The organism is Streptomyces spongiicola, from assembly GCF_003122365.1.
In the GTDB taxonomy this organism is placed as follows: domain Bacteria; phylum Actinomycetota; class Actinomycetes; order Streptomycetales; family Streptomycetaceae; genus Streptomyces; species Streptomyces spongiicola.
Window position 1 is genome coordinate 6,038,061 of the sequence record NZ_CP029254.1, and the last position, 57,671, is coordinate 6,095,731.

General features: G+C 73.9%; 44 protein-coding genes and 5 pseudogenes (2 of these 49 cut by a window edge). 19 read left to right on the forward strand and 30 right to left on the reverse strand.

Translation table 11 applies throughout. The annotated features are described in order from the left end of the window. On the forward strand, positions 1–1,606 hold the 3' portion of the coding sequence (locus DDQ41_RS26315; protein WP_109296689.1) for a glycoside hydrolase family 65 protein. Its footprint begins 791 nt before the window's first position; 1,606 of the gene's 2,397 nt are visible here — the last part of the coding sequence; its start codon lies off the left edge, out of view; the stop codon is at positions 1,604–1,606. 113 nt (positions 1,607–1,719) lie between these two features. Here DDQ41_RS26315 and DDQ41_RS26320 read toward each other — a convergent pair whose 3' ends face one another. The 4 genes from DDQ41_RS26320 to glgX form a co-directional block, all read right to left on the reverse strand. After that, positions 1,720–2,007, reverse strand: a complete 288-nt coding sequence (locus DDQ41_RS26320; RefSeq protein ID WP_109296690.1) for a YciI family protein — start codon at positions 2,005–2,007, stop codon at positions 1,720–1,722. A 98-nt stretch (positions 2,008–2,105) separates the two neighbouring features. Beyond that, a complete protein-coding gene (locus DDQ41_RS26325; protein WP_109296691.1) occupies positions 2,106–2,690 on the reverse strand; it encodes a TetR/AcrR family transcriptional regulator in 585 nt (194 codons plus the stop codon). 526 nt (positions 2,691–3,216) lie between these two features. Then, entirely contained in the window at positions 3,217–5,532 is a 2,316-nt protein-coding gene (treY, locus tag DDQ41_RS26330; RefSeq protein WP_109297956.1) for a malto-oligosyltrehalose synthase, read from the reverse strand. 469 nt (positions 5,533–6,001) lie between these two features. Beyond that, complete coding sequence (glgX, locus tag DDQ41_RS26335) at positions 6,002–8,122, reverse strand: glycogen debranching protein GlgX (protein ID WP_109296692.1); 2,121 nt, start codon at positions 8,120–8,122, stop codon at positions 6,002–6,004. An 843-nt stretch (positions 8,123–8,965) separates the two neighbouring features. Between glgX and DDQ41_RS26340 the strand changes: the two genes are divergently transcribed. Together DDQ41_RS26340 and DDQ41_RS26345 are read left to right on the forward strand one after the other, a co-directional pair. After that, positions 8,966–10,210, forward strand: a complete 1,245-nt coding sequence (locus tag DDQ41_RS26340) for an SAV2148 family HEPN domain-containing protein (RefSeq protein ID WP_109296693.1) — start codon at positions 8,966–8,968, stop codon at positions 10,208–10,210. Positions 10,211–10,407: 197 nt separating this feature from the next. After that, on the forward strand, positions 10,408–11,112 hold the full coding sequence (locus tag DDQ41_RS26345; RefSeq protein ID WP_109296694.1) for a 3'-5' exonuclease: 705 nt from the start codon (positions 10,408–10,410) through the stop codon (positions 11,110–11,112). Between the two features lie 392 nt (positions 11,113–11,504). Here the strand turns inward: DDQ41_RS26345 and DDQ41_RS26350 are convergent, their stop codons facing one another. Beyond that, the gene (locus tag DDQ41_RS26350; protein WP_109296695.1) at positions 11,505–12,356 is read right to left on the reverse strand and encodes a phosphotransferase enzyme family protein; all 852 of its coding nucleotides are present in this window, start codon (positions 12,354–12,356) and stop codon (positions 11,505–11,507) included. 181 nt (positions 12,357–12,537) lie between these two features. On the opposite strand from DDQ41_RS26350, the gene mgt reads away from it, so the two are divergent. Both mgt and DDQ41_RS26360 read left to right on the forward strand, forming a co-directional pair. Continuing rightward, entirely contained in the window at positions 12,538–13,752 is a 1,215-nt protein-coding gene (mgt, locus tag DDQ41_RS26355) for a macrolide-inactivating glycosyltransferase (protein ID WP_262508575.1), read from the forward strand. 366 nt (positions 13,753–14,118) lie between these two features. Next, the gene (locus DDQ41_RS26360; protein ID WP_109296697.1) at positions 14,119–14,682 is read left to right on the forward strand and encodes a DUF1697 domain-containing protein; all 564 of its coding nucleotides are present in this window, start codon (positions 14,119–14,121) and stop codon (positions 14,680–14,682) included. Positions 14,683–14,837: 155 nt separating this feature from the next. Here the strand turns inward: DDQ41_RS26360 and DDQ41_RS26365 are convergent, their stop codons facing one another. Beyond that, on the reverse strand, positions 14,838–15,029 hold the full coding sequence (locus DDQ41_RS26365; RefSeq protein WP_109296698.1) for a DUF4236 domain-containing protein: 192 nt from the start codon (positions 15,027–15,029) through the stop codon (positions 14,838–14,840). A gap of 228 nt (positions 15,030–15,257) precedes the next feature. Between DDQ41_RS26365 and DDQ41_RS26370 the strand changes: the two genes are divergently transcribed. Next, positions 15,258–15,722: a hypothetical protein gene (locus tag DDQ41_RS26370; RefSeq protein ID WP_109296699.1), complete on the forward strand. Its 465-nt coding sequence runs from the start codon at positions 15,258–15,260 to the stop codon at positions 15,720–15,722. Positions 15,723–15,789: 67 nt separating this feature from the next. Here the strand turns inward: DDQ41_RS26370 and DDQ41_RS26375 are convergent, their stop codons facing one another. From DDQ41_RS26375 to DDQ41_RS26440, 14 genes and pseudogenes are all read right to left on the reverse strand, one after another. Next, complete coding sequence (locus DDQ41_RS26375) at positions 15,790–16,566, reverse strand: sirohydrochlorin chelatase (protein WP_109296700.1); 777 nt, start codon at positions 16,564–16,566, stop codon at positions 15,790–15,792. 9 nt (positions 16,567–16,575) lie between these two features. Continuing rightward, complete coding sequence (locus tag DDQ41_RS26380; protein WP_109296701.1) at positions 16,576–17,490, reverse strand: ABC transporter permease; 915 nt, start codon at positions 17,488–17,490, stop codon at positions 16,576–16,578. Further along, positions 17,477–18,268 carry an ABC transporter ATP-binding protein gene (locus DDQ41_RS26385; protein WP_109296702.1) on the reverse strand — a complete coding sequence of 264 codons (792 nt, stop codon included), beginning with the start codon at positions 18,266–18,268 and terminating at the stop codon, positions 17,477–17,479. Before DDQ41_RS26385 ends, DDQ41_RS26380 begins: the two co-directional genes overlap by 14 nt. Before the next feature lie 42 nt (positions 18,269–18,310). Then, positions 18,311–19,420, reverse strand: a complete 1,110-nt coding sequence (locus DDQ41_RS26390) for an ABC transporter substrate-binding protein (RefSeq protein WP_109296703.1) — start codon at positions 19,418–19,420, stop codon at positions 18,311–18,313. A 308-nt stretch (positions 19,421–19,728) separates the two neighbouring features. Then, positions 19,729–21,081 carry a sulfate adenylyltransferase subunit 1 gene (locus tag DDQ41_RS26400; RefSeq protein ID WP_109296705.1) on the reverse strand — a complete coding sequence of 451 codons (1,353 nt, stop codon included), beginning with the start codon at positions 21,079–21,081 and terminating at the stop codon, positions 19,729–19,731. 2 nt (positions 21,082–21,083) lie between these two features. Then, a complete protein-coding gene (cysD, locus tag DDQ41_RS26405; protein WP_262508576.1) occupies positions 21,084–22,058 on the reverse strand; it encodes a sulfate adenylyltransferase subunit CysD in 975 nt (324 codons plus the stop codon). Beyond that, a complete protein-coding gene (gene cysC / locus DDQ41_RS26410) occupies positions 22,055–22,588 on the reverse strand; it encodes an adenylyl-sulfate kinase (protein ID WP_109296706.1) in 534 nt (177 codons plus the stop codon). The genes cysD and cysC overlap by 4 nt, the downstream gene beginning before the upstream one ends. 179 nt (positions 22,589–22,767) lie before the next feature. Next, positions 22,768–23,478, reverse strand: coding sequence for a phosphoadenylyl-sulfate reductase (locus DDQ41_RS26420; RefSeq protein WP_109296708.1), 711 nt, complete (start codon positions 23,476–23,478; stop codon positions 22,768–22,770). Next, positions 23,475–23,651: a hypothetical protein gene (locus DDQ41_RS31790; RefSeq protein WP_167450284.1), complete on the reverse strand. Its 177-nt coding sequence runs from the start codon at positions 23,649–23,651 to the stop codon at positions 23,475–23,477. Before DDQ41_RS31790 ends, DDQ41_RS26420 begins: the two co-directional genes overlap by 4 nt. Before the next feature lie 115 nt (positions 23,652–23,766). Then, positions 23,767–25,464 carry a nitrite/sulfite reductase gene (locus tag DDQ41_RS26425; RefSeq protein WP_109296709.1) on the reverse strand — a complete coding sequence of 566 codons (1,698 nt, stop codon included), beginning with the start codon at positions 25,462–25,464 and terminating at the stop codon, positions 23,767–23,769. A 149-nt stretch (positions 25,465–25,613) separates the two neighbouring features. Beyond that, positions 25,614–25,697 (reverse strand): putative leader peptide, encoded by an 84-nt coding sequence (locus DDQ41_RS33125; RefSeq protein ID WP_352105732.1) that lies wholly within the window; start codon positions 25,695–25,697, stop codon positions 25,614–25,616. A gap of 241 nt (positions 25,698–25,938) precedes the next feature. Continuing rightward, on the reverse strand, positions 25,939–26,505 hold the full coding sequence (locus tag DDQ41_RS26430) for a GNAT family N-acetyltransferase (protein WP_109297958.1): 567 nt from the start codon (positions 26,503–26,505) through the stop codon (positions 25,939–25,941). Positions 26,506–27,055: 550 nt separating this feature from the next. After that, positions 27,056–28,333: pseudogene (locus DDQ41_RS26435) on the reverse strand (GAF domain-containing protein); the annotation flags it as partial. Between the two features lie 382 nt (positions 28,334–28,715). Next, positions 28,716–30,389 carry an acyl-CoA dehydrogenase family protein gene (locus DDQ41_RS26440; RefSeq protein ID WP_109296710.1) on the reverse strand — a complete coding sequence of 558 codons (1,674 nt, stop codon included), beginning with the start codon at positions 30,387–30,389 and terminating at the stop codon, positions 28,716–28,718. Positions 30,390–30,406: 17 nt separating this feature from the next. Here DDQ41_RS26440 and DDQ41_RS26445 point away from each other — a divergent pair. Next, positions 30,407–31,504 (forward strand): annotated as a pseudogene (locus tag DDQ41_RS26445) (YihY/virulence factor BrkB family protein); the annotation flags it as partial. Between the two features lie 352 nt (positions 31,505–31,856). Next, complete coding sequence (locus DDQ41_RS26450) at positions 31,857–32,609, forward strand: helix-turn-helix domain-containing protein (protein ID WP_116426643.1); 753 nt, start codon at positions 31,857–31,859, stop codon at positions 32,607–32,609. On the opposite strand, the gene DDQ41_RS26455 is transcribed toward DDQ41_RS26450, so the two are convergent. Beyond that, on the reverse strand, positions 32,531–32,941 hold the full coding sequence (locus DDQ41_RS26455; RefSeq protein WP_109296712.1) for a VOC family protein: 411 nt from the start codon (positions 32,939–32,941) through the stop codon (positions 32,531–32,533). The two genes, DDQ41_RS26450 and DDQ41_RS26455, sit on opposite strands and share 79 nt — an antisense overlap. A gap of 450 nt (positions 32,942–33,391) precedes the next feature. Here DDQ41_RS26455 and DDQ41_RS32710 point away from each other — a divergent pair. The 3 genes and pseudogenes from DDQ41_RS32710 to DDQ41_RS26470 all read left to right on the forward strand — a co-directional run. After that, positions 33,392–34,087, forward strand: a pseudogene (locus DDQ41_RS32710) (response regulator transcription factor); the annotation flags it as partial. 395 nt (positions 34,088–34,482) lie between these two features. Continuing rightward, positions 34,483–35,592: a sensor histidine kinase gene (locus DDQ41_RS26465; RefSeq protein WP_109296714.1), complete on the forward strand. Its 1,110-nt coding sequence runs from the start codon at positions 34,483–34,485 to the stop codon at positions 35,590–35,592. Between the two features lie 200 nt (positions 35,593–35,792). After that, positions 35,793–36,092: a hypothetical protein gene (locus DDQ41_RS26470; protein WP_109296715.1), complete on the forward strand. Its 300-nt coding sequence runs from the start codon at positions 35,793–35,795 to the stop codon at positions 36,090–36,092. On the opposite strand, the gene DDQ41_RS26475 is transcribed toward DDQ41_RS26470, so the two are convergent. The 3 genes from DDQ41_RS26475 to DDQ41_RS26490 are packed head-to-tail and all read right to left on the reverse strand — an operon-like array spanning position 36,067 to position 39,094. Then, positions 36,067–36,627 carry a cupin domain-containing protein gene (locus DDQ41_RS26475; protein WP_109296716.1) on the reverse strand — a complete coding sequence of 187 codons (561 nt, stop codon included), beginning with the start codon at positions 36,625–36,627 and terminating at the stop codon, positions 36,067–36,069. The genes DDQ41_RS26470 and DDQ41_RS26475 overlap by 26 nt on opposite strands. Further along, positions 36,624–38,015 (reverse strand): cytochrome P450, encoded by a 1,392-nt coding sequence (locus tag DDQ41_RS26480; protein WP_262508578.1) that lies wholly within the window; start codon positions 38,013–38,015, stop codon positions 36,624–36,626. The genes DDQ41_RS26475 and DDQ41_RS26480 overlap by 4 nt, the downstream gene beginning before the upstream one ends. 2 nt (positions 38,016–38,017) lie before the next feature. Next, positions 38,018–39,094 carry a type III polyketide synthase gene (locus DDQ41_RS26490; RefSeq protein WP_109296717.1) on the reverse strand — a complete coding sequence of 359 codons (1,077 nt, stop codon included), beginning with the start codon at positions 39,092–39,094 and terminating at the stop codon, positions 38,018–38,020. Positions 39,095–39,438: 344 nt separating this feature from the next. Between DDQ41_RS26490 and DDQ41_RS26495 the strand changes: the two genes are divergently transcribed. Both DDQ41_RS26495 and DDQ41_RS26500 read left to right on the forward strand, forming a co-directional pair. Further along, positions 39,439–40,686 (forward strand): cytochrome P450, encoded by a 1,248-nt coding sequence (locus tag DDQ41_RS26495; protein WP_109296718.1) that lies wholly within the window; start codon positions 39,439–39,441, stop codon positions 40,684–40,686. 7 nt (positions 40,687–40,693) lie between these two features. Next, positions 40,694–40,954, forward strand: a complete 261-nt coding sequence (locus DDQ41_RS26500) for an acyl-CoA carboxylase subunit epsilon (protein ID WP_109296719.1) — start codon at positions 40,694–40,696, stop codon at positions 40,952–40,954. A gap of 380 nt (positions 40,955–41,334) precedes the next feature. On the opposite strand, the gene DDQ41_RS26510 is transcribed toward DDQ41_RS26500, so the two are convergent. Further along, positions 41,335–42,105 (reverse strand): VOC family protein, encoded by a 771-nt coding sequence (locus DDQ41_RS26510; protein WP_109296721.1) that lies wholly within the window; start codon positions 42,103–42,105, stop codon positions 41,335–41,337. A gap of 721 nt (positions 42,106–42,826) precedes the next feature. On the opposite strand from DDQ41_RS26510, the gene rsgA reads away from it, so the two are divergent. After that, entirely contained in the window at positions 42,827–43,831 is a 1,005-nt protein-coding gene (gene rsgA, locus DDQ41_RS26520; protein WP_109296723.1) for a ribosome small subunit-dependent GTPase A, read from the forward strand. A 687-nt stretch (positions 43,832–44,518) separates the two neighbouring features. Here rsgA and DDQ41_RS26525 read toward each other — a convergent pair. Continuing rightward, positions 44,519–45,496, reverse strand: a pseudogene (locus tag DDQ41_RS26525) (helix-turn-helix transcriptional regulator); the annotation flags it as partial. Positions 45,497–45,774: 278 nt separating this feature from the next. On the opposite strand from DDQ41_RS26525, the gene DDQ41_RS26530 reads away from it, so the two are divergent. The 3 genes and pseudogenes from DDQ41_RS26530 to DDQ41_RS26540 all read left to right on the forward strand — a co-directional run bounded on the left by DDQ41_RS26530 (position 45,775) and on the right by DDQ41_RS26540 (position 48,525). After that, positions 45,775–47,583, forward strand: a complete 1,809-nt coding sequence (locus tag DDQ41_RS26530; RefSeq protein ID WP_109296724.1) for a protein phosphatase 2C domain-containing protein — start codon at positions 45,775–45,777, stop codon at positions 47,581–47,583. A 38-nt stretch (positions 47,584–47,621) separates the two neighbouring features. Further along, positions 47,622–47,895: pseudogene (locus tag DDQ41_RS26535) on the forward strand (hypothetical protein); the annotation flags it as partial. A 216-nt stretch (positions 47,896–48,111) separates the two neighbouring features. Beyond that, entirely contained in the window at positions 48,112–48,525 is a 414-nt protein-coding gene (locus tag DDQ41_RS26540) for an ATP-binding protein (protein ID WP_172607557.1), read from the forward strand. Between the two features lie 256 nt (positions 48,526–48,781). Here the strand turns inward: DDQ41_RS26540 and DDQ41_RS26545 are convergent, their stop codons facing one another. Further along, positions 48,782–49,837, reverse strand: a complete 1,056-nt coding sequence (locus tag DDQ41_RS26545; protein WP_109296727.1) for a DUF2637 domain-containing protein — start codon at positions 49,835–49,837, stop codon at positions 48,782–48,784. A gap of 1,057 nt (positions 49,838–50,894) precedes the next feature. Further along, the gene (locus DDQ41_RS26550) at positions 50,895–51,680 is read right to left on the reverse strand and encodes a (2Fe-2S)-binding protein (RefSeq protein WP_262508688.1); all 786 of its coding nucleotides are present in this window, start codon (positions 51,678–51,680) and stop codon (positions 50,895–50,897) included. Positions 51,681–52,481: 801 nt separating this feature from the next. On the opposite strand from DDQ41_RS26550, the gene DDQ41_RS26555 reads away from it, so the two are divergent. Continuing rightward, a complete protein-coding gene (locus DDQ41_RS26555) occupies positions 52,482–53,243 on the forward strand; it encodes a GntR family transcriptional regulator (RefSeq protein WP_262508689.1) in 762 nt (253 codons plus the stop codon). A 314-nt stretch (positions 53,244–53,557) separates the two neighbouring features. Here the strand turns inward: DDQ41_RS26555 and DDQ41_RS26560 are convergent, their stop codons facing one another. Both DDQ41_RS26560 and DDQ41_RS26565 read right to left on the reverse strand, forming a co-directional pair. Then, complete coding sequence (locus DDQ41_RS26560) at positions 53,558–54,322, reverse strand: hypothetical protein (RefSeq protein WP_174720326.1); 765 nt, start codon at positions 54,320–54,322, stop codon at positions 53,558–53,560. 629 nt (positions 54,323–54,951) lie between these two features. Next, positions 54,952–56,763 (reverse strand): PucR family transcriptional regulator ligand-binding domain-containing protein, encoded by a 1,812-nt coding sequence (locus DDQ41_RS26565; RefSeq protein ID WP_109296729.1) that lies wholly within the window; start codon positions 56,761–56,763, stop codon positions 54,952–54,954. A gap of 280 nt (positions 56,764–57,043) precedes the next feature. On the opposite strand from DDQ41_RS26565, the gene DDQ41_RS26570 reads away from it, so the two are divergent. Further along, positions 57,044–57,671, forward strand: the 5' portion of a protein-coding gene (locus DDQ41_RS26570; RefSeq protein WP_109296730.1) for an FAD binding domain-containing protein. It continues 263 nt past the right edge of the window; 628 of the gene's 891 nt are visible here — the first part of the coding sequence; the start codon lies at positions 57,044–57,046; its stop codon lies beyond the right edge, outside the window.

Sequence of the window (57,671 nt, forward strand, 5' to 3'; positions counted from 1 at the left end):
CGTCGGGTACGGGTGGTCGGCCGAGAGGTCGCTGCCGGCCATGCACGACCAGGCCGACGCGGCGGTCGCCGCCGCCCGCAGCACGGGCTGGGACGGGCTGCTCGCCGAGCAGAGGGCCTTCCTGGACCACTTCTGGTCCTGCGCCGACGTCGAGGTGGAGGGCGACGCGCAGATCCAGCAGGCGGTGCGCTTCTCCCTGTTCCACGTGCTCCAGGCGGCCGCCCGCAGCGAGGAGCGGGCCATTCCCGCCAAGGGGCTGACGGGTACCGGCTACGACGGGCACTCGTTCTGGGACGTGGAGTCGTTCGTCCTGCCGATGCTGACCTTCACCGCCCCCCGGGCCGTCGCCCCGGTGCTGCGCTGGCGGCACGCGACCCTGCCCGCGGCACGGGACCGGGCCCACACGCTCGGGCTGGCCGGAGCGGCGTTCCCCTGGCGGACCATCAGCGGAGCCGAGTGCTCCGCCTACTGGCCCGCCGGCACGGCCGCCTTCCACGTCAACGCGGACATCGCTCGGGCCGTGGCGCGCTATGTGGCGGCCACCGGGGACGAGGAGTTCGAGCGCGGGCCCGGACTGGAACTGCTGGTGCACACGGCACGGCTGTGGCGTTCGCTCGGCCACCACGACCCGGAGGGCGTCTTCCACGTCGACGGTGTGACCGGCCCCGACGAGTACAGCGCCATCGCCCGCGACAACCTCTACACCAACCTGATGGCGCGGTGGAACCTGCTGGCCGCGGCGGAGGCGGTCGCCCGGCACGCCGACCGGGCGGAGGAACTGGGCGTCGGCGAGGAGGAGGCGGCCGCCTGGCGGGACGCCGCCGCCCGGACGGCCGTGCCGTACAACGAGGACCTCGGTGTGCACGAGCAGTCCGCCGGGTTCACCACGTTCCAGCACTGGGACTTCGCGAACACCCCGGCCGACCGGTACCCGCTGCTGCTGCACTTCCCCTACTTCGACCTCTACCGCAAACAGGTCGTCAAACAGGCCGACCTGGTCCTCGCCATGGTGACCTGCCCGGACGACTTCACGGCGGAGGAGAAGGCCCGCAACTTCGCCTACTACGAGGCGCTGACCGTGCGAGACTCGTCACTGTCGGCGTGCTGCCAGGCCGTCATGGCGGCCGAGACCGGGCATATGCGGCTCGCCTACGCCTATCTGGGCGAGGCGGCGCTGATGGATCTGGAGAACCTGGAGCACAACACCCGGGACGGACTGCACATCGCCTCCCTCGCCGGCACCTGGATGGCCCTGGTGGCCGGGCTGGGCGGCATGCGGCAGCACGAGGACGAGGAGGGGGTACGCCGACTGGGCTTCGCCCCCAGGCTGCCGGAGGCGCTGTCCGGTCTGCGGTTCACGGTGCTGGTGCGGCAGCGCAGACTGCGGGTGGACATCCGCCCGCACGCGGTCCGCTACACCCTGGAGAAGGGTGAGCCGCTGCAGATCCTGCACCACGGCGAACCGGTCGCGCTCTCCGCCGGCCCACCCGTGGAACTCCCCGTCCCCCCGCTGCCGGTGCTGCCCGAGCCGCAGCAGCCCCAGGGCCGCCGCCCGGCCGACCGGGCGCTGTCCGTCCCGGCCGCCCCCGACGCCGCGGACGGCTGACCCACGCCGCCGGGCGCGTGCCCGGTGCCGTGTTCTGTGTTCTGAGGCGGGTGTGGCGCCGTCCGAGATGCTACCGGGGCGGCGGGAAGGCGGCGCGGGCCGCCCGCGCGTCATCAGTCCTTGAGGAACGCGAGCCGAGGATCCGTCAGGTTGGGAGTGATCTCGATGATCTCGGCCGTCACGACGTCGTGGACCACGAACGGGTCCTCGGCGACTCTCGCCCGGAAGTCCTCCAGTGTGAGCCCCGCGGCGAGCACCGCGCCGCCCTGGCCCGGCTGGATGCTTCCCACCAGTAGGAAGACGCCCTCCTCCACGCCCCGGCGGATCCAGTTCTGGTGCCCCTCCATGTGCTCGGCGGCGGCGGACTTGTTGGCAGAGAAACGAAGCAGGGCGACGTGCACGAGAATCTCCTCACGTAGACGGGATGCGGTCCAGGGAAACGCGATCCGCGGGAATGCGATCCAGGAAAGGGAAAGGGGCGGGCAGGAGCGGACGCGGCTCAGCGCGCGCCGTCGGTGGACGGGCGGGAGGCCAGTCGCCCGGACAGCCAGGTGTCGATCCGGTCGACCTCGCGGTACACGAAGTCGCCGTCCTGGAAGGCGTTCGACAGCATGGCGGTCCCCTGGCTGAACGCCAGGACGTGCATCGCGATGTCATCGGATTCGGTTTCGCATCCGAGTTCCTCGAACTGCTCGCGCAGCCAGGTGCGGAAAAGCTCGAAGACGCCCACGGCGTGCGCGCGGGCGGGATGGCCGAGCTTGGCGAGTTCGTTCGTCAGCGTCCCGACCGGGCAGCCGTAGTTCTCGATGTCGCCGCGGTTGGTGATGACGATCCCGACGAACCGCCGTACGCGATCGAGCGGGTCCGCCGAAGCGTCAGCCCATGCGTCGAGCATCTTCCGGGTGCTCGCCAACCGGGCCTCGATCACCGCCTGGAGGATCTCGTCCTTGGTCTTGAAATGGTAGTAGAAGTTGCCCCGGGAGATCCCCACCGCCTCCGCGATCGCCGCGAACGACGTTGACTCGAAGCCCTGCTCGTAGAACAGCCGGTTCGCGGCATCGACGATCTGCTCGCGCGTACCCATGGCCACACCTCACACTCGACGGCCCCTACGGCCCCTACGGCCCCTACGGCCCCTACGGCCCCTACGGCCCCTACGGCCCCTACGGCCCCTACGGCGTGCGGCGATGTCCCGCCTGGCCGGCGACGGCCGGCACGTACTCCCGCGCAGCCCTTCGGGTACGGGGGTTCCCCCGCGCTGCGTTGTCGGACTCCTCCGAGTACGCCCGGTACGGGGATGACCCTCCGACCTGCGGTCGCACGTACCGGATGCCGCAGGCCCCGCCCGGCGGGCGGAGCTGTATTCGCAACACATCCTAGGACGGTCGTCCTAGGCGACGGCTCCGACTCTAGGACATTCGTCCTAGCCTGGGCAAGGCCGACGTGCCGCCAGCGCCCGGTCCCGCGGCACCACCCGGACGACCACCGGTCACCACCCGGCAGACCACCGGTACCGAGCCTGTTCGCCCTCTGGACGATCCGCCGCCCGACCGGCATCACCCGACGTCGGACTTCAGCCCTGCGAACGACCGGATACCCGGCGGCCGTGGTCAGCCGCCGTCCGTGCGCTCCAGCAGTGCCGCCGGGCCCGCGGCGAACAACTGCGCCAGGGGCAGGGGAGCCCCGCCCGTGAACTCCCGGCCCGGAGAGAGCAGGTCCGCCCACCGCCCGGCCGGGAGCGGCAGCGAGGTGTCCCGCCAGCCGCCCGACTCCTCCAGCCGCAGCGCCAGCCTGGTCACCGCCGTGACCACCTCGCCCGAGCGGGCGAATGCCACGCAGTGCGCCGCCGCGGGCCCGTCCGCCGCCAGCGGAGCGTATGAGCCCGACCCGCCGAAGACCTCCGGGCGTCGCCGGCGCAGACCCAGCGCCGCCCTCGTCAGCGCTGTCTTCCGGTCCTCGTCCCGTTCCCGGAACGGCCGCCGGTTGTCCGGGTCGACCAGCGCGACGTAGTCGGCCTCCGTCCCCTGGTAGAGGTCGGGGACCCCCGGCATCGTCAGATGGACCAGCGCGGCGCCGAGCGCGTTGGCCTGTACATACGCGTCCAGTTCCCGGACGAACAGGGCCACCTGGTGCATGGCGCGCCCGGCCGGTCCCGCCTCCACGAACTCCCGCACGGCCCGCTCGTACCCCTCGTCCGGCTCGGTCCAGCCGGTGTGCAGCCCCGCCTCCCGCGCCGACTTCAGCAGCGCCGGACCCAGCCGCCCCGGGTCGGGCACACCGAAGCCGGTCGCCGTCTGCCAGGCCGTCCAGGCGAAGTGACGGTCCGGGGCCGGCGCCCAGTCCAGGCCCGTCAGCAGCCGCTCCCACCGCTCCGGGCACTGGGACAGCACCGCGATCCGCGCCCGGACGTCCGCACTGCGCTTGGTGTCGTGTGTGGAGAGCACCGTGCCCGAGGCCGGCCAGTCCCGGGCGATCCTGCCGCAGTAGGCGTGGAACTCCTCCGGGGCCACCGCCGGCCGGCCCGGGTCGCCGCCCACCTCGTTGGCCGACAGCAGCGGTACATAGCGGTAGAAGGCCGTGTCCTCAACCGACTTCGCGCGCAGCGCCGACGACGTCTGCGCGAACCGCGCCCGGAACGCACGCTGGTCCGGGCCGTCCCCGAGCCGGCCGAGCGCCAGGTCCCGGACCACGTCCACCGCGTCGCCCTCCCGGGCCACCGCGAACGCCGCCCTCGCCCGCAGCGCCGCGTCCGCGGTCACCACCGACTCGCCGCCGGTGCGGTACGGCCGGTAGACGGGCACCCGCACCAGCAGTTCGCGGATCGCGGTGCGCAGTGCCCAGGGCGCGTGGTCGCGCAGCGCCGGGTCCGCGGCGCAGACCCGTTCGGCCAGCCGCGCCAGGGCCTCGGTCTCGGCCGCCAGCTCGTGCGTCACCACCGTGCGGGCGGCGCGCCGTACGGTCGCCCCCCAGTAGCCGCCGCGGTCCCCGGCGGGGGCGGTGTGGTCCCGGTACCGCCGCAGCAGCTCCCCGGCCCCGTCCGGGTCGGTGAACAGCCCGTCGATCCGGTACAGCGCGTCGTAGCCGGTGGTGCCGGCCACCGGCCAGGAGGCCGGCAGCCGCTCGTCGCCGGTGAGGATCTTCTCGACGACGGTCCAGCAGCCGCCGGTCGCCTCGTTCAGCCGCAGCAGATAGCCCTCCGGGTCGGCCAGCCCGTCCGGGTGGTCGATCCGCAGGCCCTCGACGACCCCGTCCCGCACCAGCTCCAGGATCTTGGCGTGGGTGGCGGCGAAGACCTCCGGGTCCTCCACCCGGAGGCCGATCAGATCGGAGACGGTGAAGAACCGGCGGTAGTTCAGCTCGGTGCGGGCCAGCCGCCACCAGCCGAGCCGGTACCACTGGGCGTCCAGCAGCTCGGGCAGCGGAAGCTCCTGCGTCCCCTCCCGCAGCGGGAACGCGTGTTCGCCGTAGTGCAGGCTTCGCCCCTCCACCCGCAGCGCGCCGAACTCCTCGCCCAGCCGGTCGCCGAGCACGGGCATCAGCACCTTCCCGCCGCCCGCGTCCCAGTCGATGTCGAACCAGCGGGCGAACGGCGACCCGGGCCCCTCCCGCAGCACCTCCCGGAGGGCCCGGTTGTACCGGGGGAACGCGGCCATGTGGTTCGGCACGATGTCGACCACCAGTCCGAGGCCGTGCCCGCGGGCGGTGCGGGCCAGCGCGCGCAGCCCCGCCTCGCCGCCGAACTCCTCCCGCACCCGGCCGTGGTCGACGACGTCGTACCCGTGCCGGGAGCCGGGCACCGCCTCCAGGACGGGGGAGAGGTGCAGATGGGAGACACCGAGGCCGGCGAGGTAGGGGACCGCCTCCTCGGCGGCCCGGAAGGGGAAGTCCGGTTGCAGTTGGAGCCGGTATGTGGAGGTGGGCGTCATGCGAACGTACGTACCCGGATCGGGCCCCTCTGTGTCATCGGCCGCCGCACCGGCGGCGGCCATCGGCCGAACGTTCACCTGATACGGGGAACGCGCGGGCGGTGGCCGGGGAAGGGGCCGGGGCGGTGGCCGGGGAAGGGGCCGGGGCCCGGCCGGGCGCGTTCGCCCGGGAGGCGTTCCGTGGGGCCGTGCGGCGGGAACGTACGGCGGGGAACGTACGGCGCGGAACGCCCGCCGGGAACATGCACGGGAACGTCCACCGGAACCTCCGCCGGGAACGTCCGGCGCGGATCCGGGCAGGGGAGGTGCTCCGCGCGGTGTCGCCGCTCGCCGCGCCCCTTCTCCGCGGTCTCTCCGCCGCTTCTCCGCCGCCTCTCCGCCCGTGATCCCGCGCACCGGCCGCCCTCGTCCGCCCGCCGAGGGCGAGCCGCGGTGAGCGGACTGACGGCGCTCGCTCCTCATCGGCGCCCTACGCGGGCCGCCGCAGCACCGTCAGACTTCGGCTGATCATCCTGATCCGCTCGCCCGCGTCCACCTTCGGCCCCTGTCCCGGGGGGACGCCCTCGGGCCGGGCGGTGTCGACCACGACCTGCCACTGCAGTCCGTGGTCGACCGGTACGGCGAAGTCCAGGTCCTCGTCGCTCGCGTTGAACATCAGCAGGAACGAGTCGTCGGAGATCCGCTCGCCCCGCGGCCCCGGCTCCGAGATGGCGTGGCCGTTCAGGAAGACGGTCAGGGCCCTGGCGTGGGCGGCCTGCCAGTCCCGCGAGGTCATCTCGCCGCCTTCCGGCGTGAACCAGGCGATGTCGGAGAGTTCGTCGTGCGTGCCCTCGACCGGCCTGCCGTGGAAGAAGCGCCGCCGCCGGAACACCTGGTGGTCGCGGCGCAGCCACACCATCGCCCGGGTGAACGCCAGCAGCGTGCCGTCCTGGTCGGCCGTCGACTCCGGCCAGCGCACCCAGGCCAGCTCGTTGTCCTGGCAGTACGCGTTGTTGTTGCCCCGCTGGGTGCGGGCGAACTCGTCGCCGTGGCTGAGCATCGGCACACCCTGCGACAGCATCAGCGTCGCGATGAAGTTGCGCATCTGGCGGTTGCGCAGCTCCCGGACCGAGCCGTCCTCCGTCTCGCCTTCCGCGCCGCAGTTCCAGGACCGGTTGTGGCTCTCCCCGTCCCGGTTGCCCTCCCCGTTGGCCTGGTTGTGCTTCTCGTTGTACGAGACGAGGTCGTGCAGGGTGAAACCGTCGTGGCAGGTGACGAAGTTGACGGAGGCGAGGGGGCGCCGGCCGTCGTCCTGGTACAGGTCGGAGGAGCCGGTGAGCCGGGACGCGAACTCGGCGAGGGTGCGCGGCTCGCCGCGCCACAGGTCCCGCACGGTGTCCCGGTACTTGCCGTTCCACTCCGTCCACAGCGGCGGGAACTTGCCCACCTGGTAGCCGCCCTCGCCGACGTCCCACGGCTCGGCGATCAGCTTGACCTGGCTGACCACCGGGTCCTGCTGGACCAGGTCGAAGAACGACGACAGCCGGTCCACCTCGTGGAACTGCCGTGCGAGCGTCGCCGCCAGGTCGAAGCGGAAGCCGTCGACGTGCATCTCGGTCACCCAGTACCGCAGCGAGTCCATGATCAGCTGGAGCACGTGGGGTGAGCGCATCAGCATCGAGTTGCCGGTGCCGGTCGTGTCCATGTAGTACCGGCGGTCCTCGGTGAGCCGGTAGTAGGAGGCGTTGTCGATACCGCGGAACGAGAGCGTCGGGCCGAGATGGTTCCCCTCGGCCGTGTGGTTGTAGACGACGTCGAGAATGACCTCGATGCCGGCCTGGTGCAGGGCCCGCACCGCGGACTTGAACTCCAGGACCTGCTGGCCCCGGTCGCCCCAAGAGGCATAGCTGTTGTGCGGGGCGAAGAACCCGATGGTGTTGTAGCCCCAGTAGTTGTCCAGACCCGCGTCGACCAGCCGGTGGTCGCTGACGAACTGGTGTACGGGCATCAACTCCAGTGCCGTGACGCCCAGTTCCGACAGATGCGAGATCACTTCGGGGTGGGCGAGACCCGCGTACGTCCCGCGCAGTTCCTCCGGCAGCGCGGGGTGCAGCATCGTCAGGCCCTTGACGTGCGCCTCGTAGATGACCGTGCGGTGGTAGTCGGTGCGCGGCGGACGGTCGTCACCCCAGTCGAAGTACGGGTTGACGACGACCGACGCCATCGTGTGCGGCGCCGAGTCCAGGTCGTTGCGCGAGTCGGGTCTGCCGAAGTGGTAGCCGTAGACCGCCTCCCCCCAGTCGACGCGGCCGCTCATCGCCCGCGCGTACGGGTCGAGGAGCAGTTTCGCCGAGTTGCACCGCTGCCCGTGCTCGGGCTCGTACGGGCCGTGCACCCGGAAGCCGTAGCGCTGCCCGGGCATCACGCCCGGCAGGTAGGCGTGGCGCACGAAAGCGTCGGTCTCGCGGAGCTCGACCGCGGTCTCGGAGCCGTCGTCGTGGAGCAGACACAGCTCGATTCGGTGGGCGGCCTCTGAGTAGACCGCGAAGTTGGTGCCGGCGCCGTCGTAGGTGGCACCGAGTGGATACGCCTGTCCCGGCCAGACCTGCATAGATAGAACTCTTCCACTTCTGATCCGGGTGCGGGGGACCTCTTCGGCCAGATCCTCCCCGAAAGTCGCGCAAGCTCCTAGGACTCACCGCCGTCCTACCGGGTGACCACGGCCGCGAACGGGCAGCCGAACCGGTGGCGAAACCGGTAGCGAACCGGTAGCAAAGGGCCGGAAGGACACCCATGCTCGGCGGGGCGCACTGCTCCGCAGGGTCGGCCGGGGTCCGCGGCGCCTCACCGCGGACCCGGCCGAAGCCGGGCCCACCGAAGACCGGGGCCGCCGTGCCGCCCTGCCGCCGTGTGGCTGCCGGTCCCGGTCGTCCCGTGCCGTTCCGCGTCCAGAGGCGCGGGCCGGCTCGTCACGTCACGGCGCTCGACCTCACCACCTCACCGCCTCGCGGCACCACCGCCTCGCGACCGGGAGGACCGGGAGGAGTGAAAGGAGTGGAAGGAGCGGGAGGAGCGGGAGGACCGGGCCTGCGTGCTGTTCGCCGTGCCGCGCACCCGGGTCCGCGCCACCGGGCGCCGCCGGCACCCTGGACGCCCGCGTCAACGGCGAGCCGCCTGACTACCCGGACGGGTGGGTCCGTACCGGCTTCCAGCACGCCCCGCGGGAGGAGGACCGGCGGCCGGCGCACGTCCACCGGCAGGGCCTCCCGCTTCCACCCAGCGACGTCGCGGCTATGAGTCCGCTCACCCCGGAGCACCTCGGCGGCCGGAACGCTGCGCCACCGTGCGGGAGTTGGGCGAAGAGCCTGTGGATCCTGCTGCACCGTGTCCCGCTCCCGGAGTACCCTTCCTTGATCGTTGAAGACGGTGTGCGGGAGCAGAAGGCGGTGCACGGGTGAGCTCCGGAGGGCTTGAGCTACCCCCAGGTGACACGGGTCACGACGGGGACTCCTCCGACGCGCCGCCGGGCGCGGTCTCCCTAGCCCGGCCGGTGGACACGGGATCCGAGATCGGGCCCGAACTGGAGTGGAGCGCGGACGCCTGGAGCGAGGTGCGCACCCGCGCCCAGCGGGCGGGGCGGGCGTACATCTGGCTGAATCTGGTCGAGCAGCGACTGCGCGCCGTCGTGGCCGCGGTGCTGAGGCCGGTCTACGAACCCGTGCACGGCGAGGAGTGGGTCGTCGCCGCGGCCGGCCCGGCCGGTCAGGAGTGGGTGCAGCGGGCCGTCGCGGTACGGGAGGTCAGCCGCCGCAAGGGCTACCTCCTGGACCCCGCCGACGACAACGTCCTCAGCTTCCTCACCCTGCCGCAGCTCAGGGAGCTGATGGTCCAGCACTGGCCCTGTTTCGCACCGTACTTCGACGACCGGCGCGACGTCGAACTGGCGCTGGACGAGCTGGAGGTCGCGCGGAACGTCGTCTCCCGCAACCGGGCGCTGAACGAGACGGTGCTCGCCCAGGCCGAACGGGCCTCGGCACGGCTGCTGGAGATCCTCGGCAGCGGCGCCGGCGTGCCGTCCGGCGACCGGCTCCCGGTGGACGCGGTCGAGGACCTCGTGGGAGACCGGTACGCGGACGTGGTCTCCATCCACCCCGACCGGGTGCGGTTGCAGCGGCAGCTTCCGGCCGAGGACCTGTTCGGCGGCGCCCGGCGCCTCGACGCCGTCGGCATAGGCCTGAACCTCCTGGTGCAGAACTTCTCCGGGCGGCGGCTGGTGCGGCTGGCGGAGTCCGGCTGCCGGGTCCGGCTGCTCTTCCTCAACCCGGCCAGCAGCGCCGTGAAGCGCCGTGAGCGCGAACTGGGCCTGCGGAAGGGTGAACTGAGCCGCTCGGTGGAGATGAACATCCTCCATATGCGGCGGGTGCGCTCACGGCTCCGGGACCCGGGGGCGTTCGAGATCCACGTCTTCGACGAGACGCCGCGCTTCACCGCGTACCTCGTGGACGGGGACGGGGCGGACGGGCTCGCCGTCGTCCAGTCCTACCTCCGGCGGGCGCGCGGTATGGAGGCGCCGGTGCTGGTCCTGCGCGGCGGCGGCCGGACGGTGGTGCGATCGGATCAGGATTCCGAGCACGGGCTCTTCCAGACCTACCGTGAGGAGTTCGAGTCGGTATGGGGCGACTCCCGCCCGGTGTCCTGACCCGGCCGTGTGCCCCCGGCGGACGGCCTGTGGAGGGAGTGTCAGTGCCGCGTGCGAGAGTTCTCGTCAGCAGCACCGAAGCGCACGCACCGAGGAAGCACCAGGCAGCACGCACCGAGGCAGCACGCAACAAGCAGCACCAACCGGCATCAAGCAGCACCGAGGCAGGGCCGAGCAGCACCGACAAGGGGGGGCGGATGACCTGGCACCAGGAGCCACTGGTGGGCTTCGACCTGGAGACGACGGGCACGGACCCGCTCTCGGCACGGATCGTGACGGCGGCGGTCGTCACGGTCGACGGCGACGGCACGGTGCGTCGGCGCACCTGGTTGGCGGACCCCGGCATCCGCATCCCCGCCCAGGCGACGGCGATCCACGGCATCACCAGCGAGCGGGCGGCGGCAGAGGGGCGCCCCGCGGGGGACGTGGCGGCTGAGACGGCGGCGGTGCTGGCCGCTCACTGGGCGCGGGGGATACCGGTCGTGGCGTACAACGCGGCGTTCGACCTCACCCTGCTCGCCGCCGAGCTGCGACGGCACGGTCTGCCGCCGCTCCGGGACCCCGCCCCGGTCGTCGACCCCTACACCATCGACCGCGCGGTCGACCGCTACCGGCGCGGCAAGCGCACCCTGGAGGCGGTCTGCGCGGAGTACGGAGTGGTCCTCGACGACCCGCACGAGGCGTCGGCGGACGCCTTGGCGGCCCTCCTGGTCGCCCGGGCGATAGCCGACCGGCATCCGTCCGTCGCCGCTCTCACCCCGTCCGCCCTCCACGCCCGCCAGATCCGCTGGTACGCGGAATGGGCCGCGGACTTCCAGTCCTTCCTCCGGCGCAAGGGTGAGAAGGACGCGGTCGTCGACGGCAGCTGGCCGCTGCGCGCCCCGGCATCGGTCCCCGGCTGATCCCACCCTGCCGGCCGGCCCGCCCGCTTCGGTGTCCCGCCGCCGGTGGCCGGTCTGGTGGTACCGGTGCGGGCGGCTCTGCGCCCCCGGTGTCCCGGCGAGGTGCCGATGCTGCGTATCCGGGTTCCCGTGACGGAGGGCCTGCCCTCGTTCCCGGTGCGGGCGCCCGGCCTGCCATGGCGCCCCCGTGCCCTCGTGCCCGTGCGGCACCCGCCGGCTCCGCCGGGCCCGGGCAACGCTGTTCCTGGCGCCGGGCCCGGGCAACGCTGTTCCTGGCGCCGGGCCCGGCGTCGCGGTCCACCGCGGTGAGGCCCCCCGCTGCCGCGGACCCACGGCCTCGGCCGCCGGGTAACCGGTGCGGCCGGCCGATCGGCACCGGGGGGCGGAACCGTTCAGAACGGGTGCCAGCGGGCCCCGGGGTCGTCCTCGCGCAGGGACGCGACACGGCGGCGGAACTCGGCCAGGGCACGGGAGTTCGTGGGTGCGTGCTGAGCCACCCAGGCGCAGCTCGCCGTCTCCCGGGCGCCGCGCAGCACCGCACAGCCGTCCCACTCGCGCACGTCCCACCCGTAGGCGCGGGTGAACGCGTCGTATGCCGCCGGGGCGAGTCCGTAGCGGTCGCGGGAGAGGGCCAGGACGACCAGGTCGTGCTCGCGCAGATCGGAGGAGAAGGTTTCCAGGTCGACCAGTACCGGGCCATCGGGCCCGACCAGAACGTTGCGCGGGAGCGCGTCGCCGTGGATCGGCCCGCGCGGCAGGTGCGGCGCCAGCGCGGCGACCGCGGTCGCGAATCCGTTCCGGCGCTCCCGCAGATAGGCCGCGTCCGCGGGGTCGATCGCGTCACCCGCCAGCCGCAGCCAGCGCTCGACGCCTCCGAGCAGTTCCCGGCGCGGCAGTGTGAACGGCGCCTCCGGCAGTGCGTGCACCCGCCGCAGCAGAGGCGCCAGATCCCGCGGCTCCGCCGGGCGCACGGCCTTCGGCAGCCGGTGCCACACCGTCACCGGATGACCCTCCACCAGCCGTGCCCTAGGCTCCGCGGCCCGTACCGCCGGGACGCCGGCGGCTGCCAGCCACTCGGACACCGCCAGCTCCCGCCGTGCGCGCTCCAGCAGATCGGCGCCCCGTCCGATCCTCACCACGATGCCGCCGACCGCGAACACCGCGTTCTCGCCGAGCGCCAGCAACTCCCCGTCCCGAGGCAGCCCGGCCGCCGCGAGCACCTCCCGGCCGCGCGTCTCGTCCATGGCGCGGATTCTCGCATCCGCAGGTGGACCGGCTGGGAGGAGCCGGGGAGGCGGTCGGCCGAGGCGGTCGGCCGAAGGCGGCGGTTCGATCCCCGCCCGCCGTCGACGTGACCGATGCCGCATCACGCGGCGGCCGGCAATCGAGTAGAACGAGATGTATCGCCTTGCCTAGTCTGACGGCGTGATCACAACAAAGCGGGCCCATATCGCCATGTTCTCCATCGCCGCCCACGGGCACGTGAACCCGAGCGTCGAAGTGATCCGGGAACTCGTGGCCCGCGGGCACCGCGTCAGCTACGCGATCCCGCCGTCCTTCGCCGGGAAGGTCGCCGCGACCGGCGCGGAACCGGTGCTCTGGAACTCCACGCTGCCGACCGACGACGAGCCGGACCGCTGGGGCACCGAACCGGTCGACCACCTCGAGCTGTTCCTCGGCGACGCGATCCAGGCGCTGCCGCAGCTCGCCGAGGCGTTCGCGGGGGACGAACCGGACCTCGTCCTGCACGACATCACCTCCTACCCCGCGCGCGTCCTCGCCCGGCGCTGGGGCGTGCCCGCCATCTCCCTCTCGCCGAACCTCGTTGCCTGGGAGGGCTACGAGGAGGAGGTCGGCGAGCCGATGACCGCCGCCATCAGGGCGACCGAGCGGGGCAGGGCCTACTACGCCCGCTTCGGGTCCTGGCTGTCGGAGAACGGGATCGGTGTCCACCCCGACCCGTTCGTCGGCCGCCCGGCCCGCTCCCTGGTGCTGATCCCCAGGGCACTGCAGCCCAACGCCGACCGGGTCGACGAGCGCGTCCACTCCTTCGTCGGCACCTGCCGGGGTGACCGTACGGAGCAGGGGGAGTGGCGACGGCCCGCAGGTGCGGGCAAGGTGCTGCTGGTCTCCCTCGGCTCGACCTTCACGAAGCAGCCCGCCTTCTACCGGGAGTGTGTGAAGGCCTTCGGTGAACTGCCCGGTTGGCATGTGGTGCTGCAGATCGGCAGGTTCGTGGATCCGGCGGAACTGGGCCGTGTGCCCGCGAACATCGAGGTGCACGACTGGGTGCCGCAGCGGGCGGTCCTCGAGCAGGCGGACGCCTTCGTCACGCATGCCGGCGCCGGCGGCAGCCAGGAGGGGCTGGCCACCGCCACACCCATGGTCGCGGTCCCGCAGGCGGTCGACCAGTTCGGCAACGCCGACATGCTCGCCTCGCTCGGTGTGGCCCGCCGTCTGCCGATGGAGGAGGCCACCGCGGACAGTCTCCGGGAGGCCGTGCTCACGCTGTCGGCCGACCCCGAGGTGGCGGTCCGGCTGGAGGAGGTCCGCCGCTCGATGCTCCTGGAGGGCGGTACGCGCCGGGCCGCCGATCTCATCGAGGCCGAACTGCCGCAGACCGTCGACCACGTCGACTAGCCGCCCCCGGCCGACCGGACTCCGGTGGCCGCCGTGCCCTCCCCCACGGGGCACGGAGGCCGTCCTATGGTGGGCGGCATGGTGCGTCCTGACGGCTGGTCCGGGCTCGCGGACGGGAGTCCCGTCCGGCCGGACACCGCCGTGCCCGGTGGCAGGTCCCGGTCCGCCGCGGAGACGCGGCGGTCTCCGCGGGACGTCGGGAGCTCCTGCAAAGGCAGCAAGCACGCGGGCCGCGGCGTGGAGCGAACCTCGCGGCCTCGTCATACTCACAGCGGAGAAGCCGAACCCCGCACGCACGCACGCACGGACGGACGGAAAGGGGAACGGGGAAACGTGCTCGGGTGAGCACCGTACCCCTGACTACCAATGGCGAAGACCCACGCGTACGCCGCGCTGCTGCGCGGCATCAATGTCGGCGGCCACCGCAAGGTCCCGATGGCCGACCTGCACGGCCTGGTGACGGACCTCGGCCACGGCCATGTGCGCACCTATCTGCAAAGCGGAAACGCCGTGTTCACCAGCGAGACGGACGACGAGGACGGGCTCGCGCGCGGCATCGAACGCGCCGTCGAGGAGCGCTTCGGCTTCACCGTGGACTGCCTCGTGCGCGGCGGGCCGTACCTCAGCTCGATCGTCGGCGACTGCCCCTTCCCGGCGGGACGGCTTGAGGGCAGGCAACTGCATGTCACCTACTTCTCGGAGCGCGTCGAGCCGGAGCGGTTCGACGGTGTGGACCGGGACGCCCATCTGCCGGAGGACTTCCGGCTCGGGGACCGCGCTCTGTATCTGTACACCCCAGGGGGGATCGGCCGTTCCAGGCTGGCCGACGCGCTGGCGCGGGCGAGCGTGAGGAAGGGCCTCGTCGCCACGACCCGCAACTGGAACACGGTAGGCAAGCTCGCGGAGATGACGACCGGCGAACCAGCCTGAGCGCAGGGGGCCGGAGGCCGTCGGCCCCCGGCCCCGCTCTCGCCCGGGTGGCCGGGAGCGGCGGGCCGGGGCCCGGGCCCGGGGTACGTGGTGCGGGGTATGTGGTGCGGGGTACGTGGTGCGGGCCGGTCACCCCGACCGCGCGCCGAGCCCCGTCAGCGCCGCCGGAAGCTGCGGTGCCAGCTGAGTCCGCCGGGCAGCCGGACCGATGCCCTGCTGCGGCCGCCGCTGCCCCGGGTGATGTGGGCCCGGCGCGTGCCGAGGCTCAGGGACCAGCCGTGCGTACCGACGTTCAGGTGCAGCAGCCTCGGGATGAGTGTGATCCGCTTGTGGTAGTACAGCGACATGTCGGCCTCCTCGTGGACATCATGCGCCGCCGGCTCGGAGTGTCCGTCACGACGGTGCCACGATCGTGTCACCGCGGGGCCGGTGCCCCGTCTGTCCGCACGGTCGTGCCCGCAGTGCCCGCAGTGCCCGCAGTGGTGCGGTGGCCGGTTGACCGGGTGACCGGGTGGCGGGGGCAGTGGTGACCGGCCGGAGGACGGTTGTCGGTGCCGCGCCCTATCGTCGGTCCCATGTACGACGACGGTGACGGGCCGCCCCGCCCGGGCGGCGAGCGCGAGGCGCGGGCGCGGGCCGCCGAGGTGCGCGTCGCGTTCGAGGGCATGCTGCAGATCCGCCGGCTGACCGGCACCGGCACCGCCGACCCCGAGGCGGTCCCCGCCCCCTGGGAACGGGGGCGGATGGTCCGTGCCGTGGCGCTCGCGCTGGAGGCGGCCGGCATCGCGCCCTCCGCCGTCGACGCCGACTCCGGGCGGCGGGTGGCCACCGGGTACCGCGTGGCGGGAGTACCGGACGAACCGGGCACGGTCAGCGTCGAATGGCTCGGACCGCACGGCGGCGGGGCCGCCGGCGAGGAGGAGGGCGCCCTCGCCGACTGCGCCCGGGTGCTCCGGCGCCTCGGCTGGGACGCCCTGGTGTACCGCGGGCGGAACCGCCGTCGCTTCGTGGAGGTGCGTCCGCCCCATCCCGGATGCTGAACGGCCGGCCGGGTGCGGCGAACGGGCCCGGCGGCCCGGCGCCCGCCGGCCCGCCCGGGCAGGACGCTCAGCCGACGGCGGCGGCGAGGCGGCGGCCTGCCCGGGCCTCGTCGTACCGGCTCAGCATCAGCCGGGCCAGCTCGGGCGAGGGGCCGAGCACATCGGCCAGCACGTCCGCGCCCGCTGCCCGGGCCCCGTCCGCGATCCGGTCCGGCAGCCGGCCGGGGGCGATGACATACGGCGCCACCGCCACCCGTTCCAGACCCCCGGCGCGCAGCGCCCGGACCGCGTCACCGGGACCGGGCGGGCTGGTCGCGGTGACGGCGGAGGCGAACGCGGGCCGCACCGCGCACCAGCCGGTGCGCCGCAGCTCCCGCGCCATGGCGGTGATCACCGCCATGGCCTCCGGGTCGGAGGAGCCCGCCGAGGCCAGGACGACGCCCGTGCCGCGCTTGTCGGCGGGGGTCAGTCCGGCCTCGTACAGCCGCTGTTCGACCGCGTCCAGCAGCAGGGGGGACGGGCCGAGTACGCCCGCCTGGGCGATCCGGAGCCGCGGGTGCCGGGCCCGCGCCTCGTCGAGCACGGACGGGATGTCCGACTTCGCGTGGAAGGCCCGGGTCAGCAGCAGCGGCAGCGCGACCACCTCTCCCACCCCGTCGTCCGCCATCCGCTCGAGGACCTGGGGCACGGTCGGCGCGTTGAAGTCCAGGAACGCCGTGCCGACCCGCACCTCGGGCCGCTGCGACCGCACATGCCGCACCAGGGCGTGCACGGTCGCGGCATGGCGCGGGTCGCGGCTGCCGTGGGCGACGACGAGAAGGGCGGGGCGGGCGGGGCCGTACACGGGATCAGCTCAGCTCTTGACGAGGAGCCCGCGGCTGCGGAGCACCCGGCGCTCCAGCGGGCTGAAGACGAGCAGTTCGACGGCGACACCGACGACCAGGATGAGGAGGATCGCCAGGAACACGCCGGGCATGTCGATGTTGTTGCGGCCGTTCTCCAGCAGTTGGCCGAGGCCGAGGCCGAGGTCGGGGGAGGAGGCGATGATCTCGGCCGCCATCAGCGAGCGCCAGGAGAAGGCCCAGCCCTGCTTCAGACCGCCCAGATAGCCCGGCAGGGCGGCCGGCATGACGATGTGCCAGGTCCCCCTCAGGCCGGTGGCGCCGAGCGTCCGCCCGGCCCGCAGGAACAGCGGAGGCACCTGGGTCACCCCGGACACCAGCCCGTTGGCGATCGACGGCACCGCGCCGAGCAGGATGACCGCGTACATCATCGAGTCGTTCAGGCCGAGCCAGATGACGGCCGGCGGCACCCACGCCACCGACGGCAGCGACTGGAGGCCGGAGAGGACCGGGCCGATCGCGGCACGCACGAAGGCCACCCGCGCCACCAGCAGACCCAGCGGGGTGCCGATGGCCAGGGCCAGCAGGAAGCCGAACAGGCCGCGTGACACGCTGGTCCAGATGACGTCGAACAGGGTGCCCTGAAGCCACATGTCGGACAGGCCCGCCCACACCGCGGACGGGGCGGGCAGCTTGTCCTCGGTGGTGACCCGCGCCGAGACGAGGAACTGCCACCCCGCCAGGACGAGGGCGACCGCGACGACCGGCGGCACGGCCTTCTTCAGGAGGACCTCGCGCACCGGCGTGCGGCGGACCTCGACGGCGTCGAGGGCGTCCAGGCCGGCCTCGAGACCGGCGAGGTCGTCCGGCCCGGCGGGCGACCCGCCCGCCCCCGTGACTCCGGCGCGGGTTTCAGTGCTGGCCATGTCGGCGGATCTCCCCACGCAGTTGTTCGGTGATCTCGACGGACAGGTCCGCCACGGCGGCGTCCTCGATACGGCGCGGCTGCGGGATGTCCACGGCCCACTCGCGGGCCACCCGGCCGGGCCGCGACGACAGCAGTACCACCCGCTGGGCGAGCCGGACCGCCTCCCGGACGTTGTGCGTGACGAAGAGCACCGACACGTTCGTCTCGCGCCAGATCCGCGTCAGCTCGTCGTGCAGAACGTCCCGGGTGATGGCGTCGAGTGCCGCGAACGGCTCGTCCATCAGCAGCAGATCGCTGTCCTGCGCGAGGGCCCGGGCCATGGCGACCCGCTGGCGCATTCCGCCGGACAGCTCGTGGACGCGTTTGCCGTGGGCGCCGCCGAGCCGGACCAGCTCCAGCAGCCGCTGCGCCTCCTCGCGGCGCCCGGCCTTGGGGACACCGCGCAGCCGCAGCGCCAGTTCGACGTTCCTGCCCGCGGTCAGCCACGGGAAGAGGGCGTGCTCCTGGAACATCAGGGCGGGCCGTCCGCCGGGCGTCTCGATGGTGCCGCTGGTCGGTCGGTCCAGCCCCGCGACCAGGTTGAGCAGGGTGGACTTGCCGCATCCCGACGCCCCGAGGATGGTGACGAACTCGCCGGGGGCGACGTCCAGAGTGATGTCGTCGAGGACGAGCTGCGATCCGGCCGGACCGCGGAAGGACTTCGAGACGTGCTCGATCCTGGCGGCGTGCGACACCGCGGTGGTGTCCTCGGCGGCCTCGGCGTACGTGGTGGCCATGGTCGTCACCTCCTGGGAGTGTTACCGGGCGGAATGCGGGTGTCAGGGGCTGCCGAGGCCGGCGTCGGAGACCTGGGGTCTGCCCTCGGCCCTCAGCACCTTGTTCAGCGGCGTCAGGTCGTAGATGCCGCCCAGGTCGGGCTCGTCGACGAGCCCGGCCCGCACCGCCCACTCGGACTGCGTCCTGAGGGTGGCGGCGAGCGGATCGTCCATGACCCGGATGCCCGGCCAGGCCCGGTCGACGACCTCCGGGGGGAGTTCCCCGCCGGTCTCGGCCTTCAGGGCCGCGTTGGCGGCGGCCCCGGCCTTCTCCGGGTTGGCGTTGATCCAGGCGTTCGTCCTCACCGTGCCGCGGAGCACCGCCTCGACGACGTCCGGATGCTCCTTCAGGAACGACTGCGACACGACCACGTTGGTGATCACGAACTTCCCGCCGGGCCAGAGCGCGGACTCCTCCAGGAGGACCTTCGCGCCCTCGGAGACCAGCTTGGACGCGGTCGGCTCCGGCACCCAGGCGCCGTCGACCGAACCGGACCTGTAGGCGTCGGGGGTGATCCTGGCGTTCGCGCGGACCACCGAGACGTCGCCCCTGCCGCTCTCCGCGTCGACCTTCCAGCCCTTCTCCGCGATCCAGTTGAGGAACGCGACGTCCTGGGTGTTGCCCTTCTGGGGGGTGGCGATCCGCTTGCCCCTGACATCGTCCGGGGTCTTGATCCGGTCCGGGTCGACGACGAACTTCACACCGCCGGAGGCGGAGCCGGAGATGATCCGCAGATTCCGGCCCTGCGACTTCACGTACCCGTTCACCGCGGGCGACGGGCCGATGAAACCGATGTCCAGCGAACCGCCGTTGAGGGCCTCGATCACGGACGGGCCGGCGTTGAGGACCTGCGGCTTGATCGCGGTGCCGCCGAGTTCCCTCTGGATCAGGCCTTGCCGGACGCCGACGAGCGCGGTGGCGTGGGTCAGGTTCGGGAGGTAGCCGATGCGGACGGTGTCGGCGGAGAGCTTCCTGCCCACCGCCGCCACCCCGGACGTCCTGTCGTCCTTGGCCTGTGAGCCGTAGCCGCAGGCGGTGGCGGCCACGGCCAGCAGGGGGAGGGCGGCGGCAGCGGCCAGGCCGCGGCGCAGGCTCGTACGGGATGCAGGCACGGAGGCTTTCCTCTCGGGGGCCCGGTTCTCACGTCCCCCGGCGGTACCGGGTGGTGCGGGACGAGGCCGGGGAGTCGGCGGGTCGGTGTCTTCGTCTGTCGGGCGGGCGGGGCGTCGCGCCGGTCTTCCGGTACGTCGGGCCGGCCTTCCGGTACTTCGCGCCGGTCTTCTCGTACGTCGGGCCGGTCTTCCGGTACTTCGCGCCGGTCATCGGGCACATCGCGCGACACCCCCCGATCCCGCCCCGAGCACACCGCCGCCCACGCGTCCGCCCTCCTTGGCGAAGGTCGCGTACACGTCGGCCGCCATCAGAAGTCCCACCCCTCGTCGTCCCCGGCGGGCGCGGCCTCGGCGGCGGCGAAGAACTCGCCCGCCATGCCGGCCGCCAGGGTCGTGCCGTCCGCCGGGTCGATCAGCAGGAAGGACCCGGTGCGGCGGGAGTCCGCGTAGGAGTCGAGCGCCAGCGGCTCGGCGGTGCGGACCCTGACGCGGCCGATGTCGTTGGCGACCAGCTGCCCGGGGGCCGGGTGCTGGGACAGGTCGTCAAGGGTCAGCCGAGACGGGATCTCCTTGACGATCGCCTTCACCGTGCGGGTGGTGTGCTTCAGCAGCACCCGTGCGCCCACCGCGAGGGGGGTGTCGGCGACATGGCACACCGTGGCCTCGACGTCCTGCGTCGTGGCGGGCGCGTCCGCGCTCGGCACGACCAGGTCGCCGCGGGAGACGTCGATGTCGTCCTCCAGCAGCAGGGTCACCGACTGCGGCGTCCAGGCCACGTCCACCGGTTCGCCGAGCAGGTCGATGCCCGCGATCCGCGACGTCCGTCCCGACGGCAGCACGGTCACGCTCTCGCCGACGCGGAACGTTCCGGCCGCGATCTGGCCCGCGTACCCGCGGTAGTCCGGGTGGTCCGCGGTCTGCGGGCGGATCACGTACTGCACGGGAAGACGCGCGTGGCAGGTCGCCAGGTCATGGCTCACCGGCACGGTCTCCAGGTGTTCCAGCACCGTCGGGCCGCCGTACCAGTCCATGTGCGCGGAGGCGTCCACGACGTTGTCGCCGGCGAGCGCCGAGATCGGGATCGCGGTGATCTCCGGGACGCCCAGCTCGCTCGCGTAGGCCGTGAACTCCTCGGCGATGGCGGCGAAGACCGGCTCCCGGTAGTCCACCAGGTCCATCTTGTTGACGGCGAGGACGACGTGCGGGACGCGCAGCAGCGCGGCGATCGCGGCGTGCCGGCGGGTCTGCTCGACCACGCCGTTGCGGGCGTCGACCAGGATCACGGTCAGCTCGGCCGTCGAGGCGCCGGTGACCATGTTCCGGGTGTACTGCACATGCCCGGGGGTGTCGGCGAGGATGAACCGCCGCCGGGGCGTGGCGAAGTAGCGGTACGCCACGTCGATGGTGATGCCCTGCTCCCGCTCGGCCCGCAGGCCGTCGGTGAGCAGCGCCAGGTCGGGCGCCTCCTGGCCGCGGGAGCGGGAGGCGTGCTCGACCGCCTCCAGCTGGTCGGCGAGCACCGACTTGGAGTCGTGCAGCAGCCGGCCCACCAGGGTGGACTTGCCGTCGTCGACCGAACCGGCGGTGGCGAAGCGCAGCAGGGTGGTGGCCGACAGCTGTTCGGTCTGCCGGTCGGTCGGCTGCTCGGTGGAACCGTTCATCCCTAGAAGTACCCTTCGCGCTTGCGGTCTTCCATCGCGGCCTCGGACAGCTTGTCGTCGGCGCGGGTCGCACCCCGCTCGGTGAGCCGGGAGGCGGCGATCTCGGCGATCACCGCGTCGAGCGTGGTCGCGTCGGAGTCCACGGCGCCCGTGCAGGACATGTCCCCGACGGTGCGGTAGCGGATCCGCCGCTTCTCCACGCTCTCGCCGTCCTTCGGGCCGCCCCAGTCCCCGGCGGTCAGCCACATGCCGTCGCGGGCGAAGACCTCCCGCTGGTGGGCGAAGTAGATCTCCGGCAGCTCGATCCGCTCGCGCTGGATGTACTGCCAGACGTCCAGCTCGGTCCAGTTGGACAGGGGGAACACCCGGACGTGCTCACCGGGCGCGTGGCGGCCGTTGTAGAGCTGCCACAGTTCGGGGCGCTGGCGCCGCGGGTCCCACTGGGAGAACTCGTCGCGCAGCGAGAACACCCGCTCCTTGGCCCGGGCCTTCTCCTCGTCGCGGCGCCCGCCGCCGAACACGGCGTCGAAGCGGTGCCGCTGGATGGCCTCCGTCAGCGGCAGCGTCTGCAGCGGGTTGCGGGTCCCGTCGGGGCGCTCACGGAGCACACCGCGGTCGATGTAGTCCTGTACGGAGGCCACATGGAGCCGCAGACCGTGTTGCGCGACCACACGGTCGCGGTACTCGATGACCTCGGGGAAGTTGTGCCCGGTGTCCACATGGAGCAGCGAGAAGGGGACCGCCGCCGGGGCGAACGCCTTGAGCGCGAGATGCAGCATGACGATGGAGTCCTTGCCGCCGGAGAAGAGGACCACCGGCCGCTCGAACTCGCCCGCCACCTCACGGAAGATGTGCACCGCCTCGGACTCCAGCGCGTCGAGGTGCGTCAGCGCGTACGGGCTGTCCGTGCTCCTGTCCGTGCTCCTGTCGGGGCTCCTGTCCGGGCTCCCGCCCACGGTGCCGATGCCGGTCGTCATGCCAGTCCCCTTCCGGTGAGTAGCGCGTACAGCGCCTGGGCCGACTCCCGCACGGTCTGGGTGTGCGACTCGATCCGCAGATCCGGCGACTCCGGCTCCTCGTACGGGTCGTCCACACCGGTCAGTCCGCTGATCTCGCCGGCCGCCTGCCTGGCGTACAGGCCCTTGACGTCGCGCCCGGCGCACACCTCGACCGGAGTGGCGACATGCACCTCCAGATACGGGGTGCCCTCCGCGCCGTGGCGCTTGCGGACCGCCTCGCGGCTGTCGGCGTACGGGGCGATCACCGGCACCAGCACCTTCACGCCGTTGGACGCCAGCAGTTCGGCGACGAAGCCGATCCGCTGGACGTTGGTGTGCCGGTCCTCGCGGCCGAAGCCGAGTCCCGCGGACAGGAACTCGCGGATCTCGTCCCCGTCGAGCACCTCGACACGGTGGCCCTCGCCGCGCAGCCGGCCGGCCAGCTCGTACGCGATCGTGGTCTTGCCCGCGCTCGGCAGCCCCGTGAGCCAGATGGTGGCCCCAGTCACGTGCTTCTCCCGTTGGGTGAGGGTCGGTTGGTTTCGCCCGGCGGTTCGGGCCGCGCGGGCCGGTCCGGTTGCCGGGGCGGGTCGCGCCGCTCCGGCGGTTCGGGCTGGTCCGGTGGTTCGGGTTGCTCCGGTGGGTCCGGGTCCGGTCGCGTCGGCCGGGTGGTCGGCGTGCGTCGTCATCAGCCGTGCAGCCCGCACTCGGTCTTGGCCCGGCCCGCCCAGCGGCCGGCCCGGGCGTCCTCGCCCGCCCGCACCCGCCGGGTGCAGGGGGCGCAGCCCACCGAGGCGTAGCCGTCCATGAGCAGCGGATTGGTGAGGACTCCGTGTTCGGCGACGTAGGCGTCCACGTCGGCCTGCGTCCAGCGCGCGATCGGGGAGACCTTGACCTTCTGCCGCTTCTCGTCCCACCCGACGACCGGGGTGTCCGCCCGCGTCGGGGACTCGTCGCGGCGCAGGCCGGTCGCCCACGCGTCGTAGCCGGCGAGCCCTTCCTCCAGGGGCCTGACCTTGCGGAGCGCGCAGCACAGGTCGGGGTCGCGGTCGTGCAGCCGCGGGCCGTACTCGGCGTCCTGCTCCGCCACCGAGCGGCGCGGGGTGAGCGTGACGAGGTTGACGTCCATCACGGCAGCGACCGCGTCCCGGGTGCCGATGGTCTCGGGGAAGTGGTAGCCGGTGTCCAGGAAGACCACGTCGACCCCCGGGAAGGCGCGTGAGGCCAGATGCGCGACCACCGCGTCCTCCATGGACGAGGTGACGCAGAAGCGGGCACCGAAGGCCTCCGCGGCCCAGGTCAGGACGGAGAGGGCGGATGCCTCCTCGAGGTCCCGTCCGGCCCGCTCGGCCAGGCGCTTCAGCTCGCCCCCCGTACGCGGGGACCCTGCCGCCGTCATATCGCTTCCCCTCCGTCGTGGTGCCGGACACCGCGGGCGAGCAGCCCGAGGAACTTCAGCCGGAAGGCCCGGTTGCAGGACGCGCACTCCCAGGCGCCGTGGCCCTGCTCGCTCGGGCGCAGGTCCTCGTCGCCGCAGTAGGGGCAGTAGAAGGGGGCCGCTCGCTCGCTCATCGTTCGCCCTTCGCCTCTCCGCCCGCGCGGCGCTGACGTGCGGGGCTCCGAGGCGCGGGGCTCCGAGGCGCGGGGCTCGTCGCCGGGTGCGGCCCGGCGGCCGTGTGCGCGTCGCTCATGACAGCGCCTCCTCGCCCGCCCGCGCCGCCCAGGCGGCGAAGCGCTCGCCGTCCCCGCGCTCCGCCTGGAAGCGCCTGAGGACGCGCTCGACGTAGTCGGGCAGCTCGGCGGAGGTGACCTTCAACCCGCGGACCTTGCGGCCGAAGCCGGCCTCCAGCCCCAGCGCACCGCCCAGGTGCACCTGGAAGCCCTCCACCTGCTCGCCGTTCTCGTCCAGCACCAGCTGGCCCTTGAGACCGATGTCCGCCACCTGGATACGGGCGCAGGCGTTGGGGCAGCCGTTGATGTTGATGGTGATCGGCTCGTCGAACTCCGGCAGGCGGCGCTCCAGTTCGTCGATCAGCGAGGCGCCGCGGGCCTTGGTCTCGACGATGGCGAGCTTGCAGAACTCGATGCCGGTGCAGGCCATCGTGCCGCGGCGGAACGGCGACGGGCCGACCCGCAGGTCCAGCGACTCGAGTGCCGACACCAGCGACTCGACCTGCGGCTCCTCGACGTCGAGGACGATCATCTTCTGCTCGGCGGTGGTGCGGACCCGGCCCGAGCCGTGTGCCTCCGCCACCTCGGCGATCTTGGTGAGGGTGGCGCCGTCGACACGGCCGACCCGCGGTGCGAAGCCGACGTAGTAGCGGCCGTCCTTCTGCCGGTGCACCCCTACGTGGTCCCGCCACCGCCGCACGGGCTGCTCGGGCGCCGGGCCGTCGACCAGCGGGCGCCCGAGGTACTCGTCCTCCAGCACCCGGCGGAACTTCTCCGCGCCCCAGTCGGCGACCAGGAACTTCAGCCGTGCGCGGGTGCGCAGCCGGCGGTAGCCGTAGTCGCGGAAGATCGAGATGACGCCCTCGTAGACGTCCGGGACCTCGTCCAGCGGCACCCAGGCGCCCAGCCGGACGCCGATCTTCGGGTTGGTGGAGAGGCCGCCGCCGACCCACAGGTCGAAGCCGGGGCCGTGTTCGGGGTGGTTCACCCCGACGAAGGCGATGTCGTTGATCTCGTGTGCCACGTCCAGCAGCGGCGAGCCGGAGACCGCCGACTTGAACTTGCGGGGGAGGTTGGAGAAGGCCCTGTCGCCGACGATCCGCCGGTGGATCTCCTCGATGGCCGGGGTGCCGTCGATGATCTCGTCCTCGGCGATACCGGCCACCGGGGAGCCGAGGATGACGCGCGGGGTGTCGCCGCACGCCTCGGTGGTGGACAGACCGACGGCCTCCAGCCGGTTCCAGATCTCGGGCACGTCCTCGATGCGGATCCAGTGGTACTGGACGTTCTGCCGGTCGGTGATGTCGGCGGTGCCGCGTGCGAACTCCTGCGAGATCTCGCCGATGACCCGCAGCTGACCGGTGGTCAGCCGCCCGCCGTCGATGCGGACCCGCAGCATGAAGTACTCGTCGTCCAGCTCCTCCGGCTCCAGGATCGCGGTCTTGCCGCCGTCGATCCCGGGCTTGCGCTGGGTGTACAGCCCCCACCAGCGCATCCGGCCGCGGAGGTCGCTGGGGTCGATGGAGTCGAACCCGCGCTTGGAGTAGATCGTCTCAATACGTGTCCGCACATTGAGACCGTCGTCGTCCTTCTTGAACTGCTCGTTGCCGTTCAGGGGCGTGAAGTGGCCGACGGCCCACTGACCCTCGCCGCGGTGGCGTCCGGCCCTGCGTCGAGGCGTGGCGGAGGCGGGCTTTCCGGGGGTGGCGGCCATGGCGGTTACGTCCTTCGGGACTGCGGGAGGGCGGCTCTGACCTGCACATGTGCGCCCGGGGGTACGGGAGGGCGCGGCGATGCGCGGTGGTCGGGGATCTCAGGGAACGCGGGTGGATCGGTGCCGGGGCCGATGGCCCCCGGGGGCACTCAGTCCGCGCGACACATGGCGCTGGACATGCGGCCGAGGTCGACGTGCCGCCGACTCACCAAGGCAATTCCAGCTCGAGACATGACGGAAGCGTGTCACGGGACTTTGGAGCCAGTCCACCGCTGTCCATAATGCGGACGAGAATGTCTCGCATCGTGAGAAGGTGTGCAGTGGGTCACATGACTCCGAGGGGCGGCGGGGCCGCCCGAGCGGGGCCGCCCGGTGTCCACGGCCCGCCCGGTCCCGCAAAGGCCCCCAAGCAGTGGGGAAGGAGTGCCGCCGGTCAGCCGGTCAGCCGGTCAGCCGGTCAGCCGTGCGTGTCGGTCAGCCGTGTGCGCCGGGCCAGGGGCCGGGAGCGGCGACCTCCGGCTCCTCCTCCACCTTGGTGCCGAACAGCGTGAAGCCGCGGCGTAGATAGTTGTCCATGGCGTGGGGGCCGTCCTTGGAGCAGGTGTGGAGCCAGACCCGCTTCGTCGGGGTGCGTCCCGGCCAGCGCTCCGCGAGGTCCCAGGCGCGGGCGGTGCCGTACGACAGCAGATGACCGCCGATCCGCCTGCCGCGGAACGCCGGGACGAGGCCGAAGTACACGATCTCGACGGCGCCCTCGTCCTGCGCCTCCAGTTCGACGTACCCGGCCGGGGTGCCCCGCTCGTACGCCACCCACGTCTCGACGCCCGGCCTGGTCAGCGCCTCCTCCCACTGCACGCGGGTCAGGCCGAGCCGGTCGGTCCAGCGGATGTCCCCGCCCACGGCGGTGTAGAGGAACCGGCTGAACTCCGGCGAGGGCACCTCGGCGCGCACGATCCGCACGTCTCCCTCGGGCTCGGCGGCGGGGCGCAGGTCGGAGGGGGACGTCTGCTCCAGGGACCACGTGGTCACGGCGATGCTCATGGCCGCCAGGGAACCACGGGCGCCCCGCCAGGACAAAAGCGGACTCCTCGCCGGACGGGATGGGACGGGACGTGCCCGCGCCCCGCCGGACAGCCCTCCCGGGGAACGCGCGGAACGCGCGGGCCGAGTGGGAGCGGGCGCGCGGTGAGACGGGGGACGTGCGGGGCGAGTCGGCGGGATGTGCGGGCTGCCGGGCGCCCAGGTCGACGGGATGTTCCGGGCGAGTCGGCGGGACCCGCGGGTGAGCCGGCGGGCGGCACCGGCGGCCGCAACGTCAGTCGGACGCAGCCGGGGACGCAGCCGGGGACGAGGATCCGAACCGGGATGCGGATTCGGACGTGGACGTGGACCCAGGCCCAGGCCCGGACCCGGGCGCGGCCCCGGACTCGCGCCCGGCCTCGGACGCCGACGCGGACCCAGGCCGGGCCCCGGACGCCGACGCCGACGCGGACCCAGGCCCGGCCCCGGACGCCGACCCGGCCCCGGACGCCGACGTGGCCCCGGACTCGCGCCCGGACTCGCGCCCGGACTCGCGCCCGGGCCCGCGCCCGGTCGCCGCGCGTGCCTCCAGGACGGCCGGGGCCGAGGAGAGCGGCAGCAGATCGGCCGGGTGCGCGGGGTGTACGACCCGCACCTCGACCTCGTCGCCGAAGCGGTACGGACGGTGCGCCAGCACACCCGACAGATAGCGCCGCACCCGCGACATCTCGGCGCGCACCGTGACCGTGCGCGCCGGGTCGCCGAACACGTCGCACGCGAGTTCCGCGGCCGTGCGCCCCTGCGGATGCGCCGCCAGCACGTAGAGCAGTTCCGCGTGCCTGGGGCTCAGCTCCCGGGTCCAGCCGCCGGCGGGCCCGGAGACCGAGACCGTCCGGCGGCGGGCGCGGCTCAGGTCGAGGACCACCCGGCTCGCGGGCTCCACCGGCCGGCACTCGCCGGGACGCACCAGCCAGCCGCCGGGCAGCGGCTCGACGGTGCACATCCCCAGCGACGGCAGCCACACGCGACCCGCCCGGAGCGACTTGGGCAGCGGCAGGCGGTCCACCGGCGCCATACCGGTGGCGGCGGCCGTCCAGCCGTGCACGTCCACGGCGAGCGCCCGCCCGCCGACCCGGCAGAGGATGGGCGCGGCGGTCGAGCGGAGCCGTTCGACCTGCCGGAGGTGCCGCTCCCTCAGCTCCGCCTCGGCCAGCCGGGCCACCGAGCGGACCAGCGCCAGGGTCGCCGGATGGAAGCCGGACGCCGGGCCGCTGACGTCCACGATGCCGAGCAGCCGGCCGTCGCGCGGGTCCCGCACCGGCGCGGCGGCGCAGGTCCAGTTGTGCAGGGTGTGGACGAAGTGCTCGGCCGAGTGGACCTGGACGGGCCGTCCGGCCGCGAGGGCGGTGCCGATGGCGTTGGTGCCCGTGCTGTCCTCGCTCCAGGCCGCGCCCTCCTCCAGGCAGATGGCGCCGGCCTGCCGGAGCACCCCCGCGTTGCCCTCCCGCCACAGGACCCTTCCCTGGCAGTCCGTCACCACCATGATCTGGAGGGAGGCGTCGGCGACCGCGGTGAGCCCGCCGCGCAGGGTGCCCATCACCTCGCCGAGCACGGTGGACCGCCTGCGGTGCTCCAGTTCGTCCCGCCGGAGCAGCACACTGCTCGTGGAGCGGTCGGGGTCCAGCCCCAGCCGCATCATCCGCCGCCAGGAGGCGCCGATGACCGGCCTGGGCGGGACCGGCGGGCGGCGTCCCGCCAGCGTCGCCGCGTGCACCTGGTGCAGCACTCGGGTCGCGTGCGCGGCGTCCGCTCCACTCAGCCGCGACATGTCCAGAGCCGTGTTCCTCATCGGATGCCCCCGCCGTCGTCGGCGCCGGTCGGCGCGTTCGGTGGTGTGCGCGGCACGGCCGGCCGGCGCCCGGTGGTGCGCGCCGGCCGTACCGCACCGGTTCTGCCGGTGCGCGGGCCGCCGCGGACCGTCCTGATCCATCGTGCCGTCTGCGTCCCGCCCGGACAGCGGAAGTCGGGCATCTGCTGCAACGGTCTGCAACTCTGTCCGGCGAGAGGGGGATGGGCGAGGGTGTGGTGGAGCGGAGGGTGGTGCCGTGTCGGCGCAGCACCACCCCCGCTTTTCGCGCGGGTCGGGCACGTCGCGGACACCGAAGGCGCACGGGCGTGGGCGTCGGCGCGAGATGGCGCACGGGCGCGGGCGTCGGCGCGCGATGCACCTCTCACACCTCCACGCGCGCCCGATCCACGATCGCCGCCTGGTCCAGCCCGTACGGCAGCGTCCCGAACGCCGACCCCCAGTCACCGCCCAGCCGCGAGGCGCAGAACGCGTCCGCGACCTCCGGCGGCGCCCAGCGCACCAGCAGCGACCCCTGGAGCACCAGCGCCATCCGCTCGGCGAGCCGCCGCGCCCGCACCTCGGCGGACTCCAGTTCCGCCAGTTCCGCCAGCATCCCCCTGATCGCTCCGTCCAGCCGGTGGTCGGCGCCCCGGGCCAGGCCCACCTCACGGAGGAAGGCGTCCAGCGGCACCGGCTCCCGCCCGCCCCGCCCCGCGGTCCCGGGGGCACCCCGCAGCGCCCGCAGCACGTCCAGCGCCTGGATGTTGCCCGACCCCTCCCACACGGAGTTGAGCGGCGACTCGCGCAGCAGCCGCGGCATGCCCGACTCCTCCACGTAGCCGTTCCCGCCCAGGCACTCCAGCGCCTCGGCCACCACCGGGGTGCACCGCTTGGTGACCCAGTACTTGGCCGCCGGCACCGCGAGCCGCAGCAGCGCCCGCTCCGACTCCGAACCCCGGCCGGCGGCGTCGTACGCCGCGGCCAGGCGCATCGCCAGCACCGTCGCCGCCTCCGACTCCACCGCCAGGTCGGCCAGCACGTTGCGCATCAGCGGTTTGTCGGCGAGCGGCCCGCCGAACGCCTGCCGGTACGAGGCGTGGTGGACGGCCTGCGCCACGGCCTGCCGCATCAGGGCCGCCGAGCCGAGCACGCAGTCCAGCCGGGTCGCCGCCACCATCTCGATGATGGTGGCCACCCCGCGCCCCTCCTCGCCGACCCGCCGCGCCCAGGTGCCGGCGAACTCCACCTCGGCGGACGCGTTGGACCGGTTGCCCAGCTTCTCCTTGAGCCGCTGGATCGCGAACACGTTCCGCGTCCCGTCGTCCAGCACCCGCGGCAGCAGGAAGCAGGTCAGCCCCCCGGGCGCCTGGGCCAGCACCAGGAACGCGTCGCTCATCGGCGCCGAGCAGAACCACTTGTGCCCGGTCAGCTCGTACTCCCCGGCGGCCGACAGCGGCACGGCGCGGGTGGCGGTCGCACGGACGTCGCTGCCGCCCTGCTTCTCCGTCATGCCCATTCCGAACAGCACGCCGGGCTTCCGCGCGGCAGGGCGCAGACCCTGCTCGTACACCTCCGACGTCAGCCGCGGCTCCCACTCCGCCGCGAGGTCCGGGTCGACGCGCAGCGCGGGCACCGCCGCGTGGGTCATCGACACCGGGCAGCCGTGCCCGGCCTCCGCCTGCGACCACACCAGGAACCCGGCCGCGCGCCGCACATGCCCGCCGGGCCGCCCCCAGGCGTTCGCCAGCCCCGAGGAGACCGCCCTGCCCAGCAGCCGGTGCCAGGCCGGATGGAAGTCGACCTCGTCGATCCGGTTGCCGTACCGGTCGTGCGTGCGCAGCACCGGGGGGTTCGCGTCGGCCTGGACCGCCCATCGCTGCGCCTGGGCCGAGCCGGCGGCCCGGCCCAGCTCAGCCAGCTCCCGCCGGGCCACCGCCCGGACCGCGGGGTCCAGATGCCTCTCGACCGCCTCGGCGAGCGCACGGTCCGCCGTGAACACGTCGTACGCCACCAGGGGCGGGGGCTGGTTGGTCACGGTGTGGGTGCTGGTCGCCATGCCGATACGGTAAGGAGGTGCAGGCAGCAAACGAAACACCCGACCGGCCCGCCGGCCGGCTCCACCGGGCCAGAGTCCTCTACCGCAACGTCTCCATGCGGAAGCTCACCTGGCTGCTGCTGAAGGACACGGTCAACTCGTGCATCGAGTACCGGATCCTGGGACTCGCCGCCGAGGCCGCGTTCTTCACCCTGCTGTCCCTGCCGCCGCTGATGCTCGGCCTGCTCGGCCTCCTCGGCTACGTCGACGACTGGACCAGCACCACCACCGTCGCGTCCATCCAGGAGAACATCCTCGGCGCCGCCGGCACCGTACTGTCCGACCGCGGGGTCAACGAGATCGCCAAACCCCTGCTGGAGGACGTCACCCGCGGAGGGCGCCCCGACGTCGTCTCCCTCGGGTTCGCGATCGCCCTGTGGTCCGGCTCGCGCGCCGTGAACGTCTTCATCGACACCATCACCGTGATGTACGGACTGGACGGGCATCGCGGCATCGTCGCCACCCGGCTGCTGGCGTTCCTGCTCTACCTGATCGCGCTGCTGATCGGCGCCGTCGTGCTGCCGCTCGCCGTGGTCGGCCCCGACCGGGTCGTCGAACTCGTGCCGTTCGGCGCGGGTCTCGTCAGCGTCCTGTACTGGCCGCTGGTGATACTGCTGTCCGTCGCCTTCCTCACCACGCTGTACCACGTGTCCGTGCCGGTCCGTTCACCCTGGGTGGAGGACATCCCGGGCGCGCTGGTGGCCCTCGGCATGTGGGTGCTCGGAAGCTTCCTGCTGCGCATCTACCTGACCAGCACCGTCGAGGGCCCCACCATCTACGGCTCGCTCGCCGCACCCATCGCCGTGCTGCTGTGGATCGGCATCTCCGCGTTCGCGGTGCTGGTCGGCGCCGCCGTCAACGCGGCCATCGACCGGGTCTGGCCGTCGGTCGCCACGGCCGCCGCCCGTGCCGCGAACCGGCGTGTCCGGGCCGCCCACGTCGCCGAGCTGGTCGCCCGCGCCCGGGCGGTGGAGGGGGAGAGCGAGGACTCCGAGGACGGGGACATGCCCTCGGAGTTCCCCGAGCGATGGTCGAAGTTCCTGCCGCCGGACGACGTGAGGTCCCGGCTCCAGGGGAGCCGGGACCTCCGCGACAAGGAGCAGCGCGAAAGGCGGGAGAACCGGGGCCGGCGGGAGAACCGCGACAAGGACCGCCCGGGCGACAACAGGCCGGCCCAGCCGGCCGGGAACCGCCCGGACGGGGACGGCCGGAACGGGGACGGCCGTTCGGACAGGGACCACCGGGACGCGGACGGCCGGAATGGGGACGGTCGGAACGGGGACGGTCGGAACGGGGACGGTCGGAACGGGGACGGTCGGAACGGAGACGGTCGGAACGGAGACGGCCACCCGGACACGGACCACCGGGGTGGGGGCCCGCGGGACGGCGGGAAGCGGAACCTCCCGGGCTTGCCCTAGCTTCGGCTTCGTGTACGCCGAACGGGCTTCCCTGCTGGACGGAGCCGTCGTCTGGAACAGCGAGCCCGGCCCCGGCCCCGGTCCCGTCATGCCCGTTCTGCCCGACGGCTGCATGGACCTGATGTGGACCGACGGCCGACTGCTGGTCGCCGGACCGGACACCCGCGCGCAGCCGCCCGACCGCACCCGTTCCGCCTACTGCGGCGTGCGGTTCGCGCCGGGCACCGGTCCCGCCCTCCTCGGCGTCCCCGCGCACGAACTGCGCGACCTGCGCGTGGACCTCGGCGACGTCTGGCCCGCCCGCAGCGTGCGGCCGCTGGCGGAACGGGTCACCGAGGCACCGGACCGGCCGGCAGCGCTGGAGACCGTGGCACTCGGTCGCGCGGCCGACACCGCCCCGCCCGACCCGCTGCTGCGGGCCGTGGTGGAGTGTCTGGACGCGGGCGCCACCGTGGCGGCGACCGCCGCCGCCGTCGGGCTGGGCACCCGCAGACTGCACCGCCGCTCCCTGGACGCCTTCGGGTACGGGCCGAAGACGCTCGGCCGGGTGCTGCGGCTACAGCGTGCCCTGGCCCTGGTCCGGGACGGCGTGCCGTACGCCGAGGCCGCCCTGGCCGCGGGCTGCTCCGACCAGCCGCACCTCGCGCGCGAGACGAGGGACCTGGCCGGACTCACCCTCGGCCGCTACGTGGAGCTGACCTCCGGGTCCAGGCCCGCGAACAGCGACACCTCCGCACCGTCCGGGTCGAGGACGATCGCGTAGCGCTGGCCCCAGAACGCGTCCCAGGGAGCGAGATGGCCGCGGTGTCCTGCCTCGACGAGTTCCTCGTACGTCTTGTCCACCTCGGCCGGGCTGTCGCAGAGGAAGGCGAGCCCCACCCGGTCCCTGCCCTCGGGGCGTGTCCAGCCGGGGTCGAAGGAACGGATGGTGTCCTCGGTGTCGAACAGCACACGCGGCCCACCGGGCAGCACGGCCTCGACGTGCGGGGCGGACTCGGCCCCCTCGGGGATGGTGATGCCGAGCCGGCGGTAGAAGGCGAGCGAGGCGGCCATGTCGGAGACGACCAGGCCGACCGCATCGAGTCGTGGAGTCATGAGGACACCGTAGGGCGAACCGTGCGGCGGCGTCTTGAAAGAATCGGACATGGGGCGGGGTCGGACGGGGACGGGGCCGGGCGTGGGCGTGGGCGGAGTCGGAGTCGGAGTCGGACGGGGCCGGGCGTGGGCGGGGCCGGAGTCGGGGTCGGACGGGGACGGACGGGGACGGACGGGGACGGACGGGGACGGACGGGGTCGGGGTCGGACGGGGCCGGAGTCGGACGGGGCCGGACTGGGGCGGGGCCGGGCGTTCGGGGAGTCGGTCGTCCTGCCGGAGCAGGGCGGGACGACCGCGCCTCTGCCGGTCCGGCCCCTCGTCCCGCGGGCGGTGGGCCGATCGCCGGGTGCCCCGGGCGGAGACCGTGCGGGGCGGGACGGCGGGCTTCGTCACGGATTCGTAAGGGGCCGGGGGCGCGCCGGGGGGTCCTGCCGGACAAGACTGGGGGCATGCAGAACATCCTGGTCGTCGACGACGATCCGACCGTCGCCGAAGTGGTCACCGGGTACCTCGAACGCGCCGGCTACGCGGTGGTGCGTGCCGCGGACGGGCCCGGAGCCCTGGAGGCCGCCGGGGAGCACTGGCCCGACCTGGTGGTCCTCGATCTGATGCTTCCCGGCATGGACGGCCTGGAGGTGTGCCGCAGGCTCCGCGGCCGGGGACCGGTCCCGGTCGTCATGCTGACCGCCCGCGGGGACGAGGACGACCGGATCCTCGGTCTGGAGACCGGGGCGGACGACTACGTCACCAAGCCGTTCAGCCCGCGCGAACTGGTGCTGCGGGTGGAGTCCGTGCTACGCCGCGGGCGGGCGGCGGCCGACGGCTCCGCGGGCGGTCCCGTGCTGAGCTGCGCCGGGATCACCGTGGACCCCTCGGCCCGCCGGGTCGTCAAGAACGGCGCGGAAGTCGGCCTCACCCTGAGGGAGTTCGATCTGCTGCTCCACCTGATGCGCCATCGCGGTCTGGCCATCGGCCGGGAACGGCTGATGAGGGAGGTGTGGGGCTGGGACTTCGGCGACCTGTCCACCGTCACCGTCCATGTGCGGCGGCTGCGCGGCAAGATCGAGGACGATCCGGCCCGGCCGCGACTGATCCACACCGTCTGGGGCGTCGGCTACCGCTTCGACGCGCCCGCGGAGCCGGGGGGAGCGGTATCCGACGGTGAAGGTGCTGCCCTGGCGGCGCGGCGGTACGAACGGCCCGCGCCCGCGTCGGGGGAGGAGCCGCGACCGGGTGGGCGGAGGTCCGGCGAGCGGAGACCGGGCCGACGGCGGCATCCGGACGACGCGAGCCCCGATGACCGGAGCCCCGGGGGCCGGAACCCGGACGAGCGGAACCCCGAGGGCCGGAACCCGGACGAGCGGAGCCCCGGGGGCCGGAACCCGGACGAGCGGAGCCCCGGGGGCCGGACCCCCGAGGTGCGGAGACCGGAGGGCCGGACCCCCGAGGTGCGGAGACCGGAGGGCCGTCCGGGCGGCCGGGCGCCGGACGGGGACACCCCCGACGAGGGTGCAGCCCCGGCCGGAGGCGGGTGACTCCCGTGAGCGACGTGCTCCTCATCGCCTTCATCGCCTTCCTCGGCGCTGCCGCGGCCGGCCTGGTCGGTGCCGTGCTGCTGCGGATGCTGCGCCGGCGGTCCGTCACCGTCTCGCTGACCGTGGTCGCCGGTGTGACCGTCATGGCCATGCTCGCCGGAACCCTGGCCGTCGCCCGGGCCATGTTCCTGTCCCCGCACGATCTGACCGTCGTCACCACGGTCGTCGCGATGGCCGCGGTCGTGTCCCTCGCCACGGCCCTGCTGCTCGGCCGGTGGGTGGTCGCCCGCAGCCGCGAACTCGCCCGCGCAGCGCGCACCTTCGGGGAGGAGGGCAGCTTCGCCGTCCCCGGACGCGAGGCCACGGCGGAACTCGCGGAGCTGGGCCGGGAACTCGCCGCGACCAGCGCCAGGCTCGCCGAGTCCCGTGAGCGTGAACGTGCCCTGGAAGCCTCCCGGCGGGAACTCGTCGCCTGGATCTCGCATGATCTGCGCACCCCGCTGGCCGGGCTGCGGGCCATGTCGGAGGCCCTGGAGGACGGGGTCGTCCAGGACCCCCAGCGGTACTTCCGGCAGATCCGCGCCGAGGTCGAGCGGATGAACCGGATGGTCGGAGACCTCTTCGAGCTGTCCCGTATCCACGCCGGCGCTCTCGCCCTCACCCCCACCCGGATCTCCGCGCACGACCTGGTAGGCGAGGCACTGGCGGGAGCCGGACCGCTGGCCCGGGAGCACGGGGTGCGGCTCGTCGGCGACCGGGTCGAGCCGGTGCCGATCGAGGTCGACGCCGAGGAGATGACACGCGTCCTGGCCAACCTGCTGGTCAACGCGATCCGGCGGACCCCCTCCGACGGGACGGTCGCGGTCGCCGCCGAACGCCGTGAGGGTTCCGTCGTACTGTCCGTGACCGACGGCTGCGGCGGTATCCCCGAGGAGGACCTGCCGCGGGTCTTCGACACCGGCTGGCGCGGAACCGAGGCCCGTACCCCTCCCGCCGGGGCGGGCCTCGGCCTTGCGATCGTCCGGGGCATCGTGGAGGCCCACGAGGGCCGCGCCGGAGTCCACAACGTGTCGGGCGGCTGCCGCTTCGAGGTGACCCTGCCCGCCGCTCCGTGACCGACGTGGTCGGCCTGCCGCGGCAGTCGCGGCAGTTGCGGCAGTCGTGACGGTCGCGGCCGACCCGCCGGCCTGGCCGAAAGCCTCCCGCCGAAGACCTCCGAGGGCGGTTTCCGAAGCCGAATGTCAGTGCCGTGCGGCAGGCTTGCGTACGCACCGTCACATGTGACGCGAGACGACTCGAGAGGAACGGCCGACCGATGAGTGCCACCGCAGTGATGACGTCCCGTGAACGAGCCGCCGCGCAGGCGTATGTGCGGCTGCTCGGCGCCGTGCGAGCCGCCCTCGCCGAACCTCCCGGCGACGGTGCCCCGCCCCCCGTGCTGCTGAGTGCCCCCATGGCGGAGGCGGACGAGGCCCTCGCCGCGGCCGGTCTCGCCGGCAACGAGGAGGCGATGTTCGGTCTGGTGGCGGGACTGCACCGCACGGGCCCGCCCGGCACGGCGGCGCACCGCGTTCCGGGCCCGGCGCGGGTCAGGCCCCGTGGCGCAGGGGCGTGAGCTGCTCGATGTCGTAGCGGGAGCGGAGTTCGGCGATCGCCTCGTGGTCGGGCGGGCCGGCCCTGTCCAGGATGCCGATCAACTCCTCGAAGTACCGCTCGTGGTCGGGCGGCGGGGACGCCTGGAAGAACATCCTCGCCGGCTTCCCCGTCCGGTTGGCGAACGCGTGCGGGCAGCCGGGCGGCACGACGACGACCGTGCCCGGTCCCGCCCGCACCGGGCGTCCGCCGCCCGGGGACTCCCAGTCCCGCCAGTCGCCGCCCGTGCGCACCCGCGGTTCGAAGGCGAGCATCTCCAACTCGCCCTCGAGCACGTAGAACAGCTCCTCGCTGCGGGCGTGCACATGCGCCCCGACATCGAAGCCGGGAGGGACGACCACCTCGAAGCTGGACGACACCCGGGAGCGCTCACCGGTGACCTTGAAGGTGACCTCCTGGGCCGCCGCGCGCAGCGTGCGGCCGTGGCCCGGGGGCACGAGCAGTCCCTCGGCCGACGTGGTGCAGGCGCCTGCCGACGCCCCGGCATGGGTGGTCACCAGACCACCGGCAATCCCTCGGGGCCCCGGATCAACGCGCCCGGCCGCCAGCGCAGTTCCTCCTCCGGCACGGCCAGACGCATCCCTGGGAAGCGGTCGACCAGGGCGGCGAACAGCAACTCGGTCTCCAGCCGGGCGAGCAGCGCCCCGACGCAGTAGTGCGGGCCGTATCCGAACGCCACATGGGGGTTGGGGCTTCGGTCCAGTGCGATCCCGTCCGGGTCGGAGAAGACCTCCGGATCCCGGTTGGCGGCGAGGTAGGAGACGTAGACGGCCTCGCCGCGGCGGATCCGCCGGCCGCCGACGGTCAGGTCCTCCGTCGCGATGCGGCACAGCCCGACCCCGTTGCGGTGCGGTATCCACCGCAGCAGTTCGTCGACGGCCGTGGCACGCACCCCGGGTTCCCTGCGCAGCCGGTCCATCAGCTCGGGCCTGGTCAGCAGCAGGTACGCCATGTTCCCGGTGTTGTTGGTGACCGCCTCGCCCCCGATCTGGATCAGCAGTGCCAGCCCGACGGCCTCGGCCCCGGTGATCTCGCCGTCGGCGACGGCCGCGGACAGCAGCCCGATCACGTCCTCCCCGCCGGTGCCGTGCCGCTCGGCCAGCAGCCGCTCGAAGTGGCCGCACATCGCGTTCCTGGCCCGCTCGCTGCGCCCGGCGCCCTCGGCTGAGGACAGGATCAGCGAGGTCCACTCGTGCATCGCCGGCCGGTCCTCGGCGGGCACGCCCATCAGTTCGCAGACGACGGCCAGCGGGAACGGCGCGAGGACCCGCGCCACGAGGTCGGCCGGCGGCCCGTCGCGCAGGACCCCGTCGACGAGTTCGTCGAGCATGGCCCCGGCACGCTCGCGCAGCCGCTCCACGCCGCCGCTGGTGAACGCGGGGGCGACGGCACGGCGCAGCCGGGTGTGGTCGGGCGGGTCCTCGAAGCCGACGGCCCCGTCCACCGGGATGAAGTGCGGTGCCAGCCGGGTGACATCGCTGCCGGCGACCGCCCTGCGGCTGAGGCGCGGATCGTTCGTCACGGTCCGTACGTCCGCGTGGCGCGACACCAGCCAGGCCCATCCCTCGCCGTGGGGGAGCCTGATCCGGGTCACGGGGCCCTCCCGCATCAGCGCCGCGAGGTCCGGATCGAACTCCACGCCGGTCAGCTCACGTACCGGCCAGAAGCGGACCGGGGGGACCGGTTCGGATGCCGTAGTTCCGGTCGCCCCCGGTCCGGATGCACCGGGTTCGGATGCCCCCGGTTCGGTCGCCCCCGGTTCGGATGCACCGGGTTCGGTCGTCGCCGTTCCGGTCGCCCCCGGTTCGGATGCCCCCGGTTCGGTCGTCGCCGGTCCGGTCGCGGCCGGTGCCCGCGTCGTCCTGGTGGAAGCCCTGTCCCGCATGGTCAGCTCCTCCCCACGGGGGCCGTCATCTGGGCCTCGGTCCAGCGCCCCAGACTCATCTCGGCGGTGATGCCGGGGCCGAAGCCGGCGAGGATGCCGCGCGCGGAGTGGCGGGTCGAGCCCTCGTCGAACAGCCGGCGCAGGGCGTCGAGGACGACGGCGCTGGCTATGTTCCCGTACTGGGTGAGCGTGGCCCGGCTGAACCGGAACGCCTCGGACGGCACCCCCAGGTACTTCCCCAGGTCGTCGAGGATGCGCGGACCGCCCGCGTGGATGATGTAGAAGTCCAGCGAGGCCGCGTCCCAGCCGTGTTCGGCCGCGAGCGCCTTGAGCGCCGGCGCCAGCGGTTCCATGGTGCCCGGAACCCGCCGGTCCAGCTTGAAATGGAAGCCGGTGGAGCGCACGTCGTAGGCGATCCAGTCCTCGGTGTCCCGCACCAGATAGGAGCCGTTGCGCTCCAGGGCGACACCGCGGCCGCCCCGGCCGCGCACCACGGCAGCGGCGAGTCCGTCACCGAAGAGCCCGTTGGACAGCAGGTTTCCGACGTCCAGATCGGTCGGCTGGTAGCACAGCGAGCAGAACTCGCAGGCCACCACGAGGGCGTTGGCCTCCGGATACGCCGTGCAGAAGTCGTGGGCCCGGTTGACCGCCGCCCCGCCGGCCGCGCAGCCGAGCTGCGCGATCGGCACCTGGCGCGCGTCCGTGCGGAAGCCCATGGAATTGATCAGCCAGGCGGTGAGCGACGGCATCATGAAGCCGGTGCACGACACATAGATGATCACGTCTATGTCGACGGCTCTGAGTTCGGCCTCTGCCAGCGCCTGTTCGATCACGGCCGGCACCCGGGCCTTCGCCTCGGACTCGTAGACGGCGTTGCGGTGTTCGAAGCCGGGATGCCTCAGGGTCTCCTCGATCGGCCGCAGCAGATGCCGCTTCTCCACCCCCGTGTTCCGGATCAGGCGAAGCGCCAGGTCCAGTTGTGGATGGTCCGCGTGGACGGCCCGCGCCAGGTCCAGCGTCTGCTCCATGGTGATCACGTGTTCGGGTACGGACACCGCCGGTCGGCACAGAGTGGCCATGATGGTGCGCCCTTCTCTCGCGTTCCCCTCCCAAAGGATCGGGTAGGTCACCCGTTCGCGCCCGCCGAGGAAAGCCCTCGCGGTTGGTCCGTCCGGGTGAGGGCGGGACGACGCCGTCCCGGCGGCCTACGGGGCTGGCCCGTCCGGGTGACGGCGGACGGGTGCTCTCCGGGCGGCGCGGCGGCCGACGGGGGCTGGGCCGATCGGGTGACGGCGGACCGGCGGCGTCCCGATCGCACGGCGGCCGGGAAGGGATGCCATGGACGTGGAACGCCGCCCGCCCCGCTCACCCGGCGTCACCGGGGGCCGCGGCGGCATCGGGCGCCGGACGTTGGGAGCCGAACGTGAAGACGCCAGAAGCCGGGGCACCGGCCGTGGCCGAACCCGTCCCTGCGGGGGGCGAGGGCGTTCGCCACTGGGACCTCGAGGACCTGAGGGCCCTGGACTTCGACCCGTTCCTGGCCGCGGTCCTCCGTGAGGAGCCGGTGGCGCGCATCCGCCTGCCGTACGGTGAGGGCACAGCCTGGCTCGTGACGCGACACGACGACGTCAAATCGGTCGCCTCGGACTCCCGGTTCAGCCGCCGGGCCCTCGCCGACCGGGACGTGACCAGCGGATCCCCCCACGCCATCGCCGCACGGCACGCCTCCCTCAACTACACGGACCCACCGCGTCTCACGACCATGCGCCGGGTCGTCGCCCGCGCCTTCACCGGCGCCGGAATGGAGCGGCTGAGACCCCTGGCCCAGCGGACCGCCGACGCACTGCTGGACGAGATGGAGCGGCACGGGCCGCCGGCCGATCTCGTGCGGCACCTGCACGGGCCGTTCCCGCTGTGCGTCGTCGGCGATCTGCTGGGGCTGCCCCAGGAGGACCGCACCAGGATGGTCCGGTGGACGGATGTCATCATGGCGCCGGCGCCGGACCCGGCCCGCAGCCAGGAAGGCAGGAGATCCGTCCGCGAGGTCGTCGGGGCCCTCCTCGCCCGGAGGCGCGCGGAGCCCGCGGACGACCTGGCCGGTGTGCTCGCGGCAGCCGCGTCCGACGGGGAGATCAGCGACGACGAAGCGCTGTCGATGGCCACCGCGATCCTGGTGAGCGGGGCGCACGCGGTCCGCAACAACAGCGCGAACATGGTGTACGCGCTTCTCACCCGTCCGGAGCAACTGGCCCGGCTGCGTGCCGAGCCCGGGCTGCTGCCGCGCGCGGTCGAGGAACTGCTGCGTTACATCCCGCACCGCAACGGGGTGGGCCTGCCCAGGATCGCCACCGAGGACGTCGAGATCGGCGGTGTGCGCATCAGGGCCGGTGAGGCGGTCTACTGCTCGTACCTGGCCGCGAACCGGGATCCCGAGGTCTTTCCCGACCCGCACACCCTCGACTTCGACCGCCCGCCGGTCCCGCATCTGTCGTTCGGGTTCGGCCCGCACCACTGCGTGGGCCCCATGCTGGCGCGGATGGAGTCCGAGGTGATGCTCGGGACGCTGCTGCGGCGCTGCCCGCGGCTGGCCCTCGCGGTTCCCCCGGAGGAGATCGCCTGGCAGCGGGGCGCGCTGATCCGCGGGCCGAAGTCCCTCCCGGTGAGTTGGTGAGGCCGCTGTGGACGTGGATCTGCGCGTCGTGCGCGGCGCTCCGGACGCCGAGGAACTGGCCGCCGTGATGGCCGTGCTGACCCTCGTCGCCCGCCGCCGCAGGGCGGACCCCGCCGCCGCGGGCGGCGGCACACCTGACGGCGGCACACCTGACGGTGGACCGCGTCGGGCCCACTGGGACCGCGCGCGGGGTGCCGGCTTCCGGCCCTGCGGCTCCTGGCGGGAACGGGACCGGACGGTGACGGCGTTCGACCCGGGCGGCCGCTGATCCCGGCCGGGGGCGGGTAACGGGACCGTGCGGTGGCGGCGTTGGACCAGGCGGACGGCGGACACCCGCGCACCCCGCCGGGTACGCGGGGCCGGTGACCGTCCCCCGCGAGCGGGGCGGCACCCTCCGCGGGCACTCCCGGGCACTCCCGGGCACTCCCGGGCACTCCCGGGTACTCCGCGGGCACTTCCGGGCGCCCGCGTACGCCCCCGCCGCCCCGGTGTACGGCTCCGTCTCCGCCCTTCCGGCAGACGGGGCCGGCGCGTTCCCCGGGTGAACCGGTCGGGCGGGCGCCGGCGGCGCGGGTCGGGTGCGCCGGTCGGGCGGGCGCCGGCGGCGCGGGCACGGAGTCAGGATCCGACGGCCGGCGCGGGGGTGCTTCAGGAGGTCTCGCCGTCGACGGACGACAGATGGAACAGGCCGCCTTCGGGGTCGAGGATCGTCGCCGTCCGCCCGAGCGGTGTGTCCCGCGGGGGTGCCACGACGGTTCCGTGCGCCGCGGCCGCCCGGGCCGCCGCGGCGTCCACGTCGTCCCGGCAGAAGTGGACGTGCCACCGCGGGTGGATCGCCGCGTCGGCGGAGTCCGGAACACCGCCGTACATCCCCGCCACCGTACGGCCGCCGGCGCGGAGCATCACCCGGTCGTGTTCGTAGCGCACATCGATGACGTCCGGATGGGCGTCCCACTCGAACACCCCGCCGTAGAACAGCGCGGACGCGAACGGGTCCCGCGTGTGCAGCTCCAGCCACGCCACGGCGCCGGTTCCCCGTCCGGCCTGCCACCCCGGTGCGGCCGGCCCTTCCCAGATGCCGAACGCCGCGTCCAGCGGGTCGGCGGCCCAGGCCGTCCTCCCCCGACCGAACGCCAGCGGCCCCACGGCGACCGTCCCGCCCCGCTCCCGCACGCGTGCCGCCGCCGCGTCGGCACTGTCGGCCACGAAGTACGCAGTCCAGGCGACCGGCAGCCGTACCCCCATGCTCTGCGCGGACTCCACGAGACCGGCGACCGGCTCGCCGTCCGCATGGGCGACCACATGCCCCTCGGTCCGGCGGTCGGGCCCGAACCCCCAGCCGAACACCGCGCCGTAGAAGTCCTGTGCGGCCCGCATGTCCCGCGTCGCCAGGCTCACCCAGCACGGAGTGCCCGGCACCCCGGGTGAAGTGCTCGCCAAGGCCGTTCACCTCATTCGTGTTCATCCCGGGCTGTGCTGGGCTGTGCCGGGCCGGGCCGGGCTGTGCCACGCGGGACGGGGCTCCGCTGTGCTGGGCCGGCCGGCCACTCCCTGACACCCTTCAACAGAATCGGGCCGGTCGCCACCGCAGCGGGGGTCGACGGCGATTGGCCGGCGCCCGCGAAACGCGTTGGCACACTCGCGGGGAAGCGGCTACTCTGGCGTCGCCGCCGTGCGCGAGGCACGGTCGAGAGCACCCACGAGCACCGAGGAACACACGGAGGTGAGGACGTTGATGACGGTCACTGCGCCGGGCGCTGCCCGAAACCCGAGGCTCATCACTCCCATTTCCGTGGTCGCCGGCTGACCGATCCGCTGTTCCGCGTGCCTGTGCGCACGCGAGGCCGGGGCCACCCGTGTGAAGGGTTCCCCCTTGTCTCTCTCCTCCTCATCCCATTCCTCATCCCACTCCGCATCGCCTTCCTCGTCGCACTCCTCTTCCCGGCCTCCTTCCTCCTCCCGGGCTGGCACCGCCGCTCCCGCAGACGCGCCCCCGCTCTCCCGTCCGCGCGCTGCGGCCGGTGCCGCTGCCGGCACCGGTGCCGGGGCACCGCACCCGCTCGCACCGCACCCGCTCGCCCCGTACGGCTGGGACGAGGGGCTCTCCGCCGAGTTCGCGCCCTACGCCGCGAGCGGCCTGGTGCCCGGGCGGGTCGCACGGGTGGACCGGGGCCGGTGCGACGTCGTCACCGAGGCCGGAACCGTCCGCGCCGACACGGCGTTCGTCACGCCGCACGACCCGCTGCGTGTGATCTGCACCGGCGACTGGGCGGCCGTCGACCCCGAGGGCGGCACCCCCCGGTATGTACGGGCCTGTCTGCCGCGGCGCACCGCCTTCGTGCGCTCCACCTCGTCCCGTCGGTCCGAGGGGCAGATCCTCGCGGCCAACGTCGACCACGCGGTCATCGCGGTCTCACTCGCCGTCGAACTCGACCTGGGACGGATCGAACGCTTCCTGGCGCTCGCCTGGGAGAGCGGGGCGCAGCCACTCGTCGTCCTCACCAAGGCCGACCTGGTGCCGGACCCGACCGCCCTGTCGTACCTGGTGCAGGACGTGGAGACCACGGCGCCCGGTGTCCAGGTGCTGCCGGTCAGCTCGCTGACCGGCGAGGGTACGGACGTCCTGGCGGCGGTCGTCTCCGGCGGTACGAGCGTGCTGCTCGGCGTCTCCGGAGCGGGCAAGTCCACGCTGGCGAACACACTGCTCGGCGAGGACGCCATGGAGGTGCGGTCCACGCGTGACGTGGACGGGAAGGGCCGTCACACCACGACGACCCGGAACCTCCTCGTACTTCCCGGTGGCGGTGTGCTCATCGACACCCCCGGTCTGCGGGGCGTCGGACTCTTCGACGCCGGCACGGGAGTGGGGGAGGTCTTCTCGGAGATCGAGAACCTGGCCCAGGACTGCCGCTTCCACGACTGCGCCCATGAGGCGGAGCCGGACTGCGCCGTGCTCGCGGCGCTCGCCGACGGATCGCTGCCGGAACGGCGGCTTGACAGCTATCGCAAGCTCGTCCGCGAGAACCAGCGCATCGTCGCCAAGACCGACGCCCGGCTGCGGGCGGAGATCCGCCGGGACTGGAAGCGCAAGCACGCGGAGGGCCGCGCGGCGGGCGAGGCGAAGCGGGGCGGCCGGCTGCGCTGACCTCTCCCGCGCGTTCCCGGGGCCGAGCGGCCCCGGGAACGCCGGCGCGGGGCGGGCGCGGGGCGGGCGTAACGCGGCGCCCGCCGGTATGGCCGTCACCGGCCCTGGTGCGGGGCGGCCTCGGGCCGGGACGCCGGAGACCGCCCCGCCCGACCTCGATGTCACGGTTACCGGGCGGTGTGTGGACCTCCGCCGGGCCCCTCGGCCCTCGGCGACTGGCCCTCGGCCCTCGGCCCGCGCCACCGGCGACCGGCCACTGGCCACCGGCCACCGGTCGCCGGGTCGCCGAGGGGCGGGTTCGAGCGGGTCAGGGCGTGCTCGGACCGTCCATGGCCGCGGTGCGCCGTCGCCGACCGCCCTCGGCGTTCACCACTCGGCCGCGGCCCTTCCCGTATCGGCGGCGGATGCTTCGGGCCGCGTTCCGCCGGAAGTCCCGTACGTCGTTTCCGTATGCGTCCGCGGCGCCGGCGGTCCGTCCGAACGTGCCGTCGCCGTCTCACCGGTGTCGGCACCGGTGTCGGCACCGGTGCCGACACCGGAGGTCTGCCCGCCCGTCTCCTCCGCTGCTCCGTCCATCGCATGCATCGCGTCCATCGCATGCATCGCGTTGGCCGTGGGCGTCGCGTTGGTCCCGGCGATCGCGGACCCGCCCGATCTCGGGACGCCCGGCCGGCCCTCGCCGTCCGTCCGCGCCACCCACCCCCTGTCGTACGCGTGCCAGCCGAGTTGGAGTCTGGTCGTCACGCCGGCCAGCTCCATGAGGCCCTTCACCCGTCGCTGGACCGTGCGGAGGCCGAGATCGAGCTGCTTGGCGACGCTCGCGTCCGTCAGCCCGGCGAGCAGCAGGGACAGGATCTCCAGGTCCGTGGCGTCCGGGACGGCGGGTCCGTCCTCCGCCATGTCGCCGTACCCGCCGAGGCGCAGCGGCAGCGCCTCCCTCCACACGGCCTCGAAGAGGCCCGTCAGCGACTCCAGCAGTCCGCCTGCGCGGATCACCAGAGCCGCCGGCTCCGAACCGCGGCCGGCCAGGGGAGCCATTGCCAGCGCCCGGTCGGCGACGACGAGTTCGGCGGGCACCCGGTCCACCACCCGGACCTGTGCACCGCGGCCGAGCGAGGACGACATCTCGGCCGGTCCGGCCGGCAGCGCCAGTGTCTCCTGTTCGACGACCACGCGGTAGGTGACGACGCCCGGTCCCGCCCGCAACTCCGCCTCGTCGTCCGCTCCGGAGAAGACCACCGGTTGCCCGGTGACGAGAGCGCACACCTCTTCGGACGCGCCCAGGCGGAGCTGGCGCAGGCGGTGGGCCACCGCGCGGGCGCCGGAGACCGCCTCGACCAGGTCGTGCACGGGCAGTTCCGCGGTCTCCGACCGGTACTCGTGCGCCAGCAGCGACGCGGCGAGTTCCGCCTGTTCGAGTTCCTGCCGGTGCCGGGTGAGCAGGGCGCCGAGCGCGACCCCCGGCGGGGCGGCCACCCAGCGGTCGGCGCGTGCCGACGACCGGGCGGCCAGCCCCTGGTGTTCCAGCAGGCGCAGCACCCGCTCGGTCTCCGCCTCCGGGAGCGCCAGGCGGCGCGTCAGATCGGCCACCTCCGCGGCACCCAGCGCCACCAGCGCGCGGTAGGCCGATTCCAGCCTCGCGTCGAGACCAATTGCTCCCAGCACCCCTGAGTCCTCCCCGGATCTCACCGTTCCGCCTGCCGCGGGCACGATCGTGGCGGAGATCGGTCACGGCGTGAACCCGCCGCCCACATCATCCCCGCAGTGCGGCCGGAAGATCCGTCGCCCTGCCCGCGGAGCGTGTGTACGACGTGTGCCGATCGCCTCGGCACCCCGCCGCGCCCGCTCGGACGGGGACCGGTCCGGCCCGGCGCACCCGCCACCGGGCCGGGTTCCGCGGAATACGCCGTTTTCGCAAGGCTCTTGCGGTGGACAATGAGGGTATGAGTCAGCAGGGGGAGAGGCCCGCCGCGGGCGACGACTGGTGGAACCGGCTGTACGACGAGTCCGCCCCGGACGCCGGCCCCGCCGCCGTGGGCGACACGCTCGACGACCGTTACGACTCCGCGGTGGACACCGTCGGCCCCGAAGGCCCCGAAGGCCCCGAAGGCCCCGAAGGCCCGGTAAGTCCGGTAGGCCCGGTAGGCACCTGGTGGGGCCCGTCCCGCCGAGGCGCCGCCCCCTGGGAGGCGTCCACCGCCCCGCGTACCCCTGACCCGGGCGGGGACCCGCCCATGTCCCGCGCGGGGTCCGGGCCGTGTACGTCCGCGAAGTCGCCCGTACCGCCATCCGCGCCATCGCCGCCGGGCGCGCCGCCGGGCGCGCCGCCGGGCGCGTCGTCGGGGGCGTCGTCGGGGGCGTCCGCGTCCGATCCGCGTACCCCGGTGGACTACGCCGATCCGCCGCCCGTGCCCGCTTCCGTGCCCCTCGCCGATCCGCCGCCCGTGCCTCCGGCTCCCGCCCGGCCGCCGTCCGTACCACTGTCCGCGCCGCCGTCGGTACCGCCGCCCGTACCGCCGTCCGACTCCCGTACCGGGTCCGGGCCCTCCGCGGCCGTCGTTCCCCCGTCGCGCCCGCCGGCCTCACCCGCACCGGCCCCCGCCGAGCCCCCGCCCGTGCCGCCCCGGCGGGACCGTGCGGGGGAGCCCCCCGCGAAGCCCCCGCGGCGGCCCGCGGCAGCGCCGCCCGCCGCCGCACCCCCCGATCCGGAGAGGGAGAGCCGCACCGCGGGGCGGCTCGGGCCCGTGCCGCGGGGCCGGCGCAAGGAGGTCGCGGACCGGGGGAGGGCCGGGTATGTGGGGGACCGGCCGCCCACCTACGACGCCGAGCCCACCGCACTGCCCGCCGCCGATCCGCGGCAGCTCGACGGGCTCGTCGCGGACACCGTGCTGGACGGCGCCCGGTACGGCGCGTTCACCCTGCGGGCAGCCTCCGTCCGCGGCGACTCGGCCCGCTACCGCGGTGAGCACCGCCGCGACGCGCTCCTCACCGCGCGCTTCGGGGCCGGTGAGGGCGCTCTCCTGCTGGTCGCCGTGGCCACCGGAGCGCGGGCCGCGGAGGGGGCGCACCTCGCCGCCGCCGACGCCTGCCGCTTGATCGGCGATGCCGTCGGCCGCAGCCACAGCCGGCTGGCCGAGGACATAAGGGCCGGTCGGCGCGGCGACCTCAAGTCGGGGCTCCACCGGCTCACCGACCGGTCCTTCGGCAGGCTCCGCGCCAGCGCGGCCGAACTGGGCGTTCCTCCGGAGGAGTACACGGCGAGCCTGCGGTGCCTGCTGCTGCCCGCCGACCACGCCTGCCGCACGCGGGTGTTCTTCGGCGTCGGCGCCGGGGGCCTGTTCCGCCTCCGCGACGGCGGCTGGCAGGACCTGGAGCCGTCTCCTCCCGACGCCCTCTCCGGCGAACCGGTCGTCGGCTATGGCTCCCCGCCCCAGGAGACCCGCGAGGGCGACCGGCTCACCATGGATCTGGGCGTGACGACGCCTCCGTCGCCGCACATCGACGCGCCCGTCCCACCCCCGGCGGAGCCCTTCCGGTTCCGCGCCTCGGTGGCCCGCCCGGGTGACACCCTGCTGCTCTGCAGCAGCGGGCTGGCCGACCCGATGCACGGCGAGCCGGCGTTCGCCGGGGAACTGGCGGCGCGCTGGGCGGAGACGGAGCCGCCCGGTCTCGCCGCGTACCTGGCCGACATCCAGCTGAGGGTGAAGGGTTACGCCGACGACCGTACGGCGTGTGCCGTCTGGGATGCGTGACCGCCATGGCTCGATGGCGAGCGCCGTGCCCGCGGGCCGCCGCCGGGCTCCGGGTGGAGAAGCCGGAACGGCCGGCGGGTGCCCTCGGGGACGACGCCCCAGCGCACGACGGTCCGGCCCGTCGACATCGTCGACCTCGTCACCGACCCGGACGTCCTGTCCATCCCGTCGAAGATCAGTGCCGAGACGGTGACCGGCTTCACGCTCCGCGCCGACAGGATCGTGCCGGACTGCGGTCGAGAACAGCGGCGAACGGTGGCGAACGGTCACGAGAAGTGGCGATCATCTGTGAATGGCGGTGAACAGTGGTGAACAGTGGTGAACAGTGGTGAACAGTGGTGAACGGGGGCGAGCGGTCCGGATGGTCGGGACGGCTCGCTCGAACTTGCGGAATGTACCGCCTTGGTGACGGTGCGTGAAATCGGCAGGCGTGACTGCACGGTGGCGGGGCATGCATTCCGGCAGTGCCTGTTCGAGCCGGACGGGACGACTGACTGAAGGGACCGTTCCGACGTGCGGTGGGGGAGAATGGCGGGGCGTCAAGGCAGCTCGGGAGCGGCGCAGTTGCGGCGCAGCGTCCGGCGCGCGGACCTCAGGGCGGTAGCGGAGGTGAGGAGGGCGCTGCGGGCCCTCCTGGGGCACTGGGGCGAGCCGGGCTCGGCCGAGGTGGCGGAGCTGCTGACCAGCGAACTGGTGACGAACGCGCTGGTGCACACGGAGGAAGGGGCCGTCGTCACGGCCACGGTGGCACCCGCACGACTCCTCGTCGAGGTGCGGGACTTCACGGCCGGGCTGGTGGAAGCGCCCGGTGAGCCGGTGCCAGACGAGAGCACGCACGGCAGGGGCCTGCTGCTGGTGCAGAGCCTGGCCGACGCGTGGGGGGTCCGGGCCCACGGACTGGGCAAGGCGGTCTGGTTCGAGCTGCGCCCCGGGCGGGCGTGACGCGTGAGCGTCGTACACGGAGTCGGTCTCGGGCCGGATCTGCGCCCGGGCGGGCATGACGCGCGAGCCCGGGGGCGGGGCGCGCCCCATACGCCCACCATATGACCGCGGGTGGGGCCCGTGGTGGGCCCCACCCGCGGTCATATGGTGGGCGGCCGCTGGTGGATCAGCGGCCGATCAGCGGTCGATCACTGTTGGTCGGTTGTCGATCGGTGGCCGGTCGGTGGCCGGTCGGTGGAGAGGCGGCGGTCCGGGGTCAGCCGAACTGCTGCTCAAGGTGCTTGAGTTTGCGTTCAAGGGAGTCCAGGCGGGGAAGCGCCTGGGTGTCGTCCTCGGCCGTCAGGTCGACCGTGACCGGGTCACTGGTCTTGACCGCCTCGAGGGAGAGCCTTGAGCGCGACGGCAGTTGTCCCGGCTCTGCTATGGCAGGCTCCGCGACGGGCTCGACGGCCGGGGCGGAACCCGAGTGCCCACCGCCCGAGCCGGTGGTGACCTCCACCTGCCGGCCGCCGCGCCGGCCCCATGCCCGGTGCTGCCGGCTGAGCGCCCGCAGCCGGGCCCGCTCCAGCTTCTCCCGCTCGCGCCTGCGCATGCGCTCCTGCTCCTTCTGCCGCCGGTCCTCGCGCACTTCCTCGACCGCCTCATCGAGGGTGCGGACGCCCTCCAGCAGCATCAGCGACCAGGCGCCGAAGGTCTCGCGGGGCGCCCGCAGCCACCGTACGACCCGGATCTGCGGCAACGGGCGGGGAACCAGGCCCTGTTCGCGCAGCGCGGCCCTGCGGGTCTGCTTCAGGGCGCGGTCGAAGAGCACCGCCGCGGACAGCGACATGCCGGCGAAGAACTGCGGCGCACCGTCGTGGCCGAGCCCGCGCGGAGCGTGGACCCAGTTGAACCAGGCCGCGGCTCCCGCGAACAGCCACACCAGGATGCGCGAGCCGAGCGCCGCGTCGCCGTGGCTGGCCTCGCGCACCGCGAGTACCGAGCAGAACATCGCGGCGCCGTCGAGGCCGAACGGGACCAGGTACTCCCAGCCTCCGGACAGGTTCAGGTTCTGCCGGCCGAAGCCGACCAGACCGTGGAACGACAGCGCCGCGGCGACGGCGGCGCAGCAGAAGAGGAGCACGTAGGAAGCGGTGGCGTAGAGGGCCTCCTTGCGTCTGCGGCGCTCCTCGCTGCGCTCCCAGGAGTCCTCGGTCGCGGCCTTGTCGCGGGCGCGCTTGCCGCGCGCGAGCACCACCACCGCCGCCACCACCCCGGCGAGCATCACACCGCCCGGGAGCAGCCAGTCGAGCGATATGTCGGTCAGTCTCATCGGGAACCTCCGGGAGACCCCTGCCTTCGGGCGGGGGAGGATTCGGACTCCTGCGGAGCGGGGCGGGAGAGCCGAGTCGCCACCAGGGTGATTCGGTGTCCACCACCGACAGCCCGTCAGGTGGTCACAAGCTGGTGCGGTAGTTGGCGAGCGGTGACCGCTCGCACGAAGCGGGCTTTCGGTACCGCCTCTGACCGGCCGATGCGCAGGCAGCCGAGCTGTCGCGCACGTCCGGAAGCGTGGGCGGAAGGTCTACAACATGGCGATCGAGGTCCGTGCCGAGGTGTGGGTGCGGCAGGAACGGGTCAACTATAGCCAGTCGTAGGCGATGCCGACGGCGCGGTGTAACACCGGGCATCCCGGCCTCCGCCGCGGCTTGCCCCCGGCCCGGGGCCGGCTGACGCTCCGCCGGTTGCGGTGTCCCGGCGGGGGGCGGCCTGTGGAGTCGGTATGAGACCTCAACGGAAGTCCTCCCGTACGGGGGCAGTCGGCGACCGGGCGGGATCCCCGTGGCGAGCCGTGGGAATCCCCTCCGCCGCGACGGTGCCACGGTGCGACGGTGGGGTGGTGGGTCGGGGCCGGGGGGAGGAATGCGGTGCCCCCGCCTCGGTGCCGTGTGGTGTTCCTCGCCCGCCATACTTGCGCAAGTGCCCTCGCGCGCACGGGCTTTCCCGGCAAGAGGACGCCAACAGGTGTGCGGGCCCTCCGAATAGGTGCTGCCACCTCGAACGTGCCTGCGGGCGACGGGAACGGGGTTCGACCGCCGTCGCTGGGGCGGCTCCGGATGCCGATGGCGTCCCGCCGGGTGGTGCAGGTGGCCAAGGGGGCGGAGTTTGCGGGTGGGAGACGGTGACTCGGCCGGATCGGGCGTTCGACCCGATTCAGCGGGACCTGTCGTGGGTTGCCGCCTCCACGGAGATCGCCATGCGCCCCGAACCGGAATGTGGAGCACCTGGTCACCTGCACCACTTCGCGGGGCGCGACCGGATGCCCGGGCGCCGGGGAGCGGTGCCGGGGAAAGGCCCCGGGGAGCGGTGCCGGGATGCCCCGGGGGATGTCAGTCCCGGGCGGCGAGCCGCCGCACACGGTCGGCGTCGCAGGTGCGAGGACAGGTGACACAGGTGTCCTCGGGGCGCAGTGTGTAGAACATGCAGCAGCTCGCCCGGTCCCTGGTGGGCAGCGGCTCCCCGGACGGACCGGTGAGTTCGCGGAAGCCGGCCGTGCCGACGTACGGCCTGGTGGTGCCGGGCAGCAGAGCCGCCAGCTCCGCCATCGCGCGGCGCTCCTCGCCGAGGAGGTGCGCCACGTACCAGAGGCCCTCGACGATCTCGTCCGTGGCCATGCCCCACAGTGCCCGCCGCCCCCGCCGCATGCGCGGGCCGAAGCCGTCGAGGACCGGCTCCAAGTGCTCGGCGACGGCGTTGCGCACCTCCGCGCGCAAGGCGTCCTCGTCGGCGACCACCCGCGCGGCCGGAAGCGCGGCAGCGGGATCGCCGGGCAGGCAGGCGAAGCCGCGCACGCGGACGGCCATCCGGCCGCGGGACCGCTGGTACGCGACGTCCTCGACCGGGAGCCGAGGCACCCGCCGCTCCAGGAACCACGGGACCGTGACCAGCAGGCAGGCAGGCCAGGCATAGCGGTGGAGCCCGAAGCTCGCCACGACGTCCTGACGGGCCCGCTGCCCGTAGTCCCGGAGCACCTGTGCGCTGTCCCACGCCAGGAACGCGTCGAGAGCCGCGCCGCCCGCCGCCAGGTCCTCCGCCGCGACCCAGCCGGGTCCGCGCGGCGTCGGCTCCCCGTCCGCGAGCTGCCGCACGCCGAGACCGGGGAACACCGCGGACATCCGCGCATACGCGCCGGCCAGGGGCGCCGTGGACGCGGAAGGGTCGGAGGGGGCGGAGGGGGCGGAGGGGGCGGGAGGCCGCGCGTCGTGGAGAGCAGCGGGGACCGTCATACGAGGACCACCGAATCGCGATCGTTGGCAGGTTAGCCTTACCTTACCCGACGTGATCCGTGTTTGAACTGTGACCCCGGCCCCCTATCGTGCACGCAGGGCCCGCGCCGTCTGCCGGGCCCGCGACACAGCCGGAGGAGAACCCGAGTGGACCAGGGCCAAGCGCGCGTCCGCGCCGCGGCGCCGCCTTCCGCGTCCGCGTGTGCTCCAGGGCAGACGAGGGCGGCGCACGGGCCCCGCCCCGTCCCGGGCACCGCCCCGGCCCCGGGCCCGGGCACCGCCCCGGCCCCGGAGCCTGCTCCTTCGCACGGCGGGCCTGCGGCCCACGGTGAGCCTGCGGCCTACGGCGGGCCTCCGGGGCAGAGCGGGCCTCCGGGCCACGGCGGGCTCGCCGGGCACGGCGCGGCCTACTCGTATGGACCGGGTCGGGGTCCGGGTCCGGGTCCGGCTTCGGGTTCGGTTGTGGGGCCGGCAGACGAGCCGGGCCCGGCGCATGGCCGGACGCCCTCGTATGGACCGGCTCCCGCGCACCGCCCGGCTCCGGTCCGGGCCGACCAGCCCGCGCCGGAACTCCGACACCGTCCCGCGACGGGGCCCCCACCCCGGCAGGGGCCCGTTCCGGTCCCCGGGCAGGCCCGCGAGGAGTGCGACCCCGGCGCCCGGCCGTTCTCCGGCGGGCGGGGGAGCGGCCTGGACGGGGGACCGGGCCGGGGGCCGTCCGGCACCGACGGCCCCGTCCCGCGCAGACGTGAAGAGGGGGCGGAGGCCGCGTCCGCCGCCCGGGCCCGCGGTGAGCACACCCATGGCGAGCCCCCGGCGCCCGGCACGGTCGTCCGTCGCCACTCCGTGCGCGGCCAGGTACTGGACGCGCTTCGTGCGGCTCTCGTCAGCGGCGAACTGCGCCCCGGCGAGGTCTACTCGGCGCCCGTGCTCGGCGAGCGGTACGGCGTCTCCGCCACCCCCGTACGCGAGGCGATGCAGCAGCTCGCCGTCGAAGGAGCGGTCGAGACGATCCCGAACCGGGGCTTCCGCGTGGTCGTGCGCACGGTCCGGGAACTGGCCGAACTCGCCGAGGTCCGCTGCCTCATCGAGGTTCCGGTGATGCTGAGGCTCGCCCGTACCGTCCCGCCCGCGTGCTGGGCCGAACTCGTCCCGCTCGCCGAGGCGACCACCGCCGCCGCCGCGACCGGCGACCGGGCGGGCTATGCGGAGTCCGACCGCGCCTTCCACCGCGCCGTGCTCTCGCTCGCCGGGAACGAACAGCTCGTCGCCGTCGCGGACGACCTCCACCGCCGCTCCCAGTGGCCTCTCCTCAACTCACCCGCCCCCCGCCGGGCGGACCTGGTGGCCGACGCGGCCGAGCACGCGGCGCTGCTGGACGCGCTCATGGCGCAGGACCTGCCCGTGGTGGCCTCCCTGGTACGGGAGCACTTCAACGGCTCGGGACACTAGGCGCGGCCGGTGCCGCTCGTCGCCGGCGCGGAGGACACTCTCCTCCTGGTCACGGCACGCTGTTCCCGGTCACGGCACGTTCCCCGCGCCGACCGCCGCAGCCCGTGCGTCGCGGCCCGGCGCCGGAAAGCTCCCGGCACGGTGCGCTGCCGGGACGGCCCCGGACGCCCGCGGGTACGGGCTCACTTGTAGCGCCGGTCGAAAGGCTCCCGGGACGGCCCCGGACGCCCGCGGGTACGGGCGGGCTGCCCGGCGTGCCACGCCGCCGGGGCGGTCCCGGGCCGGTCCGGCGCCCGTAGTGTCGCGCTCGAGTGTCACGCCGCGGGGGCCGGCGGGGCCAGCTGGTCCGCGAGCCAGGTCGGGACGCCGCCGAGCAGCCGGAAGAGGCGGGCCGCCTCGGTCCGGAGGCGGGAGGCCTCCGGCTCGGGCTGCGCGTCGGCGAGCGCCGCCAGCGCCGGGGCCGTTCCGATCAGATAGCCCAGCTCCTCGCGGATGCGCAGGGACTCGGCGAACCCCTGCCGTGCCTCGGCGAGTTCGCCGTCGCGCAGGGCGAGCGCGGCGAGATGGCGCCAGGTGAAGGACAGCAGCAGCATGTCCCCGTGGGCGAGGGCACCGGCGTGGGCGCGGTGGTAGGCCGCTCGGGCGGCCTGGGCGGAGTCCGCGAGGTGCTCGGCGACCAGGCCGCGCCGGAAGTCGAGGAGCGGCCGGCCCGCCGCGTCCGGCGCGAGCAGCGCCGCCGCGCGGCCGAGGGCGGCGCGGGCCTCGTCGGCCCGATCACGGACGCCCAGCACGGTGCAGGCGTAGGCGAGTTGGCCGCGCTCGCAGGCGGCAGAGCCGCGCTCGCCGTCGTCGCGCGCAGCGGCCTCCGCCGTGCGCAGGGCGTCCTCCGCGTCCGCCCACCCGGCGCCGGTGAATAGGCAGCGCTCCACGAGGAGCGAGGCGCGTTGCAGGGCCGGCGCGGCGGACGCCGCGTGGGGGGCGAGCAGGGCTGCCGCGTCCGTCCAACAGCCGCGCGAGCGCAGCCGCCATACCGCGGTCTGGAGTGGATCGTCACCTGCTGTGGCTCCGGAACCAGACATGGCGGTATACGCCACATTGCCCTCCCCAAGCGCGCCATTGTGCTGTTGAGTCAGACGGAATCAGAGCACGGATCGGGTCGCAGGGCCAAGAGGTCTGGTGAACCAATTCACAATCGCCGGGTGCGGGATCGGTGAAGGCCGTGCAATTCCGGTGCGATACGGGATCGGTGGCAGCATCGCAGACAATCGGGTGAACGCATGTACGCCGCTTGACGGGGGCTCATCGCGCGGGGGCGCGTAGCGAATCCCCTTGCGCAGCCGTGTGCGTCTGCGCCCCCGGCCGTGACCGGATCCTGGCTGTGCCCCTGGCCGTGACCGGACCCCGACTGCGACCTCGGCCGTGACCGGATCCTGGCTGTGCCCCTGGCCGTGACCGGATCCTGGCTACGACCCCGACTGAGACCGGACCTCGGCCGTGACCGGCCCTCGGCTGCGTCCCCGGCCGTGACCGGACCCCGTCCGCGACCCCGGTGCGACCGGGCCCCGACTGAGACCGGACCTCGGCCGTGACCGGCTCCCGGCTGCGTCCCCGGCCGTGACCGGACCCCGTCCGCGGCCGCGGCCGCCGGGAGCCTCCGCCGGACGGTCCCCGGCCGCTTCGGTCCCGGGCCGCTTCGTCCCGGGCCGCTTCAGCTCATCCGCAGGGCCAGGAAGAAGTCGAGCTTGTCCTCCAGCCGCGACAGGTCCCGGCCCGTGAGCTGCTCGATCCGTCCCACCCGGTAGCGCAGCGTGTTCACATGCAGATGGAGCCGGTTCGCGCAGCGTGTCCAGGAACCGTCGCAGTCCAGGAAGGCCTCGAGCGTCTCGATCAGCTCGGCGCGGTGGCGGCGGTCGTAGTCGCGCAGCGGGTCGAGCAGCCGGGCCGTGAAGGCCCTGCGCACGTCGTCGGGGACGAACGGCAGCAGCAGGACGTGGGACGCCAGCTCGTGATGGCCGGCCGCGCACACCCGGCCCGGGCGTGCGGCGGCGACGCGGCGGGCGTGCCGGGCCTCCTCCAGGGCGCCGCGCAGCCCTTCCGCGGAGTGGACGGCGGCACTGACGCCGAGGGTGAGGCGGCCGTCGTCGGCGAGCCCGGCGGAGAGTGTTTCGCGGACGGCGGCGAGCAGGGCGTCCGCGTGCAGCCCGGTGCGGTCCTTGCCGGGTTCCGGCCCTCCGGCGCGCCCCTCCCCGGCGCGCCCCTCCCCGGCGTGTCCTGTGTCGTCCGGCCCGGCGTGTCCCTCGCCGTCCGGCCCGGCGTGCCCCTCACCGCCGTGTCCCTCGCCGTCCGGCGATCCCCCGGCGGCGCCGGCCGCCGGGAGCGGGACGAGTGCGACGGCCTCCGTGCCGGTGTGGGCGACGGCGATCCGGTCCGCGGTCTCCGAGCCCGGGTCCGCCGGGTCTACGAGGATCTCCTCCAGGAGCACCTGGGCCGCCGGGCCGCTCTCGACGGGAGAGCCGCCCCGTGCGTCCCAGTCGACGCGGGCCACCACGACCTGCCAGTGGGGCGCCGTGCCGAGGCCCGGCAGCAGGACGGGGGCGGCGACCCTCAGCCTGGCGGCGATCTCGGCGGGCGGGGCGCCGGTCTGGACGAGTTCCAGGACCTCCTGGGCGAGGCGGCGCCGCACGGTGCGGGCCGCGTCCCGCCGGTCCCGTTCGACGGCGATCAGCTGGGTGACGCCCTGGAGCAGGTCGAGCCGGGCGGCCGGCCAGTCGGCCGCGTCGGCCTCCACGGCCAGCAGCCAGTCGGACAGCACGGTCTCCCGGACGTCCCGGGAGGCCGGTGCGGCGGCCCGGCCCGTGTTCCGGATCGGGAAGAGCGAGTACGTGGTACCGCCGACCGTCGCGCGGTGCGGCCCGCGCCGTCCCGTGCGGGTCGCGGCCAGATGTTCGGCGGCCAGCGCGGCTCCGGCGCCGGGCGCCAGCGGCTCACCGGCCCCCGCGATCCGGCGGCCGGTCGGGGAGAGGACCCAGGCGCGCAGGTCCAGGTCGGAGCCGAGGAGGTCGAGCACCACCTCGGGGCCGCCGCCCGCAGGGCCCGAGGTCATCAGCCGGCGGTGGCGGTCGACCACGGCGGCGAGGTCACCGGCCCGCTCTCCCGACACCTGGCGCACCACATGCTCGGTGATCGTCGCGAACGCGACGTCCTCGTTCACGGCGAAGAGCGGCAGCCTGTGCCGCTCGCAGGCCAGGACCAGGTCGTCCGGGATGCCGGCGAGTTCCGCCTCGCCCGCGGCCAGTCCGACGACGCCCGCGCTTGCGAGAATGCGTACGAAAGGCTCGGAATCATCGGCGCCGCGCCGCCAGGCGAGCCCGGTGAGCACGAGTTCACCGCCCGAGAGGTAGCGGCTCGGGTCACGCAGGTCGGTCGTCATGACACCGCGGACGGTGCGGTCCAGCTCGTCGTCGCCGCCGAGCAGCCGCAGTCCCAGCGCCTCGGTCTCCAGCAGTGCGCGCAGCCGCATCTCGTCGCCGCCGATCTGTCGTGTCGTGCCGTTGGGCCGTGGTGAGGGGAGTGCCGGGGTTTCAGGAGGAAATCGGACCGGTTGTCGGCCTCCGCCTTTCGTTCGAATCTACAAGACGAGGGTGGCGACCAGCCAACTCCTTCATGGTTTCGGTGACTGCACCCGGCGGGGCGGTGCTTGTGTACTGGGCCGCACCGCGTTAACAGGACATGAACATCCCGCCAGGGCCGGCCGTCCCCGGGCCCCAGTGAACGACTTACTCACGTAGAAGAGAGCCACCATGGACTTCCTTCGCCCCGCCAGCTGGGAGGAGGCGCTCGCCGCGAAGGCCGAGCACCCCGCCGCTGTGCCCATCGCGGGTGGCACCGACATCATGGTCGAGATCAACTTCGACCACCGGCGGCCGGAGCACCTCCTTGACCTGAACCGCATCACCGAACTCGGCGAGTGGGAAGTGGGCGAGGAGAGCGTCCGGCTCGGCGCCTCCGTCCCGTACACGCGGATCATGGAAGACCTCCGGACCGAGCTGCCCGGTCTGGCGCTCGCCTCCCACACCGTCGCCTCGCCGCAGATCCGCAACCGCGGCGGCGTGGGCGGCAACCTGGGCACCGCGTCCCCCGCCGGCGACGCCCATCCGGCCCTGCTGGCCGCCGGCGCCGAGGTCGAGGCGGAGTCGGTGCGGGGGAGCAGGCTCATCCCGATCGACGCGTTCTACACCGGGGTGAAGCGCAACGCGCTCGCCCCGGACGAACTCATCAGGGCCGTCCACGTCAGGAAGGCGGACGGACCCCAGCAGTACTCGAAGGTCGGCACCCGCAACGCCATGGTCATCGCCGTGTGCGCCTTCGGTATCGCGCTGCACCCCGGGACCCGCACGGTGCGCACCGGCATCGGCTCCGCCGCGCCCA

Coding starts and splice junctions, on each gene's coding strand:
- DDQ41_RS33125 (WP_352105732.1), bottom strand. CDS start 25,697: ATGTCTCGAGCTGGAATTGCCTTGGTGAGTCGGCGGCACGTCGACCTC.
- DDQ41_RS26365 (WP_109296698.1), bottom strand. CDS start 15,029: ATGTCGCTGTACTACCACAAGCGGATCACACTCATCCCGAGGCTGCTG.
- DDQ41_RS26530 (WP_109296724.1), top strand. CDS start 45,775: ATGAGTCAGCAGGGGGAGAGGCCCGCCGCGGGCGACGACTGGTGGAAC.
- DDQ41_RS26455 (WP_109296712.1), bottom strand. CDS start 32,941: ATGACTCCACGACTCGATGCGGTCGGCCTGGTCGTCTCCGACATGGCC.
- cysD (WP_262508576.1), bottom strand. CDS start 22,058: ATGACGACCGGCATCGGCACCGTGGGCGGGAGCCCGGACAGGAGCCCC.
- DDQ41_RS26425 (WP_109296709.1), bottom strand. CDS start 25,464: ATGGCCGCCACCCCCGGAAAGCCCGCCTCCGCCACGCCTCGACGCAGG.
- DDQ41_RS26360 (WP_109296697.1), top strand. CDS start 14,119: ATGGCGAAGACCCACGCGTACGCCGCGCTGCTGCGCGGCATCAATGTC.
- DDQ41_RS31790 (WP_167450284.1), bottom strand. CDS start 23,651: ATGAGCGAGCGAGCGGCCCCCTTCTACTGCCCCTACTGCGGCGACGAG.
- DDQ41_RS26325 (WP_109296691.1), bottom strand. CDS start 2,690: ATGGGTACGCGCGAGCAGATCGTCGATGCCGCGAACCGGCTGTTCTAC.
- DDQ41_RS26565 (WP_109296729.1), bottom strand. CDS start 56,763: ATGCGGCTGCGCGCACTGCTGGAGACCGAGGCGCTGGGACTGCGGCTG.
- DDQ41_RS26480 (WP_262508578.1), bottom strand. CDS start 38,015: ATGCGGGACAGGGCTTCCACCAGGACGACGCGGGCACCGGCCGCGACC.
- DDQ41_RS26400 (WP_109296705.1), bottom strand. CDS start 21,081: ATGAACGGTTCCACCGAGCAGCCGACCGACCGGCAGACCGAACAGCTG.
- glgX (WP_109296692.1), bottom strand. CDS start 8,122: ATGCAGGTCTGGCCGGGACAGGCGTATCCACTCGGTGCCACCTACGAC.
- DDQ41_RS26440 (WP_109296710.1), bottom strand. CDS start 30,389: ATGGCGACCAGCACCCACACCGTGACCAACCAGCCCCCGCCCCTGGTG.
- DDQ41_RS26490 (WP_109296717.1), bottom strand. CDS start 39,094: ATGGCCACTCTGTGCCGACCGGCGGTGTCCGTACCCGAACACGTGATC.
- DDQ41_RS26380 (WP_109296701.1), bottom strand. CDS start 17,490: ATGGCCAGCACTGAAACCCGCGCCGGAGTCACGGGGGCGGGCGGGTCG.
- DDQ41_RS26470 (WP_109296715.1), top strand. CDS start 35,793: ATGAGTGCCACCGCAGTGATGACGTCCCGTGAACGAGCCGCCGCGCAG.
- DDQ41_RS26345 (WP_109296694.1), top strand. CDS start 10,408: ATGACCTGGCACCAGGAGCCACTGGTGGGCTTCGACCTGGAGACGACG.
- treY (WP_109297956.1), bottom strand. CDS start 5,532: ATGACGCCCACCTCCACATACCGGCTCCAACTGCAACCGGACTTCCCC.
- DDQ41_RS26430 (WP_109297958.1), bottom strand. CDS start 26,505: ATGAGCATCGCCGTGACCACGTGGTCCCTGGAGCAGACGTCCCCCTCC.
- DDQ41_RS26420 (WP_109296708.1), bottom strand. CDS start 23,478: ATGACGGCGGCAGGGTCCCCGCGTACGGGGGGCGAGCTGAAGCGCCTG.
- DDQ41_RS26560 (WP_174720326.1), bottom strand. CDS start 54,322: ATGTCTGGTTCCGGAGCCACAGCAGGTGACGATCCACTCCAGACCGCG.
- DDQ41_RS26385 (WP_109296702.1), bottom strand. CDS start 18,268: ATGGCCACCACGTACGCCGAGGCCGCCGAGGACACCACCGCGGTGTCG.
- DDQ41_RS26545 (WP_109296727.1), bottom strand. CDS start 49,837: ATGAGACTGACCGACATATCGCTCGACTGGCTGCTCCCGGGCGGTGTG.
- DDQ41_RS26550 (WP_262508688.1), bottom strand. CDS start 51,680: ATGTCCGCGGTGTTCCCCGGTCTCGGCGTGCGGCAGCTCGCGGACGGG.
- DDQ41_RS26540 (WP_172607557.1), top strand. CDS start 48,112: ATGGCGGGGCGTCAAGGCAGCTCGGGAGCGGCGCAGTTGCGGCGCAGC.
- DDQ41_RS26370 (WP_109296699.1), top strand. CDS start 15,258: ATGTACGACGACGGTGACGGGCCGCCCCGCCCGGGCGGCGAGCGCGAG.
- DDQ41_RS26350 (WP_109296695.1), bottom strand. CDS start 12,356: ATGGACGAGACGCGCGGCCGGGAGGTGCTCGCGGCGGCCGGGCTGCCT.